Origin of the sequence: Pseudoalteromonas sp. SR43-7 (genome assembly GCF_014163785.1) — a bacterium.
Taxonomy (GTDB): domain Bacteria; phylum Pseudomonadota; class Gammaproteobacteria; order Enterobacterales; family Alteromonadaceae; genus Pseudoalteromonas; species Pseudoalteromonas distincta.
In genome coordinates, this window is the sequence record NZ_JACJDY010000032.1 from 1 (window position 1) to 44,032 (window position 44,032).

Sequence of the window (44,032 nt, forward strand, 5' to 3'; positions counted from 1 at the left end):
GACTCTAAAACTAAAAACGTTACCGAAGGGCTGCGTAAAAATACACTTAAATCGGGTGAACGCGTAGTACGTGTAGATAACACTGAGGGCAAGCCTTCGCATACGCGTTTTAAAGTACTTGAACGGTCAGGAACACACGCAACAGGTTCTGTAGAACCATAAGAGATAGGTATGTTATAACCGCCACCGCTATCAGTCTTTATTTCACATTGACGACCTTCAGGTGCTGGAAAACAAACACTACCTGAACCACCAACAGCAAAAGAAAAAGGATCGCTATCAGTAGGTGCAGGGCAATCTGGGTCAGGTTCTTCAGGTTCTTCAGCTGCTTTATAACACCAGTGAGTGCCTTCCTCTAAAATAGGGCCATTAGAATAAACATCTGATTCACATATATATGCTGTTTCATCTATTGGACTATGCAAAAGAGCAGATTTTGATTCTGTATATTTTACTGAACCGCCAAAGACATCAGAAGTAGCTTTATATACTTGTTCGCAAGAATACAAATATCTATCAGTACCATATGGGGATTGAGAACAAGTAGGGTCACCATCAGAAATATAATCATTATAGTGGGTAGGTGGTTGAGGTAAATTTTCACCATTAAGTTTTGACTCTGCAAAATCAGAACAAGCACTTACATCCTCTGCAGAAAGCTTAATTGTTTCGGTGCCCGCATAAGTACACGACCAGTTTTGAGTTGTTTCCGTCTTAGCAGGTAATCTATCCTGATTTGCAGAAACAAAAAAAGCGCTTAATAGCGCCAATAAAAATATTAGTAATCGCATGTAAGCGCCTTTTTGAAAATGGCGGTTTTACCCGCCTTTGTTAACTGGTTCTTACTCCACTTGAAAAGCCTTCGACAAAGCACCAAACAAGAAATGAAGCAAGGCCAATTGAGGTAACCATTTTACTTGTTAAGCTTTGATACAATCATACCAATAGCAAAACCGATTGCAGCAACAGTAATTACACCAGCAACAACCGCTGTATAGTTTGTTGTACCATCACCTACAGCTGCACCAATTTCAGCAGAATAATCAGCTGCGAATGATGAGCCAGAAGCAACAACTGAAGTTAGTAAAAGACCAGCTTTAGCGCGTTTTGAAGCTAAGATATTTGTAAATTTTTTCATTTTAGTATTCCCTGTAGTTATGTTTTTCCCATTACTCGGACGACACGACCGATGCAATGAGCAGTTATAAAGGCGACTAATGCCGCCGAATTAATTAGGCCGAAAGTGGCCAAGTCAAAAGCAAATAGCTCATTAAGAACATTTACTAATCCGTGTTGCTGTAGTTCTAAGAACTCAGCTTGTGTAACCATCACAAAATCACAAACACCAGTAACGGCTTTTAAAGTTTGGTCGGGTTGGATAGCTACACATTGAGACATTTACTGTTTGACCAACGAAACGTCAGCAACAATATTGCGTGACATATTTCTAGGGTCAGGTTGTAAAACCAAATCAACTTCACAAATACCATTAGCATCTGTAATTTGTTTAAACTTGTTGTAAAGGGTTTGGTCTTCAGTCATTTCTACACTTTTAGGTTCAAAGCCACATTTTTGTATATTGTGATCGCCTTGGATGTAATCTTGCTCTGATACTAAGTAAGAGATAGAAGAAAACGAATAAGGTTTAGCAGCGCCTGATTTACTAGAAACACCACGACCCATAGCCGCAGATAATAAAATTACTTTCATGTTGTTAACTCCATTTGGTTGGGTGGGGTAATACAGGCCTTGTTAATAGAGTCGGGTATATCCCAAGGATTTAGGCCTTTAGTTAGTCGATTAATTATTTCTATATCTGTTAATTCTTTTACATGACGTAAAAAATTTAAGTATTTACCGTAAGACTGAACGCAGTAACGTTCTAAACGTTCGGCAATTAAAGCGCCGTTGTTTTGTCTTTGTCTGCTTGTTGTTCTGATTTCAAGACGTTCAGCAGTAATAAAAGCAAAAGCGGGATAGGCAGCAGCAAATACAGCATCGGTATTGAGAAGTGCATCCAAGGAGATAACACGGTCAATACTGCGCAACTCAAGCTCAGCACGAACCCAATTAGGTTGAGATTCACTTTCCATTTGCTTACCTTTTTCATACATACGCGCCATTTTTCCATTTTTACGACTTCCTACGTAAAGGGTGTTACCGCCATTGGCCACACAGTCATATCGTTTTTGCCAGCCGTGCTTTTTCTTAAACTCAGCTTGTTGTAAATCTGTTAGCTTTTTAAGTTCACCCGTTTGTATAAACGAGAAAGAGGGCGCTTGATTGGTTTTACAAAAGCCGCCTTCTTCTAAATTTTGGAAGTAATCAAGTACGGTTCTATTGCCTTCGTAATCGTCGTAAGCAATATCTAAACGAGTGATTTTTACATTAGGCATTTTTTGCAACATGGTATGCAGTTTAGGAATATCTAAACCAGCACATCCAGTACCAGAAAATGAAATCATAACGCCACCATTATTAGCGCCCCAAGCAATTACACCTGAGTTAATATCATGACGATAAAGTGTTGCTGACTTCTCGTAAGTGAACATGCCACCGGAATTATCACGGTATGACCAACTAAGTGTGTCACTGGTTAAACGGTCAGCAGCAGTAGCAACTTCTGTATTTAATAGGTGCATAAATTTAGAAATATCACCTTCAATTAATGATGTAAGTGCTTTGTAACGCTTTGTTTTTCTTACAACACCTTTAAGAAAGTGCTTTCTATCTTCTTCTGGGATTTCTTGAATTGAGTTGTATTGACGGTACTTAGAAGAGCCAGAAAGGTTATTATCAAACAGCTCGTTATAGTAATAATCAGAGTTGAAAAGTACTGTTTCGCTTACATCAACGTCTAAATCATCAGTTGCAACAAGTGACGTTTTAGTGTCATTTGTGAAGTCATCTGTTGGATTGTTGGCGAACATTTCAGCACATAACATGGCGTTATATGCTTCTTTATAGGATGAAAAATCACCATTTCCGAATGCTAATTTAGCATCAAAACGACAACGAGCAACTTCATTTGGAGAGAAAACAACCGTTAAATAATCGATTTTAGTAAGTTGTTCAGTTAGCTTTTTAGCGTTCTGGGTCATAATCGAACACCCCAGAGTCAAAAAGTTCTTGCCAATTATTGTCGTCTACATCAATTATTTCGAAGCTTTCACCGTTACAGTAATCAATGCAAAATGCCATTGCTTCTGAACGTGAAGAATACATAAGCGGGTGTTCAATTTTATTGAAACCTAATGCGTATTCTTCTATGCCTGAAATGTATTGAAGGTAGAATTTCAATTCCTGAGTCCTTTAGAAAGATAGTGCACAAGTTTGTGCAATGGCTCAGAATGTAGCGCACAACATTGTGCAACGTCAAGAATATATTTTACATTTTTGTGCGCTATAATTGATTTAGAGAGGAGATATATATGTCATTTAGTTACCAACTCATTGAAAAATACAAAGAATTCAAAGGTTATTCACAGGACAAACAAGTTGTTTCTGATTTGGATGGAGTTACGTCGGGTTCATTGTCACAAATTAAGCGAGGCGAGAGACATTTAACTGCTAATCAGTGTATTTTTTTGGCGAATATTGTTGGAACTGACCAAAAAGAAGCTTTATTAAACTTAGCAATTGAGAAATCAAAAACTAAAGAAGAAAGTAAAATATGGTCGGATATTGTAAAAAAGATTAGCGCTGCATGTATTGCGGGCATTGTTGCAGCTGCGTGTCTAACTGGTCCAGTAGTGACCCCGCATTTGCGGTATAAGAGATAGCCCATAAATTACGTTATGTTAAATTTGTTGGTTTTTAATAAAGCGAGCGTGATTATACAAACCAGCTCGCTTTTAGGAGAGTAATTTGGTGGTTAATTAAGCTCTGAATCAACCCAAAACTTGGTACCTTTTAATACAGCTTGTAGTGCAAGGCCATTTTCGGTTACAGAATATACAGTAACTTGATCTGCAATCGCTTCGGCAACTAGTGCACCGCCTTTATCTTCATATTTTGCTGCTGCATCAGCGTTTCCGCCAAATGCCCAACCATGTTCAATAAATCTATTTAGTGCAGCTTGGTTATGAAAAACCATTACAACGTTAAAATCTTTAACGCCTAAACCAAGTCCTAAACCGGCTTCACCCATATTCATGTAAGTCGATTTACCAGTAAGGTTATTTTTAACTACGCCGTAACCGCCACCAAAACTGGCTAAAACAACATTTACGTTCGCGTTATCAAAAACAGCGTAACCAGCCGAATTAGCAATTTGTTTTTTAACGTCAGGTTTTTCAGCGTATAATTTATCTAATGTATTTGTTTTCATACTTTGTACAAGTGAACGTTTTTCGCTTGGTGATGCACTACCTGTAGTAGCACACCCAGTTAACGAAACAGTTAAAGCAAGTACGCTTAGTATAATTAGTTTTTTCATGATTTTTTCCTTAATAAGATATAGCAACCAACAACCATAGAATAATCACGGCATTAAAATAATTAGAGCTTTACTATGTCCAATACTAGACAGTATCGGACTTTAACGTTATTCTGTAAGCCTATTATTTAATTGAATATTTATACATTATGCTTGTTGCTTTGGTTGATACGTTAAAACAATTAAGATATCAAATTGCCCATCTAGATGACGGTACTCTCAATTCAGAATACCCAGAACTTGCATCCTTTATACAGGAAGTTGGCTTGACTGTAACTGAATCAAAAGCCGATCTGACATTCTTATATCAGTTTTTATATGTTTATGGCCGCAAGTCAGAAGCTACTTATAGCCGTTTTCGAAATGAACTTGAACGCTTTTATTTATGGTCGTGGTTAATAGCAGAAAAATCAGTATTCGATTTAAAACGTGAAGATATTGAAGCTTACGTTGATTTTATGGTCGAACCTGATAAAGAATGGGCTGCAACTTCAGTGCAATGGCGTTATAAAGATGAGCAAGGAATTCGTAGATTAAATCAAAATTGGCGCCCTTTTATGCTAAAAGAATCAACTGCCAGCCAACAAACTTTATCGGCGATGTTTACTGCCTTAAATGTATTTTATAAGTTTGCCCTACTCGAAGAAAAAACATTCGCGAACTTTGTCCCTGTTGTTAAAAAAAATAGCCCGTATTTAGTTGTTCAATCACAAATTCAAATTCCTGATACATTAAGTGATATTCAATGGGAATACGTTTTTGGTGTAACGCGTGATTTATGCGAACATAACCCTGATTTAGAGCGAAACTTATTTACGCTTGCCTGCTTAAAAGGTCTTTATTTACGAATTTCAGAATTATCTGAGCGCCCACAATGGTCGCCGGTAATGTCTCATTTTTGGCAAGATAATGATGGATTTTGGTTTTTACGTATAATGGGTAAAGGTAATAAATTACGAGATGTAACCTTAAGTGATGATTTTGTTGAATATTTAAAACGATACAGATTATATCGAGGGCTACCTGCCCTTCCTCGGGTTGATGAATCTGAGCCGTTAGTTCATAAAATTCGCGGTCAAGGTGGCATGACCGTAAGGCAAATTAGGCGTTTAGTTCAACAAAGTTTTGATTATGCTCAGCAATCATTACTTGATGATGGTTTTAAAGATGATGCTGAACAACTTGGCGCTGCAACTGCACATTGGCTTCGTCATACTGGTGCCACACATGATGCGCAAACTAGACCGCTTAAACATTTATCAGAAGATTTAGGTCATTCTAAAATTGCGACTACCGATCAAATTTATATTCAAACAAATATTAAAGAGCGAGCAAAATCAGGACTTAAAAGGAAAATTTAATGGAGTATTTAGTAATTGCATTTATAGGCGGACTATTTTTAATTTATTCTTTAACACTTCGCCAGTTAGAAAAAACAGAAGTAACAGGTCCAATGTTTTTTGTTGTCGGCGGAATATGTTTAGCTTTTATGTTACCCAACGAAGGACATAAAATAAAAGAAGGCGTTGATCTTTTATTACCATTTATAGAGCTTACGCTAAGTATATTTTTATTTTCAGATGCAGCTAAATCAAAGCTAAGTGTTTTAAGGCATAGTTTTCAGTATCCTAGTTTACTATTGTTTGTTGCCCTACCCTTAACATTATTACTCGGTATTGCTGTTGCTTTATTTTTCTTTGCTGAGATTTCACTTATTCAAGCGGCGTTGCTCGCAATTATTTTAACACCTACCGATGCAGCATTAAGTAAAGGATTACTAGCAAGCACACAAGTGCCTGAAAAAATACGTGAAGGGATAAATACTGAAAGTGGTTTGAACGATGGATTATGCGTGCCCATATTCTTAATATTTATATTACTCGCTAAAAATCCTGAATCAGCTATTACCGCAACACAAACATTAAGTGTGTTTGGCCGAGAGCTTGGCTTGGCTTTATTAATAGCTATTACAAGTATTGCTGTTTTTATACCGAGTTTAAACTTTGCAATGAAACGTCATTACTTTGCGCAAAATACCAGTCCGTTTTTATTACTCGGTTTTGCTATGGCTGTTTTTTCTGTCACTCAGTATTTTCATGGCAGTGGATTTATTGCGGTGTTTATTGCCGGTTTATTATTTGATAAATTTTCGACTGAAGAAGTTAGAACAGAATTAATTGAAGACTCAGAGCACATTGCAGATTTTACATCGCTAATGATTTGGTGCTTGTTCGGGTTTGTTTGTGCTTACTTAGTTATTCCAAAATTAAATACTGAAATTATAATTTACGCTTTGTTAAGTACAACATTGATTAGAATAATTCCTGTTATGTTGTCATTGCAGTTTACGGCATTGAGTATTAAAGAGCGTTTTACATTTGCGTGGTTTGGGCCAAGAGGATTAGCATCAATTGTTTTTACATTGATGGTGATAGATACGCAAATAGAAAATAAATATAAAATAGCGACAATAGCAATGACGACTATTCTGTTTAGTGTATTTATACATGGTATTAGCACTAAACCTATTGCTGATAGTTTTGTTAAAAAATAATCATTTAAACTAGGTAAAGTAAGAATACTGATTAAAAAAGGCGTAACGGTTATTTCATTACTGATGAAGTTAATCGTTGCGCCTTTTTTTTATTTTATAAAGTTATTTAAGAACCTGTACTAGTAATTCAATTGGGTGTTTTGGTTTAAACCTCTCAAAACGTTTAACTTGGCTACGACAAGAAAAGCCCGTAGATAAAAGTTGCTCTGGTTTATTTTTATCTACAATTGGTTTCCAACTCATTTCGTAAAGTGCACGTGAGTTATCCTGATTTTGTGCTTCGTGGCCATAAGTTCCCGCCATTCCACAACAACCTGTATTTGTTGTTTTTAATGTTAAACCAATATCATTGAAAATTGTTTGCCATACATTTGCTGCTTTTGGTAGCGTAGTTGTTTCAGTGCAGTGACTCAGTAATGTAAATTTGGTATCTGTATTTTGCTTTGCGCTTAGTGATTTAAACGATTGTGTTTCGAGCCACTCATGGGCAAGTTGCACATTAAATTCACCACGGTTATTTTCTAAAATTGTATTATATTCATCGCGGTAACACATAACGAGTGAAGCATCTAAACCGACTAACGGTGCATTAATATCATTTAATTTATTTAAAAACTCAGCTGCATTTTTAGCTGTAACTTTAAATTCATGCAAAAAACCTTTTACGTGTTGCGGTTTACCATTTGGTTTAAAAGGTAATAGCATTGGTTTTTTGCCAAGTTGGGTTATTAAAGTAATAAAACTTTCTACTAGTTCGGCTTCGTAAAAGCTCGTAAATGGGTCTTGTACTATTAATACATATTCACTTTGTTGCTCTGCATTTAATTTATTTAATAAATCAAAATCAAATTTTTGTGTTTTAGTAATACGCTTTGAAAGTGCAGGAATACTTAACTGTGGTGTATCAACATAGCCAACTGTTTTTTTAATAACATTGCTTACTAATGATGTTTTAACAATTGGGTTTATAACTTTTGCAAACTTTGCCATTAATGGCGCGCTGCTTTCTATGTTACCAACAAGGTAATCTTTTAGCGGACGCGCATAATAACTATGATAATAATTTAAAAAGCGCGAACGAAAAGTAGGAACATCTACTTTAATAGGGCAAGCAGTTGTACATGCTTTACATGCTAAACATTCATCCATTGACGCTTTTACTTCGTGAGAAAAGTCGTAAATACCTTTTCGTTTTTCGCGGCTGTGAACGAAACGTTCCCACCAGGTGATTACTTCACCTTTGTTAAGCTGCTTTTCTACTTCGAGCAAATCTACATTTTTTGACTCTTGTAATCGAAGCCATTCGCGCATTAAACTTGCGCGACCTTTTGGTGAATTACGACGATCGCCAGTTACTTTATACGATGGACACATAGGTGAATTTTCATCGTAATTAAAGCATATGCCATTACCATTACAGGTCATTGCATTGTTAAAACTGGTTTTAACTTCTATTGATATTTGCTTATCGAAGTGCGATCTCTTTTGTCCATCAACACTAACTAGTGAGTCTTCACTATCGATAGGAGTGCATATTTTACCGGGGTTAATACGGTTGTTAGGATCGAAAGCTGTTTTTATTTTACGAAGTTGCGTATATAAATGCTCACCAAAAAATTCAGGACTATATTCACTTCGGTAACCTTTACCGTGTTCGCCCCACATTAAACCACCGTACTTAGCGGTTAGTTTTACTACCTGATCTGAAATAGTTCTAAGTAGTTTTTCTTGTTCTGGGTCGCACATATCAAGTGCTGGGCGTACGTGTAAAACGCCTGCATCAACATGGCCAAACATACCATATTGTAAATTATGGCTGTCGAGTAATGCTCTAAATTCGACAATATAATCGGCTAAATTTTCAGGGGGTACTGCGGTGTCTTCTGCAAAGGCGAGTGGTTTTTGACTGCCTTTTACATTACCTAATAAACCCACTGATTTTTTACGCATTGCGTAAATTTTTAGTATATCGCTTTTATCACTGGTTAACTGATAACCAATAACGCCATTAGTTTGATTTTTTACGCATTCGTCTAGCAGCTTACAAAGTGTGTCTACTTTGTCTTTTATATCATCGTTTGATACTGCATTAAACTCGACCATGTTAAGGCCTTGCATATCTTTATTTGGTACGTCGGTTATTAAGTCCGATACTAAATTCCAAATGATGTCTTCACGCGCTAAGTTTAAAACTTTGCTATCTACGGTTTCTACCGATGTTGCGCGTGCATCAACTAAAAACGGTGAATGACGAAGTGCTGAGTCAAAACTATCGTACTTGATATTTATAAGGGTTTTAAATTCAGCAATCGGTGTTAGGTTTAATTTAGCTTCAGTTACTATACCTAATGAGCCTTCTGAACCCGTTATTAGTCGGCTCATGTCAAAAGTAAGTAAGTCATCACTTAGCACATGCTCTAGGTCGTAGCCGGTTAAAAACCTATTTAACCGTGGAAACTTAGCTAAAATAGCTGCGCGTTCATTAACTGAAATATCTAAAACTGTTTTATATAAACTACCAATTAGAGAGTCTTGCTCGGCTATAATTTTTGCTTTGTCGATGTCTATTGGTGAGGTGCACATAGGTGTACCATCGACTAAATAAGTTGTAAGCCCTAAAACATGATCGCTTGTTTTTCCGTAAACTAACGAACCTTGCCCCGATGCGTCAGTACTTATCATGCCACCAATAGTTGCCCTGTTACTGGTAGATAAATCGGGCGAGAAGAAAAAACCATAAGGTTTTAAAAAGTCATTAAGTTGATCTTTTATTACGCCGGTTTGAACGCGTACCCAGCCTTCTTCTACATTTATTTCGAGGATTTCGCGCATATAGCGAGACAAATCTACAACAATACCTGGTGTTAACGATTGACCGTTAGTACCTGTTCCGCCACCACGAGGGCCAAAAGTTAAAGATAAAAATGGATCGCGAGATGCAGTTTGCAGTGCGAGTTGAATATCTTTTTCATTTTTTGGAAAAATAACACCTTGGGGTATTTCCTGATACACACTGTTATCGGTTGAAGCAGTAATACGCGTTGCATAACTTGCATCGGTATCTCCACTAAAACCTTGGCTTGCAATGGTATTTAGGTAATTTGCGACAAGTTCTGTCGCGGCATCTTGCTGTGTAATTGTTGCTATCATGACGGCGATATTTTAGGGCATTTGACTAATTATATCATGGTGATGGCGAATAGAAATTGAAGATTTTACAGTTTGTAACACTCATTTAGTCGATTTTAATGCAGCTTAAATTATACTCAAGTTAACGAGTAATGAGGTGTGTTATATGAAAAAATTACTATTACAGATCAGTGGCGTGTTATTTATTTTGCTAGGATTATTTTTTGCGATCGTCCCTGGCCCATCGCTTATATTTTTTATGGCGGGTTTATTGTGTTTTTTGTTTTATTACCCTAAAGCGCGACATTACTTATCACTTTGTCAAAAGGTGTTAACTAAATCATGCGCTTATTTAGATAAAAAATTAGCCCGTTAGTTTACTTTAATTGGGTATAAAAAAATGCCAGCAATACATTGCTGGCATTTTTTATAGCTTACCTATTTATTACTTTGCTAATTTTTTAGCTAGGTATAACCATGTTTCTATTACTGTGTCTGGATTGAGTGAAACAGAGTCAATGCCCTGCTCTACTAACCATGCTGCAAAGTCTTCGTGATCTGAAGGACCTTGACCACAAATACCTACGTACTTGCCTTTTTCTTTAGCTGTTTTAATTGCCATAGAAAGTAGTTTTTTAATTGCTGGGTTACGCTCATCAAATAAATGTGCGATTAAACCAGAATCACGATCAAGACCAAGCGTTAACTGTGTTAAATCGTTAGAGCCGATAGAAAAACCATCAAACATTTCTAAAAATTCATCAGCAAGTAATGCATTTGAAGGCAGCTCACACATCATGATTACTTTAAGACCATTTTCACCACGTTTAAGGCCATGCTCTTCTAGTAATTCAATTACGCGTTTACCTTCTTCAAGGGTACGTACGAATGGGATCATGATTTCAATGTTTGCCATATCCATGTCGTTTCTTACGCGTTTTATAGCTTCACATTCTAGTGCAAAACAATCGCGGAAATCTTCAGAGATATAACGTGCGGCGCCACGAAAACCAATCATTGGGTTTTCTTCTTCTGGCTCGTATTGCTGGCCACCAACTAGGTTTGCGTATTCGTTTGATTTAAAATCAGACATACGCACAATTACACGCTCCGGTGCAAAAGCACAACCAAGCGTTGAAATACCTTCAACCAGTTTTGTTATGTAAAACTCTACTGGTGATTCGTAACCGGCAATCATGTCAGTAATTTCTGCTTTTAATGCATCGGTTTGCGCATCAAAATTTAATAACGCTTTAGGGTGAACGCCAATCATACGGTTGATAATAAATTCAACTCGCGCAAGGCCAACACCTGCATGCGGTAAGCGTGCAAAGTCAAAGGCGCGATCGGGGTTACCCACGTTCATCATTACTTTCATTGGTAGTTCTGGCATTTTATCAACGCGTGACGTTAGTATTTCAAAATCTAAAATACCTTCGTAAATAAAGCCGGTATCGCCTTCGGCGCATGATACTGTTACTTCTTGTCCCGCTTTAATTAAATCAGTTGCATTACCACAACCAACAACTGCCGGAATACCAAGTTCGCGTGCAATTATTGCCGCGTGACACGTACGGCCACCACGATTTGTAACAATCGCTGCTGCACGTTTCATGATTGGTTCCCAATCAGGGTCGGTCATATCGGTAACTAAAATGTCGCCTACTTGTACCTGGTCCATTTCTTTGATTGAATCAAGAACACGTACAACACCGCTACCAATTTTGTGACCAATTGCACGGCCTTCAACAAGTACATTACTTGTGCCATTTAATTGAAAACGTTCCATTACGTTTGAGTCTTCGTTTGAGCGGACAGTTTCTGGACGTGCTTGAACTATATATAGTTTGCCGTCGTTTCCGTCTTTTGCCCATTCGATGTCCATAGGACGACCGTAATGTTTTTCAATGATTACAGCTTGTTTGGCAAGATCTTGCACTTCTTCATCTGTAATCGAAAATTTATTAGAAAGCTCAGGGTCAACATTAACGATGTCTACTTGCTTACCATGTGCTTTGTCTTCTGAGTAAATCATTTGTATGGCTTTAGAGCCAATATTACGACGTACTACTGAAGGTTTGTTTTTAAGGAGTGTTGGTTTATGAACATAAAATTCATCAGGGTTAACCGCGCCCTGTACAACCATTTCACCTAAGCCATAGCTTGATGTAATAAATACAACGTCTTCAAAACCAGACTCTGTATCAATACTAAACATTACGCCAGATGCTGATTTATCTGAACGTACCATGCGCTGTATACCTGCTGATAACGCTACACCACGGTGATCGTAACCTTGGTGAACACGATATGAGATTGCACGGTCATTAAATAATGAAGCAAATACGTGTTTAATAGCGACCATGACTGAATCGATACCGACAACGTTAAGGAAAGTTTCTTGTTGGCCTGCGAATGATGCATCTGGCATATCTTCAGCGGTAGCTGATGAACGTACTGCAAATGAAACATCTGCTGCTGTATCGCCATGGAGTTGGCTATATGCGTCGCGAATGGCTTGATCTAGGTTTGGTTGGAATGGTGTGTCGATTATCCATTGGCGGATATCGGCACCGACTTTAGCGAGTGTATTTACATCATCAACATCAAGTGTATCTAGGATGTCATGAATTTTGGCGGTGAGTCCTGATTGATCTAGAAACTCATTAAAAGCATCTGCGGTAGTTGCAAAACCACCCGGTACTTGTACACCAGCGTTTGCGAGGTTTGAAATCATTTCGCCAAGTGACGCGTTTTTACCGCCAACTCGAGGAACATCTTGCATACCAAGCTCTTGATACCAGAGAACGTATTCTTGCACGGATCTTTCTCCAAAAAAAACAAATTGTAGGTCTAACTGTGAGAGTTAAGAAAGAAAACCTTTTATAAAGGTCATCATCATTCTACACTGGCAACAGTCCTCACGTAAACCGTGGGAAACCCATTTTAGGGATTTAAACGCAATAAAAAGGTTAATTATGAGAACTGCTTTTTATATATCAGATGGAACAGCGATTACTTCAGAGGTGTTTGGGCATGCGACTTTGTCATTGTTTCCTATCGATTTTAATCATAAAACAATTCCATTTGTAGAAACTGAAGAAAAAGCGCACGAAATTAAAGCTTTAATTAATGCAACCGCTGCAAAAACAGGTGAAAAGCCTTTCGTGTTTTTTACTTTTGTGAATCACAATTTAAGTGAAATTATAAAATCGGCTAATGCAGTTACGTATGATTTTTTAACTACGTATAGTGAAAAAATCGAAAAAGAACTCAATGTAGCCCCTGTTCCAAAAATGCATCGTACGCATTCTATCCACGAAAAAAGTTATGATTTTAGAATTGATGCGGTTAACTATGCTCTTATGAATGATGATGGCGGAAATATTAAAAACTTTTCCGAAGCAGACATCATTTTAATTGGCGTTAGCAGAAGTGGTAAAACACCGACAAGCTTATACTTAGCACTGCAGTACGGCATTAAAGCGGCTAACTACCCTATTACAGAAGAAGATTTAGATAATGAAGGTTTGCCTAAATGTTTAGTTCCTTATAAACATAAGTTATTTGGGCTGACGATTGACCCTGAGAGGCTTGCGGCTATAAGGCATCGACGTATGGCTAACTCTAAGTATGCTTCAATTAAACAGTGCCGTATTGAGGTGCGCGAAGTGGAAATGTTGTATAAGCGTCACAAAATAGCTTACTTTAATTCTACGCATCATTCTGTTGAAGAAATATCTGCAAAAATACTGATAGAAACAGATTTAGAGCGACGTAAGTACTAACTTACTCATCAAATTTGAAATAAAAAAACCGCAACTAAGCGGTTTTTTTAGTATCAGTAAATATTATTTACGTGCGTCTTTTAGTAAATCAGCGACTAAAAAGCCTAACTCTAATACTTGGTCGGCGTTAAGGCGTGGATCACACTGTGTTTTGTAACGCTGTGCTAAGTCATCGTCAGATAAACCGTAAGCACCGCCTGTACACTCTGTAACGTGCTGACCAGTCATTTCTAGGTGAACACCACCTGCGTATGAACCTTCAGCTTTGTGTACAGCGAAGAACTGACTGATCTCGCGCATGATATTATCGAAGTTACGCGTTTTGTAACCTGAAGTCGCTTTTTCAGTATTACCGTGCATTGGATCTGAGCTCCAAATTACTTTACGGCCTTCTTGTTGAACTCTTCTTACTAGTGCTGGGAGTTTTTCTGGTAGTACGTCTGCACCCATACGCGTAATTAGCGTTAAACGACCAGGAATATTATCTGGGTTTAATGCGTCAATTAAACGAATTAGGTCGTCTGGGTCCATACCTGGGCCTACTTTAACACCAATTGGGTTTTTAATGCCTTTAAAGAATTCAATATGTGCATGGTCTAGTTGGCGTGTACGTTCACCTATCCAAACAAAGTGAGCAGAACAATCGTACCAATCACCCGATAAATGGTCGCGACGTGTTAGTGCCTCTTCGTAACCAAGTAGTAAAGCTTCGTGAGAAGTATATAAATCGGTTTCTTTTAAGCTTGGCGCAATTGTAGAGTTAATTCCGCACACTTCCATAAACTCTAGTGCGTCTTGAATTTTATCTGCAAGTTGTTGGTATTTTTCTTTAAGTGGATTTGCAGCAACAAAGCCCATGTTCCAGCGGTTAACCTGGTGAAGATCGGCTAGGCCACCTTGTGCAAATGCACGTAATAAGTTTAACGTAGCAGCACTATGATGGTATGCAGTCATTAAACGTTGTGGGTCTGGAATGCGCGCTTCTTCTGTAAACTCAATATTATTGATGATGTCGCCACGGTAAGATGGTAAAGACACGCCATTAATTGTTTCTAAGTCTGCTGAACGAGGTTTAGCGTATTGACCAGCCATACGCGCTATTTTAACTACAGGGCATTTACCGCCGTAAGTTAATACAACAGCCATCTGTAAAATTGTTTTGAATGTATCGCGAATATTAGCGGCATTAAAATCGCTAAACGACTCGGCACAGTCACCACCTTGAAGTAAAAATGCACGACCTTCGCACACGTCTTCAAGTTGTTTGAATAGGCTTCTTGTTTCTTCTGCAAAAACTAGAGGCGGAGCCGTTTTTAATTGGCCTTCAACTGATTTAAGTATTTCTTGATCTGGGTACTGTGGCTGCTGCAGTATTGGCAGCTCTCTCCAGCTATTTGGGTTCCACGATGACATAATTTTTCCTCATTCCTACATTACCTGATAAGAAGAAATTAACGTATGCAGACCCCTATGTTCAAGGACTAAATTCACTATTTTCCAATTATTTAGTTATGAGTTAAGTATAAAAGTAATTTTACTTAACTCAGTTGGTTATATAACAATCACTTTAGTTTTATTTCAAATAAACTAAAGTGATTTAAAACATACAATTAGAGTTAATTAGTTTCAATTTTAACACATTGAGAATAAATAAGGCACAAGGGTATATTATATGTATTTTACTTAAGAACACATCATACTTAAATTGCATTAAATGTAATCTTAACTTTACGCGCTAAATTAATTATTAACTAACAGGGGCTATGTGCAGGTCTAAATATATGATATAGCATTTTGTGTTGCTCATTTATATGCACTTTAAACCTAGTAGAATAACGCTGTTGATTATTCTGATGCCAGAATATACTTACAACTGACACAGGGTTAATCTGCTGATTCACCACTCATCTTCCCACCCTGCCGTCAGCGTCATTTAGCAAAACTTAACTGCCAGGCATGCCTTAAATGGCTCTCATGTAAAAAGCATGTACGACATGCTGAGCTTTTGGATGATATACCCATAGTTAAAAGTTAAAACACGTTATAATATTAATCACTAATTAGAGAAACAACCAAAACCAACACTATTATTTAGAACTTAACCGCACCAAGTCCATTTTACATCCCTCATTTATTACACTACATGGGCAATTAAGCCCTAAGCGGGCTGGCTCTTTAATCAATAAAACAATACTAATTTACAGGAATAAGCATAACCATTTACTTCAGTAAAGAACACATCATACTTATATTGCTTTGCATGTTATCTGAACACCGAGCATTACTTTATTAAATATTTACTCAATGCAAAGTGCATGCAATAATATAGGCTTGGTAAGATGTGTTCTTTGAGGTGTGCCGTGGTTACTAAAGTTCAAATTAGGAGTCAGTTTGATTTAATGAACGAATTAACTTTAAGGTTAATTGAGGAATTAAACGAATGTGAGTTTTCCAGAGCAGAGTACTATCAGTTACCTGATGTAAGTAATTTAGATGAAAATAAGGTTCCTGAGTCCATACCTGTCTCTAAAATAACTGGAGCGCCGGCTCAAAAGGCAATTTTAAACTCCTTTTCTGACATTTATAAAAAATCGGGCTTAAGCAGTCGCGTGTTAAAAAGGCACCCTGGTTTACTTGTTATTAAAAATGCAGATAAACAAGCTTTAAATAATCGTATAGCACAAGTTAACAAAGCTAAAGCTAGTTTCAAAGAGTGTATATTGGCAATTGATAATAACGATGCCCGATTTGAGGCTGTTCATAATGCAATACCAAATTTAATAACACTTGCTGCTTATCGTAAGATTCACAGTGAGAGCGAATCACCATTTTCCGTTAGGTTTACTTGGATGCACAAGCACGCAACTAAAACGTTGACTAAAAAAATGGCCCTCGAAATGCTCGACAAATCGGCCAGTTATCGAAATCCAAGAATGATAGATCAACAAAAATGGCAATCACTTGTAGCTCAAGAACAATTACGGGTTGCTAGTTTAGGTGAAAAGGAAAAATTAAGAATTCGTCGCCCTACTCGCGTAAGCCCTCAAGTTAATGTGAGATACACAGCACAAAACCGCTATCATGTGAGCGCCGCATTACCATTTATTCTGATTAATCCAGAACCAGACGTTAAACTAGGTATCTTACCTGATTATAAAAAACCCGAAGCTCATCCTCGAAAACGTGAGTATGATTTTTTAGTTGATAGGCTATATTTAGAACAAGTTGACCGATAGCTATTATGTTAAAAAGGCCACAATATGTGGCCTTTTTAGTAAATATGTACAGTATTTAAAATAACGTTTATTATTTTTCTACTATCTCTTCTATTTTATCTTCATCAATTAACACTGCATTTTCAACAATACGTTTACCGCCTTGAATCTCAATGCGTTTGTTGTGTTTGTTCAATGTAAGTATTTCATCGCAAAACTGATCAGAGGGGTGCATTTCGTATGTGTAATCAATAATGTTACCAGTTTTGTCATCTTTGACGTTTGTAATGCTGTATTCTGATATAGCACCTTTTTCAATCAAATCTTTCATTGTGGTGGTCATATCACGACGAAGCGCTTTTAATTTATTTTCCGTAATATCATCAGTTGAATAAATAGATCCGTATTTTTCCATAATAGAAAGTAATCTAAAATGATACGTTTTACCTGGAGCTGCATAACGCCAAAGGTGATACAAACGAAGCATCATCCAACGCGACAATCCCCGTTTTAATTCTTGTGCACTATTAAAGTAATACCCTTTGTATTCAAGGTTATCAATCATGTTATGAACAAACGCATTTAAGCAGGCCACACACTTTACATTGCCACCTTGACCTTTTTTGCCACTAAAGTGAAGTGACGATAAAAAGTTCATATTTGACTCGTAAAACGAATCATCTATATCGGAGTTTTTAGTATCGGTTGCTGAATATTTAAATGAAAGTTTAGAACCTTGCAATGCTTCAAGTGACTCTTTAATAGCAGGATATGGCATTGACTGCCCTACCGCTTTGAGCTCTTGCGCTAATTCGTTCATAGAAAAAACAACTGCGTATTGAATACCGGACTTAAAATTAATTTTAACTATTTTGCCTTTAGAAGCTAAACGAATAAGTGCTCGTTCTACTTTTTCTTCTCTGTCCGATGGCCAAACAAGATACTCAATATCTTCACCATCTTTACGAGTACTGACAACAGCGGGGGTAATTTTTATCTCACCGTCGTATAAAATACCATCTACTTTCTCTGATATTTTACGCGTAATGATTGTTTTTTTAGGCGCTTCTTCAAGTGGCAATTTTTTATAGCCAGAGCGAACAAAACGGCCCCACAAATCATAATGATTAAACGTGTTTGAATATGCGCGTAAACCATGAGCTGCATTTTCAATAGAAATTCGCACGTCTTTGTTGTCTGTAAATAGTGCTAAACTTTCGTTATCGATTGCACTTTCCACCCCGTGGATTTGGCCCCTGAGTGTATCGGGCAAATTATCTACCGAGATGTTGACCTTTCGGCTCATTGTTCTTATTTCCATTTTTATTGCGACATCTAATAACAACACATTAATCAACAAAAGTTAAATGTTTAAGTTAGTATAAAAGTGATCTGACTTTAAATAAAACGTTTAGATCACTATTATACTAAGTAATGTACATAACTTGCGATTTCAGATCATATTTTTACTAACTAGGTCATCTCAAATCGGTTTTTTACTAACTCAGCTGTTATTTTGTCCATCACAATGGCTTTATTTTAAAATTTAGCACGACAAATTCATACGAAAATTAATATCCCTGTGGATAAAGGCTTATCGAGTTAGCATAGATCTGATCTGTACCAAGTACAGATCAGATCTATACTAATTAAACGAACCTATTGACGCTAAGGTTAGTGCATAACTTTATAATTTACTTAGTAAAAAATTGATCTCAAGGGCTCTTTTTGTTCATAACCTTATGCACAACCTGTGCATAACTTGATTTAAAAAATAAGGCTTAGTAAAAAGGTGATCTGCAGGTAGATAAAGATCTGATCTTAACCAAGTATAACGCTGATCTGCTTTTTTTTATATTGTTTATATTAATCATAATGTTATGTGTTAATTTAAGGTCCTTAGCCTTTAATACCTTATATATTTAACCACCTTTAAACTTCTTTATTTATACTAAGCAATATTAAAAGTGTAAAAGTATTTTTAAATGTCTTCTTTTTAAAATGCATGTCGTCTTAAATAGTTGTTTACAGCAATTTGAATGGACATTATACTAACTGCCTAACTTTGAGGAAGAAAGTATGTCTATCACTAATAACGCGTTAAGTACCTACCGGCTTTTAAAAGCAACCGCCGAAGTAGCTGAAAAATCATTAGAAGGTCGTATTCAGCACTATCGTGCTCATCTTAAATCAGAAGAAAAAGAATTAAGAACTTATACGCAAAAAGCAGCTGCCGATTTATTAGGTTGTAATAATCGTACTTTAAAAAGACGTCATGACAACGGTGACTTTGATGATTTAAACATAAAACGCGGCGCCAATGGTCATTATGCTTACACATTAGTAAACATTTTTGCTATGGCTGATATTATGGATATTAAACCAGATCATCGTACTGATGATGACAAACTGCAAGTTATTGTCATTAATTCTCTCAAAGGTGGCTGTGGCAAAACAACCAGCATGGTTAATATTGCAGCAGCCCTGGCAACTACAAATATTAAGCGCTATCGCATTGGTATAATTGATTTAGATCCTCAAGGTTCTTCTTCAAGCTTTTTTCCTTCAAGCGAGCATGACCCAATTACTGTTGGTGACTTAATGCGTGATTGTATAGATTTAGATGAGGGCGAAACATGGCCTGAATTTGTTTCAAACTCATTTTTACCAACGCATATCCCAAATATTCGTGTACTGCCATCAGGTATGGACGATTTTTATTTTGAGCACGAAACTGCAACATTACTCAAAGACACCTCAAATTATGAGCAAACTCGTCATTACCATAAGTTACTTGAAAAAGTAATTAACCCTGTTAAAGACGAGTTTGATATTATATTAATAGATACAGCTCCAACTCTTAACTTTATGTTTTATAATGCATTAATGGCTTCTACTGCGATGCTTATCCCTGTTCATCCAGAAGCTGTAGACTTTGATGCTAATAATAAATATTTAAAACGACTAGGTGAGATTTACCATACCGTTGCGGCACTTGGCCATGAGGGATGGGACTTTATGCAGTTTTTAGTGACCAACTATGTAAAAGGTAATCACTCACAGCGCGATATTGTTAAAGATGTTCGTAGTGCATTCGGTCGCCAAGTTATGAGTTACCCAATCAACCACAGCTCGGCGATTACTGCTAGCTCTTCGTCTTTCAATACTATTTTTGATCAAAAAGCGTCAGACAGCTTAGCAAGCCGTGAATCACTAATGCGCGCTCAAGAAAATATTAAAGATGTGGTCGATGAGCTAGAAATGCTTATTCGTTCAAATTGGCAGTCAACTCAATCAACACTCAATACCCCTAAGTAAGGATGTTAAATAAAAATGGCTAAAAAACGTAAAAATGACACCCGCTTAGATCCATTTGCAACAGCTGTAGGAAGTAGTAGCCTTGACGCATTACTTGAACAAGCAAATGCTGGTGATGTAATTCGCATGCCAGCACCGAGCGATCCTGAGCGCCAAATTACACTTGTTTGCAAAGTGATCGCACACGCTGACATTGAATCTACAACAGGTGTGTACGGTAAAAATCGCCGTGTACAAGCACTTCTTAACGAAAAGTCAGTATCGGATATTCTACCTGCCATTGCAGAGGATGGCCGTAATCAGCACCCTGCGTTACTTTGGGATCAGGGTGATAAAAGCCTAGTTTTAGCAGGTTCTCGCCGTCGTATGGCCTGTATTTTAGGTAACGCCGATTATTTAGTACTTAGTTCAAGTGACTTTACTGAGCAAGACGCTAAAATTTTAGCTGTATCTTCAGATCAATATATCGCTCCAAGTCTATGGGAGCTAGGACAAGCTTACCAGCAAACTAAAAATGAGCTTATTGAACAAGGTAAAAAAGGGTCTTACAGAGAGATTGCTGCAATTGAAGGTGTATCACACACCGCCATTGCAGATGCTGTTAAAGCGTATGAACAAATACCTGCTGAAGTTATTGCACTCTACCCTACTGCGAATCACGTGGGTCGCGAAGTGGCTAAAAAGCTCATGAGCGCAAAGGAGAGAGACCAAGAGGCGTTTAATCAACTTGTTAGTGACCTAGCTAGTGATGAAGAGCTAAACGCCATTACAAGTGACGACAAGCGTGCAATGGCAATCACCAAATGCCTAACTGCTGAGCCTCAAGCTGCTGTTAAGCGTGAAACTGTACTTGAAAATAAGTTTGTATCGGTGCAACGCAATTTAAAAAGTGGTGATGTGTCTATCAAAATCGACAATAAAGTGATGACAGACAAACGCTTAGAACAATTAACTAAGCTATTAAGTGCTTTTAATTAGTTAGTTAAATAATGATCTGTCAGACGTGCCTACTTAGTTAAATACTGATCTGACAGATTGTTTTGTTAGTAAAAATCTGATCTTTACTAGCCTAATCCTACCTTAAATAATCATATTTCCTCTTCAAGATCACTTTTTTACTAACTAATCGCCCCCTTTTAGCTATTTGCTCTTGGTTTATTATTATTGTTAGTAAAATTGTGATCTATAACGTGTCGTTTAATCTTTATATTTGTGTGTAGTGCCTAATATTTTGCGAAATTTTATACTCATTTTTACCTATAAACCGATTTTTTACTAAGCTATCAGCTCCAACCAGTTTATATCTTGTTAATAGTGCTTTAGCTCAGAGCACATAAGGCATATACTGGCAGAATTATTTTTAAAATTTAATGCTTAGAGTGACATGTCTGCTAACTTATCAAAAAATGATTTAATGGCTATTTTTGAAGAAATTAAAAATGAGCAGGCTACCCAGTTTCCTCTTTCTGAACGCTTTATTAAAAAACTTTTTCGCGAAAATGTCTTAGATAAAGGCAAAGAGTACTACAAGAAAGGTCAAATCACCTGGCTAGAGCATACCCCTAATTTTTCTGTTGTAGACTCTACCGTGCAAGTGGATAACGGATCATCATTTAACCAACGTATTGAGATCAGTAAAGTACCAACTGGTTATTCTGTTGATACACACTGTACATGTAATGCAAAAACCAAATGCCGACATTTAGCTGCTATTTTGTTTAAGCTTAAAATAGAGCACTCTGGTGAATACGGTGAAGATTACTTCATTAATGATTGGTTTAGTGAATTAAGCGCTCTTAAAAGTGGTGATCAACATACACCGTCGCAAGTATTATTATTTGTATTAGATATTGAAAATAACAAAGTATTTTTAACACCTAAAATAGCTAATTTTGAGACTAAAAAGAATTACACGTTAGGCCGAAACCTCACTGAGCAACAGTTAAATAGTTTCGTAACGCCAAATGATTTACTCGAAAGTGATTTTAGATTATTTAGTTGGATACGTTCACAAAATGCAGTAGGAAGTATTGAGCTAAAAGGCCAATGGGGCTTTAGTGCCCTACAACAATTGATAGCTACTGAGCGCTTGTTTTTTCAGCGCTCTCGCGTGCCAATTAAAGCGCAATCTGGCCAAGCATTGAGTTTTAGTTGGGAGCAAGATAAAGATCTATCACAATTAGTTATTAAGCTCGAGCAAACCCAAAACTGGGCTTTATTAAAAACAACACCGCCTACTTACCTCGATTTAGATCATTTAAAAGCGGGTCGTCTTCGTACACCATTGAGTGCAGACGAAATAGCGCATTTACAAACTATGCCTGCTTTGCATGACGCTAATTTTGACAGAATATACAAACAACTTGCAGATAACTTTGGTGCAGGTGTTATACCGCACCCTACTAACTTGCAGCCAACGTTACCTAAGCTATCTAGTAATGCTGTTTTAAAAGTAATAATGGGCGAGCAAGGTTTATCACTTTCGCTGTTATTTAAGTATAAAAATAAAAACTATTTAGCTGGTGCTGCCCCAGCAAGTACTATAAATAGCGCATTTGAAAACACCGTAACTAACGAGCTAATCAATCTAGGGTTTGAATTTTGTAAAGGGGGTTTACAAAGTGAGCTTGTATTTACAAAGCAATCTCCTATCCATTTGCATTGGCTAATATACGAAGTATTTCCTGGCTTTAAGCAGCGTGGTTGGCAAGTCAGTGTAAGTAAAGTAACAAGCCCTAATCCACAATGTGAAGTGAGTTTACATGTACACCGTGCAGCAGGGCATCAAATGCACTGCAAAGTATTGTTGTGTGACGCAAAAGCAGCGCTGTTGTTTACTAATGCTGATTCGCTTTATCAGTCATTGAATCGCCAAAGTGAACTGTTTTATTACTACCCGCTTGGTCGTCAATTTGGGGTTATTAATAAGTCTGCCATTAACTTATTAAACGAATTTAAAGAACGCTTTGAATTTGTAAAAACACGTGACGAATTTAATATTCCGCTTTCGTATTTACCTGAACTAGTAAAGCACACAGCTATTAACGTAGAGCTTCACGACGATTCACTTGAGCTATATTTACAAGAGTTAAATAATACCGATAAGGCAATGCCTAAGGTTTCATTACATGGCTTAAATGACTCTGTAACACTTCGTGAGTACCAACAGCAAGGCGTTGATTGGCTTAGCTTTTTAAAACGTCATCAATTAGGTGGTATTTTAGCTGACGACATGGGGTTGGGTAAAACACTCCAAGTTATTGCATTTTTAGCGAGTACATTTAACCGCCCTCAAGCAGGCCCTACACTTATAGTGTGCCCAACTAGCTTGGTGAGTAATTGGAAAAACGAAATCACTAAGTTTGCTAAAAGTTTAAAAGTAACCACTATTTTTGGATCAAACCGTAACGATCCTTTACAACACTTAGCACAAGCGCAATGCATTCTTACTACATACCCGCTTTTAAAGCGTGATATTGCATATTATTCGCCATTATATTTTGAAAATATTATCCTCGATGAAGCACAATACATTAAAAACGATACCGCACAGGTCTCACGATTAGTTAAACGCTTAAATGCCGACTTTAAACTTTGTTTAAGTGGTACTCCAATCGAGAATAATTTACTTGAGCTTAAATCGTTACTCGATTTTGCTATGCCATCGTTACTTGGGTCTCAAGCCCACTTTAAGCAGCACTTTCAAACACCTATTGAGCGTGAAGCTGATATGCAGAGGGCTGAGCAGTTAAAAGCGTTAATTATGCCCTTTATAATGCGCCGCACTAAAGCACAAGTAGCGCAAGAGTTACCTGAAAAAACAGAGCTAACAAAAGAGTTTGAGTTTGAGCCTAAGCAAAAAGAAATGTACCAAGGCATTACACGTTCATTAGAAGAGAAGCTAATAGACTTATTTGCCGAACAAGGCGCACAAAAAAGTAAGCTTGCATTTTTAGAGGCGCTTTTAAAGTTAAGGCAAATTTGTTGCCACCCTAAATTAATAGATCCAGATACTCAAGCAGGCTCCGCTAAGCTTGAATGGTTAACAACACACTTACCGCTTATGCTAAGCCTAGGTCGTAAGATTATTATATTTAGTCAGTTTACATCGGCACTCGATTTAATAGCCCAACGCCTTGAAGAAATAAACATTAACTTTAGTATGCTTACAGGGCAAACGCGTCAACGAGATAAAGTAATCGACGAGTTTACCAGTGGTAAAACATCCGTGTTTTTAATTAGTTTAAAAGCCGGTGGAACAGGCCTTAACTTAACACAAGCAGATACTGTTATTCATTTTGATCCATGGTGGAATCCCGCAGTAGAAAAGCAAGCGACTGATAGAGCCTACCGTATTGGTCAAACTAATCCTGTATTTGTTTATAAGCTCATAATGAGTAACTCAATAGAGCAAAAAGTATTTAAAATGCAGCAAGACAAGCAAGCCCTTGTTGATGCATTATTTACCGATAAATCAATGAGCTTTACAAAGTTTGATGAGCAGCAAATGTTGTCATTAATTAAAAACTAAAAAAGATCTAAAAAGTTTTGATCTTTTTATGAACTTAATTAAAAAGCGGACGTCTATCATTATGCTTGTTGATTAATTGCAGTTAACACAAGCATCATGTTGATTTCCCATTTAGTTACTAATTTTAGTAATGATTGAGCCAGCCCATTTTGAGTTGGCTTTTTTTATGTCTAAAATTTAGCGTGCAGCACTTATTTTAAAAGTTTTTATTTTTTTATGAACTTAATTCAAAAAGACGCGTCTACTATTATGCTTGTTGATTAATTGCAGTTAATACAAGTTTTCATGTTGATTCCCTATTTAGTTACTAATTTTAGTAATGATTGAGCCAGCCCATTTTGAGTTGGCTTTTTTTATGTCTAAAATTTAGCGTTCAGCACTTATTTTAAAAGTTTTTTATTTTTTTGAACTTAATTAAAAAAGACGCGTCTACTATTATGCTTGTTGATTAATTGCAGTTAATACAAGTTTTCATGTTGATTCCCCCTATTTAGTTACTAATTTTAGTAATGATTGAGCTAGTTCATTTTGAACTGGCTTTTTTTATGCCCATAATTTGATTTGTTTAAATCAACCCAAATAAAAATAATTGATCTTCCGCAAATTAATTTGAATTAATTATTTTGTTATCCGGTCTACTCTAATGCCTGTTGTTATATAGCCTCACCTAATAATATTAGTTATTTTGGTGATTATGTATTTAGGTTGCAGCTTGCTCGGGCACATGTTGATTATCCCTTTGATTACTTAACTTAGTAATATTTGACCAGCTTATTTTAAGCTGGTTTTTTTATGTCTGTAATTTCTTAACTCCCCCTACTTCTGTTGTTGGTTATTGGTTATGATGGCATGTCTCTAAATTTTATAAGTTTATTTTATGCTCACTCAAGTACTCACTAATATTGATTGGTTAAGCGCTGGTGCTGGTGTTGCTTTAGGCGTCCTATTTTACGGCGCTGTATCAACACGGCTTCGCAAAAAGCTACATCTACAAATAAGCGAACAGCAGCAACAGCTTTCCCTGTTACAAAACCAATTTGATAATAAAGAGCTGCAATACAGCGCCTTGCTAGAAGATCATGAACTGCTAGAACATACTCACCAAGAGCAGCGCGATGAAGCCCAGCATTTTAAAACGCGTTTTAGCGAACAAGAAAAACAAAGCATTCAATACAATCACTTTTGGCGTAAAGCCGAAGGCGAGCTGGCAGCGCTTCGTGAGCAATATAATCAGCGCGATGTTGAATATAATAATATGCGCACTACCCTTGAGCAAAAACAGCAAAACTTTAGCGAGCAACTCGCGCAAATTGAGCAAAGTAAAAATACGCTTAAAAAAGAGTTTGAAAACCTAGCCAATAAAATTCTAGAAGAAAAATCACAAAGCTTTAAAACCTTAAATCAAGAAAGCATTGAGCAATTATTAAAACCAGTTCAAGGCGAGCTAAAAGGCTTTAGAGAAAAAATGGAATCAATGCACGTTGAAGATATAAAACAACGCACTGCGCTCAAAACCGAGCTACTGCATTTGCAAGCTAAAAGCCAAGCTATAACAGATCAAGCCGACAAGCTCAGTAACGCCCTACAAGGGCAAAAGAAAACCCAAGGTAATTGGGGCGAGCTTATGCTCGAAAACGTATTAGATAGTGCTGGCTTACGTGCAGGCGTTGATTATAAGCGCGAAGTGTCGTTTAACACTGAAGATGGCCGCTTGCGCCCTGATGTAGTTGTGTACTTACCACAGGGTCGCCACTTAGTTATTGATGCTAAAACTTCATTAAATGCCTATACACGCTACGTGAATGCTGAAAATGATCTAGATGCTAATCAAGCAATTAAAGAGCATGTAAACGCCGTTACAGCGCGTATTAATGAACTTGCGAGTAAATCGTACGACCGCTTACCAGGTATTAACTCGCCAGAAGTGGTGGTTATGTTTGTACCAATAGAATCAGCTTTTGTAGAAGCACTCAAATATCAAAGCGATATTTACCAACAAGCAATCGAAAAAAATATACTGGTAGCTACACCCACCACCCTGCTTACTAGTTTAAATATTGTTAAACAGTTATGGCGTTTTGAAGAGCAAACCAAATACTCAAAAGAGCTGGCAAGTCGAGCGGAGCGTTTTTATAACAAGCTCAATGGTTTTTTATTGAGTATGGAAGGCGTAGGTAAGCAGCTTGATAAAGCGAAAGAAAGTTACGACAAAGCGTTCTCGCAGCTATACCGCGGTAAAGGTAATTTAATTAAACAAGCATCAGAGTTTAAAGAGCTAGGTGTATCGGTACAAAAAGAGTTACCTAGTGAGAGCGTAGAACGTGCTCAATTAGAATTAGATTAACCCTGATTTATTTTTATTTAGTTTATGTAAGTTAAACCTTAAGGATATTTATGAATAATAAGATTGTAGGAATTGTTTTAATCGTTATAGGTATCGCTTTAATTATGTGGGGATACGACGTGTATGATGCGGCGGCTTCGCAGCTTAGCCGTGCATTTAGTGGCGACACACCAATAGAAGCATGGGCGGGTATTATTGGCGGTGCCATCTGTGTGTTAATTGGTATTAAAAAGCTCAAGTAACCTGAACTTGAATAATAGATCTATTTAAGCAGCTATTTTCAGCGCTAACTACGTTGAATTTAGTTGCAATTTGCTGCACTGCACAGTGTTACTTGGCAAGATAAAACTCTTACAGGGCTTGCCAGCAATTGCATTGTGAAAGAGTAAAATACGCCGTGTATTGCAAGGCAAGCCTTTAATAATAAACGTTTTTGGAATATTTACCCCAATTATTTCAACTACGCTCGGTTAAATTAGCTAAGTGTTGCTGCAATTGCTTTGCTAGTGAGATTATTTGTGCATCTTAAATTTATTACGGTTTTGTCTACTAATTTGTACATATCTAATAAATGTAACCATTTTATGTTGTATAAATGAGTATTAAAGCGTGCACCAATTTGGAAGTATGCTTTTTTATCAAGCTATTAAAGTGCACTGTTTTGTGCATTTAAAAGGACCATACGAGTAAAGAAAATAATCAGTTTTAAATGTTAATTCAAACGTCTGTTCAGTGTTTGTTAATTTATATATCTTATTGATAGTATTGTCATTTATTGTATTCTCCTTGCTTGAGTTTGGTTGTTATTTATACTAGCTTAGAGCGTAGATATTTAACCTACTCAAGGAGAATAGTCACATGGTATCTCGCAGAAATTTTATTAAAGCAGGGGCTGCTTTAAGTTTAGGCTCTATTTTTAGTGCTTCAGCTTTGGCTGAGCAACTAAAGGTAAAAATGTCTAACGGCAGTGTTATGCAAACTAAAGGATCAATAGATAAAAGCGCTGCTCTACCCACAAACGATGTTACTAACGCTAAGCATTACCGGCCGGAATCAAGAATGGGCTTGGGCGGCCTTGCCGCCGGGAATGGCTTTAATACTATATCAAGCGATACAGAAATTTTAACAATGCTAAATGCAGCATGGGATTCTGGTATTCGTCATTTTGATACATCACCTTTTTACGGTTTGAGTTTAAGCGAAAGGCGCTTCGGTGATTTACTTCGAAACAAAAAGCGTGAAGATTATGTTTTATCCTCAAAAGTAGGTCGCCTTCTTACCCCTTCAGCAGAGCCTTTAGAAAATAGTTGGCATTGGGCTGATCACTCACCGTTTCATTATAAGTATGATTATTCAGCCTCAGGCACGCGCCGTTCAATAGAAGATACTTTGCATCGTATTGGTGTCGCCTCACTCGATATTGTCTATATTCACGATTTATCACCACAAAACAGCGATATGGGAGATGACTGGCTTAAGTATTTTGATCAAGCGGCTAAAGGTGCTATTCCTGAGCTGACTAAAATGCGTGATGAAGGAATAATTAAAGGCTGGGGTTTTGGAGTAAATACACCTCATGCTGTTTATAAAGCGCTTGATATGTCAGACCCAGATATTTGCTTACTAGCGCTGCAATATTCAATTTTAGATCACAAGCAGGCACTTGATAAAACCTTTCCTATGCTTGATAAACGAGGTATTTCAGCAGTCATTGGTGCGCCGCTTAATGGTGGTTTTTTAGCCGGTCGTAACCGCTTTAATTATTCTCCTAAAATTCCAGGGCCTATGCAGCAAAAGTTTAATGCAATAAGCGACATTGCATCTAAACATGGGATTGATATTAAAACAGCTGCACTGCAGTTTGCAGAAGCGCCTTCAACGGTATCCTCAATTATTCCTGGGGCACGCACGGAGGAGCAAATTAAAGCTAATGTAGCCTCAATGAAAGTTACCATACCAAGCGAATTTTGGAGTGAGTTGAAATCTAAACAGCTTATTGCCCAAAACGCCCCCATACCGGCATAACACAATAGGTGTGCCATTTGCTTGGCACACTTATTCATAGCTAATATATGGTTTATTTTTAAGCAACGCTTCTCGCGTGAGCAAGCTATACATCTTGTGTCTCGATAAATAATAGACACAAGGCGCAGAGCTAATAGGCAGGAAAAATCTACCGATTACACTACCTCAAGCAGTAAAATATTACATATAACAGCTCGTAACCTTATAAATCAAATGAACATCACAGTGAGTATGCTAAAAGAGGATTGTTTAGTTGTGGTTGGCCAAAAGCATTATTATGTGCCTATTACATATAACACATATCGGTATCATGCTGCACTTCATCCTAGTGGTGAGAGCGTATGGAATATATTGAAAGGGCTAAATATATAAAGCAAAAAGTTACTGTAAACCCCCATTACAGTTAGCCGGTAAATTGTGCAAATAGTAAATTAGCACTACTTAGTCAATTGAGCAGTGCTAATTGGTTTAATTAAAAGCCACATTTACCGTTATTTATTGCCATTGCGCTTTTGTCAAAACGATCTCAATACCTCACAACTTCGCTTTTATAAACTTAAAAACATCAAGCACATTATGATTTATTAACCCATTTTTTGTAAGGTTGGTACTTATCGTACAACACATTAAAAATATACGTGTATATGAGTATAAACACTAAAAAGCCAGCTTCTAATGCTGTAGCGGCTAGCCATGTAATATTTAAATACCAAGCAAGTATTGGCAGCGTTATTACTAACATACCCAGCTCAAAGCCACATGCATGCGTAATGCGGGTTACCAAACCTCGCTCTATTCGGTTATGCCCAACTATTTTATCAAACACTATGTTGTAAATGTAATTCCAAAGCATGGCGAAGATTGATAAACCAACACCTACTATTGCCATTTTTCCTGTTGCAAACCCACCAAAATAAGATGATGCAGGTACAACAAAAGATAATGCTATCATCTCAAATATTAGCGCCTGAAAAATACGTTCTGCTGTGTTCATATATAAATAACTTCTTAAGTTGATGACGATGGCTGTATTTTCATTCATTATAAAGATATGTGTTAGTTACTTAGTATCGGGAAAAGCGATATGTTTAGTATTGAGCAGCTTCAAGCATTTGTGGCTACCGTTGAAGCTGGATCGTTTTCAGCTGCTGCGCGCGGTTTAAGTAAAGCGCAGTCGGTAATAAGCCAGCATATTATTAATTTAGAAATAGACTGTAATGCGACATTATTTGAGCGCACAGGGCGCTATCCACAATTAACCGAAGCCGGTAAACAGTTACTACCCCAGGCTAAGGCCGTGCTTAATCAACACCAGCGATTAACAAACTCTGCATTAGCACTAAACGAAAAAACACCAACCGAAATCACTATCGCACTTGACGAAGGGATCCCGTTTAAAACTATCGCAAGTATTATTAGCAAGCTGCAAAGTAAGTATCCTTACGTATCGCTTGAGTTTTTAAGTGCATCCAGCCATGACATAATTGACATGCTAAACAGCGAAAAGCCTATAACGGGTATTATTTTTAGTGAATTAAATATACCGAGCTACTTGGACTATGAATGTATTGGATCGGTAAAATTTGATTTATATGTTGCTAAATCGCACCCTTTAGCGGGGATCAGATGTGAAAATATGGATGGCCTTCGGCTACATCGACAACTTCTTCTTCGTTCTCGCAATACGCAAACAAGTAGCTTTCAGCTAAAAATTAGCCCAGAGATTTGGTATGCCGATAATTACTTTGTATTACTCGAGCTAGCAATACAAGGTAACGGGTGGTGCTTATTACCAAACCATGTAGCTGTAGATGCAGTACAAAGTGGTGAGCTGGTTAAACTTCCTCTTGAGTTTGAAGAAATGGGTTGGTTGGCTAATGTTGATGTATTACAGCATCAGCAACACAGTAATCAAGAGGTGTTTAAAGTACTAAGAAATTTACTACGGAATTTTTTAAAAACTTAGCTTTTATATAATGCCTGTTAGGCGGTTTACTTTTTATTACGCTAAATCCCAGTAAGGTGTATCGCCATAATAGCCACTTGCAAAATCAACAAACGCACGTACTTTACTGGGTAAAAACTGTCTGTTTGCATACACCATGTAAAGCCCCATTGGCTCGGGTTCGTAGTCATTTAAAATGCGCACTACTTTACTTTGAGCCAGTGCTTCCCCTGCTATAAATGTGGGCTGCATAGCAATACCACCACCCGCAATGGCTGTATTTAGTAGCAAATCACCATTGTTAGCCACAAAGTTACTTTCAAGCTTTAGCTCGCTTTTTAACTCATTAACCCCAAATAATCGCTTTGTGGGTTCGCTGTGGGAATAGCGTAAATAATTATGTGACTGTAAATCTAAAAGCGTTTGTGGCGTGCCATGGCGTTCTAAATAGTCGGGTGACGCAAATACAGCTAAACGTATAGGGGCAATTTTTTTAGCTATGAGCGTTGAGTTTTTTAATACGCCAATACGTAGAGCAATATCAATACCCTGCTCTACTATATCTACATATTGGTCGGTGAGCCGTAAATCTAACTTTAAATTTGGATACTGCTTTTGAAAATCAACCAACAAACCTGCTAAATGCTTAGTACCAAACGACATAGGCGCACTAATACTAAGCACACCCGATACACTTTCGCTTAAGTTGTTTAGTGAGTTTTCCATGTCTTCAATATCAATAATCACTTGCTGACAACGCTGATAATATTGATTTCCAGCCTCTGTAACACTTACTTTTCGCGTTGTACGGTGTAATAAACGCGTGCGTAGATTATCTTCCAGCGCAGAAATATATTTGCTGACTAACTGCGGCGAAATACCGAGTTTATCGGCCGCTTTTGAAAATGATCCTTCTTGCACGACGGCTAAAAAGGTCTTCATGGTGGTGAGTTTATCCATCTTTAACAATACTTTGTTGATAATGTATAAATAAGTATCATATTTATCGTCAAATTAGAAACTTATATAGTGTTTATAACACGTCTATTTGTTTAAGGTTTTAGTATGACTCAGCCTGCTTTATTTATATCTCACGGTTCGCCAATGATGGCTGTACAGCAATCGGCTACGTCAGATTTTCTTGCATCAATAGGTCAAACGCTTAGTAAACCACGAGCTATTGTGGTGTTTTCTGCCCACTTTGATGAAGCGCACGATATAGTTATTACATCAGGAGATGCGCCGCATACTATTCACGACTTTTATAACTTCCCCAAGCCCCTGTATGAAATTCAATACCCAGCACCAGGAGACCCTAAGCTAGCTAATACTATTAGTGAGTACTTTTACAAAGCGGGTATTAAAACGGTGCAAAGTGCAGATCAAGGGTGGGATCATGGTGTGTGGATCCCGCTGCGCTTAATGTATCCAGCAGCTAATATTCCCATTGTTCAGGTGTCTATTAACACGCGTTTGGGCGCTCAGGCGATGTATAAGTACGGGCAGTTACTTGCACCACTGCGCAGCGATAACGTATTAATTATTGGCTCAGGCGGTATTAGTCACAATCTACGTGAAATATTTAAAAGCCCTGCTACACCTAACCGTGTTCAAATGGTTAATGAGTTTACCCATTGGGTTGAGCAAAAATTAATAGCGCAAAACACCCAAGCGTTACTTAACTATTTAGATGAAGCACCCCATGCTTTATTTAATCACCCTACCCAGGAGCACTTTTTACCTCTTTTTGCAGCGCTTGGTAGTGGTGACGGTAAAGCCGAAAAAATATATGAAGGTATAGAAATGGATATTTTAGCGCTTGATGCATACAAGTTTTATTAATTTGAGCGTTCGTTCAAATCAAGTTAAGCTGTAAGCAAGTACTGTAAAACCAACTTAATTTATTTTATTGCGGAGCAAACATGGCAACTACACTTGCATTTGACGTATACGGTACGCTAATAAATACTCACGGCGTACTGTCCTTACTCGACGACATGATTGGCGATAACGCCGAAGCATTTTCAAATACATGGCGCGAAAAGCAATTAGAGTATTCATTTAGACGTGGATTAATGCAAAATTATATTCCTTTCTCGCTATGTACAAAACACGCACTCGATTACGCCTGCTTAGCGTACAAAACCGAGCTAAGTGAAGAGCAAAAGGAGCAACTGCTAGAGCTTTATAAAACGCTTCCTGCGTTCGATGATGTAAAAGCAGGCCTTGAGCAATTAAAAGCGAAGGATTACCGTTTGTTTGCATTTTCAAACGGCGCTGCCGACGCAGTTCATACTTTATTAGAAACCGCTGGCATTAGTGAGCTTTTTGAAGGGGTAGTAAGTGCTGACGACGTTAAAACCTTTAAACCAAACCCAGGCGTTTATAGCCACTTTTTACGCGAAACTAATTCAACAGGAGCAAACACGTGGCTTGTATCAAGTAACCCGTTTGATGTAACCGGTGCTATATCGCACGGTATGCGCGCGGCGTGGATTCAACGATCTAAAGAATCTATTTTTGATCCGTGGGAAATACAGCCAAATAGAATCGCAACCGATTTACTCGATTTAAAAGCAAAATTAGAAAGCGTTAACTAAGCCGTACTTTTATACCCAATTTACAGTTTTAGGTGTAAACCTAGCTGTAAATGGGGTCCACTTTTTAAATTTGTTAGCCACTTATAATATGCCTGTTGTAACTTACCTCTCCTCACTTTTTTAAAATATCACATTATTAAAAACCTAATTAAATAGTATGCGCTTTAAATATTTGCATAACTCATTTTATATACATCGGTAGTTTTAAAAGTAATCCCTTATAACTAATTACTTTCCCTTAAGTACGATAATAACCCTATATTTAGTCCTTAATCATTATTGATAATGCAAATTATTACCATTAAGATCCTTGAACCCAAATAAGCACCAAGGAGCGAAATATGTCACAATTACAAACTGCACAGCTCAGCCCTATCCAAAACCAATCTTTATTTGAGCAAAATGGCCTACCGCCGCAATTTAATCTCGATCAGTTTATTAATTATCAAATAGCGTCGCTGCAGGGGCTTTCGGCTGTACAACAAGCCATGGCTAAAGCGCAAAAGCCGTTTTCTGGTGTGTCGGTTAATACGCTTGCCGCCACTGTTAATAATGTAGATTTAGCCAAACCTCTTGCTGATTTTCCTGCGGTATTAAACGAGCTTAAAAGTGTGTATTTAGATCACGCTGTATATTTTCATCACCCGCGTTATATGGCGCATTTAAATTGCCCTGTTACATACCCTGCAGTTGTAGCAGAGCACATCATTGGCGCAATTAATACCTCGGTAGATACTTGGGATCAAAGCGCTGGCGCGACCCTTATTGAACAAAAACTAATTGATTGGAGCTGTGAAAAGGCAAAATTACCTAGCACTGCTGATGGCGTTTTTACTAGCGGTGGTACGCAATCGAACTTAATGGCAATGCTAGTTGCACGCGAAGTCGCAGTGAGCCTTTATGCACCAAATCACGAAGTAAAACTGCAAGGTTTGCCGGATGTAGCCTCGCGATTTCGTATTTATTGCTCTGAGGTGGCGCATTTTAGTATTCAAAAGGCAGCGGCATTACTGGGCCTTGGTTATAACGCGGTAGTGCCCGTGGCTACAAACAATAAAATGCAAATGGATATGGACGCACTTAACCACGCAATTGCAGATTCTAAAGCTAAGGGCGATTTACCTATCGCTGTGGTAATTACCGCAGGAACAACCGATTTCGGCTCAATTGACCCGATTGAAGAGATAGCAAAACTTGCTAAAAAAGAGCAGCTTTGGTGCCATGTTGATGGCGCATACGGCGGCGGGTTACTAGTAAGCGAGCATCACCGTAGTGCCTTAAACGGTATAGAACAAGTAGATTCAATTACCATTGATTACCATAAATCATTTATGCAGCCGGTTAGCTGTAGTGCTTTTTTATTAAGTGAAAAACGCCACTTTAGCCATATTACCCTTTACGCCGACTATCTAAACCCATTAGCTGAAGCCGCCAATGGCACGCCAAATTTAGTTGATAAAAGCTTACAAACCACACGCCGTTTTGATGCCTTAAAACTTTGGTTAACACTGCGTACTATGGGCGAGGCGCCTCTTGGCCGAGCGTTTGATAAAGTAATTGGGCTTGCTCGTCAAACCCATATTGTGCTTAACGACCACCCTGATTTTGAAGTTATAAATTACCCAGAGCTTAGCGCGCTGGTATTTCGCTTTGCACCAGAGGGGTTAAGAAATAACCCCTATCTACTGGACTCCCTAAACCTACATGTTCGCCAAACATTTTTAAATACCGGTGAAGCCATGATTGCGCGCACCAAAATTAACGGCCGTCACTACCTTAAATTTACGTTACTCAATGCGCAGTGCCAATTGAGCGATGTGCGCGCCGTGCTTGAACAAATTAGCACTATTGCGTGGCAAATGTATAAGGAGCAAAAATAATGAGTAACCAACCTTATGATTTTATAGCCATTGGCCTTGGCCCGTTTAATTTATCGTTAGCGTGTTTAAGTGAACCATTAGAGGGCGTTAAAAGCTTATTTTTAGAGCAGCGTAGCCAATTTGATTGGCACCCAGGCATGATGCTAGAAGGTGTTACTTTGCAAACGCCGTTTATGTCTGACTTGGTGACCCTTGCAGATCCTACTAGCCAGTACAGTTTTTTAAATTATGCCAAGCTTAATAACCGCTTATACCCATTTTATATTCGCGAGAGCTTTTTTTTACTACGTAAAGAATACAACCTATATTGCCAGTGGGTGTGCTCGCAGCTTAGTAACGTAAGCTTTGAGCAAAGTGTAACTAAGGTTGAATTTTGCCAGCAAACTCAGTGCTATACCCTTACCTGTAATACCCCAAATGGGGAGCAACACTATGTTACGCGCCACATAGTGCTTGGCACTGGCCCTGCCCCATATATTCCTGATTGTGCAGTGCAAAGTAATTCTAATAACGTAATGCACAGTAGCGACTTTTGCCACCGCCTTGATGAGCTAAAAGCTGCTAAACGCGTTACGGTTGTGGGAGCTGGGCAAAGTGCTGCTGAAATTTATCACACATTATTACAACAAGCCGTGCCACAAGGTTTGCAACTAGATTGGATTGCTCGCTCACCGCGTTATTTTCCGCTGGAATACACTAAACTCACCCTTGAGATGACCTCACCTGAATATGTTGATTACTTTTATAATTTAAAAACCGAGCAACGAGATTGGCTTAATCAAAATCAAAAAAACTTATTTAAAGGCATTAATGGCGATTTGATTAATGACATTTTTGACACCCTTTACGCGCAAAGCCTAGATGGGCCCATTTCTACCACATTTAAAACGAACAGCAAGCTTACTAATACACGTAAAAGTGCTGGTCGCTTAGTTACTGAGTTTTATCATCAGGAGCTTAATGAAGCCTTTGAAATAAAAACCGATTACTTAATTTGTGCCACTGGCTTTAAATACAAGCGCCCCGCTTTTTTAAACCCTATTGCGCAGCAGCTCCCAGAAGATGAACAAGGCCGCTATTTAGTTAGCCGCGAGTATGCGGTAGATAGCAACCAAAAACGTATATTTGTACAAAATGCAGAGCAGCACACCCATGGTTTTGTAACCCCCGATTTAGGCATGGCGTGTTATCGCAACAGTATAATTTTGCGCGAAATACTCGGTTATGCGCCGTATCAGGTTGAGCAAAAAATTGCTTTTCAGTGTTTTGATTTAAGTGATGTAGAGACCCATTCACAGCAAAAGAGTAACGCCGCATGAGTTTACGTTTAGCACTTATTTTGCTTACGGTTATTTCGGTGGTGTGCGACACCTTATTACTGCCGTTTTATCCGCAATTTTTTGCCAGCGAATTTTCTGTAAGTAACCCCACACTAATTGGTGTGTTTGTAGCTAACTGTTGTATTACCGTTATGCTCGCGCTGCCCCTGTGGGCAAAGGTTGCCAAAAAATATCACGAACTGGCTCTTTGGCTTGTAACGCAAGTGATTGCCGCCTGCTTTGGTTTGCTTTGTTATTTTGCAACTAATGTGTGGGAATTTTGGTTTTATTACCAGCTTATGTTGGTGCTTAAAGCCAGTTACTTGCTTATTTACCCGTTTGCACTGCGTTTAGAGCAGCAAAGTAAGCACCTTTCTATTATTGGCTTGTTTTCGGTACTTATGCACTTTGGGGCTATTGGTGGCGCGTTAGTGGGTGGTTACTTTTTTAGTCTAAACGAACCGCGTTATGCACTGTTATTAAGTGCTGCGGGCGATGTAATACAAGTGCTGCTGTGCGCCTATTTAATGGTGAGCTTAAAGCTAGGTATTTATCAGCACGCTATTGAAAGCGAAAAACCGCGCACTCGCACACCGTACTTTATATGGCAATTTTGCTTTATAAGCGTGGTGGTTTATTTTAGCACGTTTTTAATTAGGCCATTTTTTACGACCCATTGGCAAGGAATGAGCGCGCAAAGCAGTGCGTTTGTAAGTGCGCTTGTGTACGCCATTCCTGCTTTTTCAGCCCTACTAATGCTGTTGTTTAACCACTTTAGGCAGTGCTTACCTGTTCCTACGCTTAGCCGCACAAGCACATTATTGTGCGCGCTTATTTTTGGCGCTATTGGGCTTTATTTACAGGCGCAAGAATCGGTGTGGTTAGTTGTTAGCTCGCGCATTCTATACGGTATAGCGCTGTTTCAGGTCATGGTTTTATTAGAAGTGATGTTATTTGCTAAAAGCGAGCCTGCTCACTACGGCAGTGACTTTGCCAAAGTGCATATTGCGCAAAATATTGGCGTTATTTTAGCGTCGTTATTAGTGGGTATGAGTGTGGAATATTTTAATACCACCGTGCCTTTTTACTTTGCAGCCATTGGCTTTGCAAGCCTTGGCGCTATTTTGCTATGGCGCGTTAAATTTGTTGGCCGCACTGCACACACAACCACTTAATAATTAAAAAGATTTAGGAGTTTTTATGTATTTTTCATCTTTTATAACCACGTTACAACGCACAGGTAATGTGACTATGCGGTTACTAAAGCAAAGCGATATGCCTATCATTTGCCAGTGGCTTACCCTGCCTTATGCGCATTTTTGGGGTATGAATAAACACACACCCGAGCAAATGTGCAGCGCCTACCAAGATATAATAAACAACCCGCATCATCATGCGTATGTTATTGAACAAAATAATGAGCTGCTTGCCCTTGTTGAGCTTTACAGCCCAAAGCACGATAAGCTACTTGCGGCCGCCTATGAGGTACTGCCAAACGATACCGGCATGCATATTTTACTTGCCCCAAATACACAGCCAAAACGCCATTTTAGCTTTGAAATAATGCAGTGCGTATTGCACAGTATTTTTACTCATAATGCCGATGCACGCGTAGTGGTAGAGCCCGATACTGCCAATAGTAAAATTCATGCCTTAAATAAGCGTTTAGGTTTTGTGCATACCCAGCAAATTACCCTTGGTGATAAAAACGCATACCTTGGGTTTTGTAATAAAGCCGCATTTGAAACGCATGTTGATTTACATCACAAATCGCAAACGCCAATAAACACCGACTATATAAAGTTTTACCACTGGCAATGGGCAAACAGGCACTTACAAAGTAAAGCAATTAGCGAGTTTGTACACGAGCGCTTATTGGTTGCAGAGCAAACCCCACAAGGTTTTAAAGTCAATATTGAAGGGGGTTGTTTTATATTTAATGGCCGCGCTATGGCGCTTAACCACATAGATATAGACGAGCCAAGCTTATGCTTTTATAACCTTAACAACGAGCAAGTAGCGCTTGATGTACTGCACTTTTTTAGTGTGCAAGGCCCTGCACTGGGTTTAACTGGCGAGCGTTTAGCCACCTACCTCGAAGAGCTTAACGCCACCCTTGCCAGTGCCTGTTATAAACGCGAAAACAACACGCTTAGCGCAGCCGAACTTGCGAAATTAGGGCTGCAACAAATAGAAGCTGCAATGAGCGAAGGCCACCCTGCGTTTGTGGCTAATAATGGTCGAATTGGCTTTAGCAAAAACGACTTTTTACGCTATGCGCCAGAAGTGGGTAAACTGTTTAAAGTGCTGTGGTTAGCGGCGCACAAAATAGTATGTGATTTTGCTCACAGTGAATACTTTAGTGACTACCCAAGCCATATTAGTGGCGAGCTTGATTTAACCACCCGTGATGCGTTTAACAAAGCGCTAAAAGCGCAAAACCTAAACCCTGACGACTACCTATTTATGCCGGCCCACCCTTGGCAGTACCAACATAAATTAAGTGTGGTATTTGCCAATGAGTTTGCCAATAACCGCTTAGTGTATTTAGGTGAAGGCGACGATTTATATCAAGCGCAGCAATCTATTCGTACATTATATAACTGCTCGCACCCGCATAAACCGTATTTAAAAGTGGCGCTGTCTATTTTAAATATGGGCTTTATGCGTGGGCTTTCGCGCGCTTATATGGCGGTAACCCCGGCCATAAATGATTGGGTGTTTAATAAAGTAAACCACGACCCAACACTTAGCGCGTGCAATTTTACTGCACTTAGAGAGTACGCCACATTAGGGTATGCGCATCACACCTTTGAGCAAAGCGCACTCGGTGATACGCCGTACCGTAAAATGTTTGCGTGTTTATGGCGCGAAAACCCAAACCATAATTTACAAAATAATGAGCAGCTCACCACCATGGCCGCATTGCTGCACCTAGATAACAACGGTAAAAGTATGGCAGGTGCATTAATAGATCAAAGCGGTTTAAGCACACATGCTTGGCTGCAAAGCTATTTTAACGCCTATCTTATCCCGTTAGTGCATTGTTTTTATGCCCATAAATTAGTGTTTATGCCCCACGGCGAAAACCTCATTTTAAAACTTAAAAATTCAGTACCCGTAGGCGCTTACATGAAAGACATAGGCGAAGAAGTCGCGCTGCTTAATAGCACTGAGTCTTTGCCTGAGGAAGTGTCGCGTATTCATATTGCTATGCCTAAAGAGCTTGAATTACTAAGTATATTTACCGATGTATTCGACTGCTTTTTTAGATACCTAGTCGCTATTTTAGTAAGAGAAGCGCGCATTACCGAACACGATTTTTGGCACGGCGTTGCGCAAAGTGTAAACGCGTATCAACAAGCTAACCCGGCCTTAAATGAGCGTTTTAAAGAGTATGACTTTTTTAGTGATGAATTTGCACACTCTTGCTTAAACCGCTTGCAGCTTGGCAATAATAAACAAATGGTTGATTTAACCGACCCTGCAGGCAGTTTACAGTTTGCTGGAAGTTTAAATAACCCGGTATCGGCAAAGCTGTATGGCTAAGCCAGTTACCCTTGCGCACTTTTTATTTTGCCCAAGTGAGCCAGCTACTGCGGCTCATCCAAGCTTAAATTTGATGTATGTATTGGCTTATCATTGCAAGGCGCATTACCCCCATGCGCCTACGCAATTTATTAGCCGGCATTTATATTTGCAGCTTTGTTGGCAAACTATTTATGCCTATTGTTATTGGCATACGTGCAAACACAACGCGCACAATCCAATGCAGTTACAGCTCAAAATTAGCGGCGCGTATAGCCGAGGGTTTAGCCTCACAGGCGCGCCTTTATTAAGCAAAACTGAGCAAAATAATGCACTCATTGAGTTTATTAACAGTGTAGGTAAGTGGATAAATAACGATTATGCGCTGGGTCAAAAAGAGCAAGGACGCTTATTAATCGACACCCTAAACAGCGCATTTAAGCGTGCACATAGCTTAAATTTAGCAAGCGCTGATCACACTACACATTGCCATCAACAGCTACACAATTTAATCAGCAATCACTTTAATTTAAACACTCCATTTAAATTAACGGCCGATCGCTTAACGTGCTGTCGTTATTATTTAGCAGGTTATAGCAAATGCCAAACCTGCCCAAAAAAGGATATTAAAACCAATGAACACACGTCTTAAAACGATTGACCTTGCCCGAGGTGCGAGCGTTTTTATTATGATTTTAGTCCACACGTTATGGATGTACTCAAGCACAGCGCTTCAAAGTGAAAGCCTATTCGGCGCAGTTATCCATATACTTGGTAAAGGCACCGCCTCGTTTTTAGTGGCAATGGGGCTATCTATGGCACTTTCGCGTAGGCAAACACCCATGTTATTAATTAAGCGCGGCATACAGCTTTTACTACTTGCATATTTAATGAATGCGGCAAAGTTTTGGCTACCCATTGAGGTATTTAATACCATGCCTGAGGCATTTATAAATGCGTATGGTTGGCAAAGCCCATTGAGTGCTGGGCAATTACAATTTATGGTGCTCACAGGTGATATTTTACAACTAGCTGGGGTGAGCTTAGTGCTGTTTGGGGCACTTAATATTGCCCGCTGGAAAACCACATGGATTGCATTCTTTGCTATTGCAATTGCACTTGTAAGCCAGTTTGTAAGGGGGCAGCAGTTTGCGCTTTCGCCTTATATTAGCGATTTGTTTTTTGCTAATAACTACCAAGTATATTTTCCGGTATTTCCGTGGATAAGCGCTATATTAACGGGCTACGTGCTTGGGCGTTTATACATAAGTAGCCAGCATAATGCAGCGTACTTATTTAGCGTGTGCGCAAAGTTAGGTGCTGCATTATTAATTATTGGTACGGCGTGGCTTATTGCTGATTTTAAGGGGCAGTTTGGCAATTTTTTCCATTTAAATGGCGGCGGTATTATTTATTTAGTTGGTATAAATTTATGTGCTTTAGCTTTTATAGAATACACCATCGCTAATAAATTTAATGGCCCTATTACCCGCGCTCTTTTGTATGCGAGCAAACATGTAACTGCTTTGTATGTTATTCAATGGGTGCTAATTTGCTGGCTTATGGGTGTGTTTGGTTATCATACGCAGTCGCTTGTACCAACGTTGTGCCTAATGGCGCTTATGAGTTTACTCACTTTTGCAGTACACAAAATGTATTTGCAAATAAAGCTAACCCTACTTGGTTTTAAGCAAAAACCTAAACGTGCAGCATAAACTGTAAAGGGGCTTTACGGGCGCAGTTACACGCGCCCTAGCTTGTTTTTATTGCTTCAATTACGGTATTCATGCGCTTTGCCATTGGCCTATTTCGGTGATGGCACACATAAATATTTTCGCTAATCGGATTAGCTAAGTGGTGCGTTTTAATAAGCGCAGGTTTATTAAATGCGCTAACAGCATGCGCAGGTAAAACCGTAAAACCTAGCCCTAAACTTACCGGCTCCAGTATTAAACTTATCTGGTTAGAAAACCCCGTGCGTTTAATTTGATCAACATGTTCAAACTCATTGTAGTTTTCGCTCAGTAATAGCTGCGCGTGGTGTTTTGCATCGGGGTGGCCAATAAAGCCAAGCTCACATAAAACCTCCCACGTTGGGGTTTTAATATGTGCGGGTGTTACTAATAATAAGGCTTCTTTACCAATTTTGTGGCTGGTAACTTCACTAAGCGTCGGAGCTTGAGTTAAAAAGCCTATGTCGGCACTGTGGTTTGCCACAGCTTGCTCTACACTTGTATTGGGGGCAAAGCGATAATCAATATTAAGCTCGGTATGCTTTGCCTGCAGCGCTAATAATTGGCTATAAAATTGTAACCCACAACTACCAGGCGATTGTATTTTTACTAGGCCGCTGTAAGGCAAATCATCTTTTAATTGTTGTTCTAAAAATTGCCATTCCTTTAATAACAAGCTGCCTTGTTGATACAAATTTTGCCCACGTACGGTAAGGGTAAATTGTTTGCCGTGGCGCTCCAATAGCGCACAGTTTACTTGCTGCTCTAGCTTTTTAATGTGCTGGCTTACACCAGATTGGGTCATAAAAAGGCGCTCGGCGGTTTGAGTAAAATGATTTACCTCAACCAAAGTACAAAACGTATTTAACCATGTTGGATTTATCATTACAAAACGTACTCAAAATGATGATTAATGATAATTTTACTTAATATTGTTCAATTCGTAAACTAACTCTATCAACTAGTCACAAGATAAGTCACAACTTAAAGAGGAAGCATTATGAGTCATACATATCCACGTAGTTTTTCGCACATTGGTATTTCGGTTCCCGACGTTGAAAAAGCAGTCGAGTTTTACACTAAAGTTATGGGTTGGTACACCATAATGGAACCGACTTTAATTACCGAAGACAAAAGCCCAATTGGCGAAATGTGCACAGAAGTATTTGGCGAAAAGTGGGAAAAATTCAAAATAGCGCACCTATCTACAGGGGATCGTATTGGCGTCGAAATTTTCGAATTTAAAAACCAAGAAAACCCAAAAGACAATTTTGAATACTGGAAAACAGGTATATTTCATTTTTGTGTTCAAGACCCTGATGTAGAAGGTTTAGCTGAGCGTATTGTAGAAGCTGGCGGTAAAAAACGTATGGAAGCCCCTCGTTATTACTACCCGGGTGAAAAGCCGTACCGCATGATCTACATGGAAGACCCGTTTGGTAACATCCTTGAGATTTACAGCCACAGCTACGAGCTTATTTACAGCGCAGGCGCTTACTAAATAGCGCTTAGCTAAAAACAAAGGCCGCAGTATTTATTACTGCGGCCTTTTTGTTTTAGATGTCTCGTCCTGAAATGTGTTTACACATTTAGGATTTATTATGACCAAGTCAAATAATACACCGCTCAAACGAACACAACGAGATTATTCATTAGGCTTTAAATTACAAGTTGTTCACGCTGTA

At 38.4% G+C, this 44,032-nt stretch carries 35 protein-coding genes and 1 pseudogene; 23 read left to right on the top strand and 13 right to left on the bottom strand.

Annotated features, from left to right (window positions below):
* Positions 1-126, top strand: a pseudogene (locus tag H5087_RS20250) (23S rRNA pseudouridine(955/2504/2580) synthase); the annotation flags it as partial.
* Positions 127-913: 787 nt separating this feature from the next.
* On the opposite strand, the gene H5087_RS18465 reads toward H5087_RS20250, so the two are convergent.
* The 5 genes from H5087_RS18465 to H5087_RS18485 are packed head-to-tail and all read right to left on the bottom strand — an operon-like array spanning position 914 to position 3,300.
* Complete coding sequence (locus H5087_RS18465) at positions 914-1,138, bottom strand: hypothetical protein (protein ID WP_024594019.1); 225 nt, start codon at positions 1,136-1,138, stop codon at positions 914-916.
* Positions 1,139-1,155: 17 nt separating this feature from the next.
* Complete coding sequence (locus H5087_RS18470) at positions 1,156-1,398, bottom strand: hypothetical protein (protein WP_166376667.1); 243 nt, start codon at positions 1,396-1,398, stop codon at positions 1,156-1,158.
* Positions 1,399-1,710, bottom strand: coding sequence for a hypothetical protein (locus H5087_RS18475; protein ID WP_182672980.1), 312 nt, complete (start codon positions 1,708-1,710; stop codon positions 1,399-1,401).
* Complete coding sequence (locus tag H5087_RS18480; RefSeq protein ID WP_182672981.1) at positions 1,707-3,101, bottom strand: replication initiation factor domain-containing protein; 1,395 nt, start codon at positions 3,099-3,101, stop codon at positions 1,707-1,709. The genes H5087_RS18475 and H5087_RS18480 overlap by 4 nt, the downstream gene beginning before the upstream one ends.
* Positions 3,085-3,300: a hypothetical protein gene (locus H5087_RS18485; protein WP_024591109.1), complete on the bottom strand. Its 216-nt coding sequence runs from the start codon at positions 3,298-3,300 to the stop codon at positions 3,085-3,087. Before H5087_RS18485 ends, H5087_RS18480 begins: the two co-directional genes overlap by 17 nt.
* A gap of 131 nt (positions 3,301-3,431) precedes the next feature.
* Between H5087_RS18485 and H5087_RS18490 the strand changes: the two genes are divergently transcribed.
* On the top strand, positions 3,432-3,782 hold the full coding sequence (locus tag H5087_RS18490; protein WP_024591110.1) for a DUF3693 domain-containing protein: 351 nt from the start codon (positions 3,432-3,434) through the stop codon (positions 3,780-3,782).
* Positions 3,783-3,874: 92 nt separating this feature from the next.
* Here H5087_RS18490 and H5087_RS18495 read toward each other — a convergent pair whose 3' ends face one another.
* Positions 3,875-4,438 (bottom strand): YSC84-related protein, encoded by a 564-nt coding sequence (locus tag H5087_RS18495; protein WP_007377560.1) that lies wholly within the window; start codon positions 4,436-4,438, stop codon positions 3,875-3,877.
* A 149-nt stretch (positions 4,439-4,587) separates the two neighbouring features.
* Here H5087_RS18495 and H5087_RS18500 point away from each other — a divergent pair, with 149 nt between their 5' ends.
* A complete protein-coding gene (locus H5087_RS18500; RefSeq protein WP_007377559.1) occupies positions 4,588-5,799 on the top strand; it encodes a tyrosine-type recombinase/integrase in 1,212 nt (403 codons plus the stop codon).
* Complete coding sequence (locus H5087_RS18505) at positions 5,799-6,992, top strand: sodium:proton antiporter (protein ID WP_182672982.1); 1,194 nt, start codon at positions 5,799-5,801, stop codon at positions 6,990-6,992. Before H5087_RS18500 ends, H5087_RS18505 begins: the two co-directional genes overlap by 1 nt.
* A 102-nt stretch (positions 6,993-7,094) precedes the next feature.
* On the opposite strand, the gene H5087_RS18510 is transcribed toward H5087_RS18505, so the two are convergent.
* Positions 7,095-10,142 carry an FAD-binding and (Fe-S)-binding domain-containing protein gene (locus tag H5087_RS18510; RefSeq protein ID WP_182672983.1) on the bottom strand — a complete coding sequence of 1,016 codons (3,048 nt, stop codon included), beginning with the start codon at positions 10,140-10,142 and terminating at the stop codon, positions 7,095-7,097.
* Between the two features lie 145 nt (positions 10,143-10,287).
* Between H5087_RS18510 and H5087_RS18515 the strand changes: the two genes are divergently transcribed.
* Positions 10,288-10,497 (top strand): hypothetical protein, encoded by a 210-nt coding sequence (locus tag H5087_RS18515; RefSeq protein ID WP_182672984.1) that lies wholly within the window; start codon positions 10,288-10,290, stop codon positions 10,495-10,497.
* Positions 10,498-10,566: 69 nt separating this feature from the next.
* On the opposite strand, the gene ppsA is transcribed toward H5087_RS18515, so the two are convergent.
* Positions 10,567-12,942, bottom strand: coding sequence for a phosphoenolpyruvate synthase (gene ppsA, locus H5087_RS18520; RefSeq protein ID WP_138490105.1), 2,376 nt, complete (start codon positions 12,940-12,942; stop codon positions 10,567-10,569).
* A 157-nt stretch (positions 12,943-13,099) separates the two neighbouring features.
* Between ppsA and H5087_RS18525 the strand changes: the two genes are divergently transcribed.
* Positions 13,100-13,909, top strand: a complete 810-nt coding sequence (locus H5087_RS18525; protein ID WP_138490106.1) for a pyruvate, water dikinase regulatory protein — start codon at positions 13,100-13,102, stop codon at positions 13,907-13,909.
* 63 nt (positions 13,910-13,972) lie between these two features.
* On the opposite strand, the gene H5087_RS18530 is transcribed toward H5087_RS18525, so the two are convergent.
* Entirely contained in the window at positions 13,973-15,322 is a 1,350-nt protein-coding gene (locus tag H5087_RS18530) for a class II 3-deoxy-7-phosphoheptulonate synthase (protein ID WP_024596521.1), read from the bottom strand.
* A gap of 947 nt (positions 15,323-16,269) precedes the next feature.
* Between H5087_RS18530 and H5087_RS18535 the strand changes: the two genes are divergently transcribed.
* Positions 16,270-17,145, top strand: a complete 876-nt coding sequence (locus H5087_RS18535) for a DNA replication terminus site-binding protein (RefSeq protein ID WP_182672985.1) — start codon at positions 16,270-16,272, stop codon at positions 17,143-17,145.
* A gap of 70 nt (positions 17,146-17,215) precedes the next feature.
* On the opposite strand, the gene H5087_RS18540 is transcribed toward H5087_RS18535, so the two are convergent.
* A complete protein-coding gene (locus H5087_RS18540; protein ID WP_024596523.1) occupies positions 17,216-18,430 on the bottom strand; it encodes a hypothetical protein in 1,215 nt (404 codons plus the stop codon).
* 773 nt (positions 18,431-19,203) lie between these two features.
* Here H5087_RS18540 and H5087_RS18545 point away from each other — a divergent pair.
* The 6 genes from H5087_RS18545 (at position 19,204) to H5087_RS18570 (ending at position 29,342) form a co-directional block, all read left to right on the top strand.
* Complete coding sequence (locus H5087_RS18545) at positions 19,204-20,442, top strand: AAA family ATPase (protein ID WP_182672986.1); 1,239 nt, start codon at positions 19,204-19,206, stop codon at positions 20,440-20,442.
* Between the two features lie 15 nt (positions 20,443-20,457).
* Entirely contained in the window at positions 20,458-21,420 is a 963-nt protein-coding gene (locus H5087_RS18550; RefSeq protein WP_182672987.1) for a transcriptional regulator, read from the top strand.
* A 406-nt stretch (positions 21,421-21,826) separates the two neighbouring features.
* Entirely contained in the window at positions 21,827-24,973 is a 3,147-nt protein-coding gene (locus H5087_RS18555) for a DEAD/DEAH box helicase (RefSeq protein ID WP_182672988.1), read from the top strand.
* Positions 24,974-25,850: 877 nt separating this feature from the next.
* Complete coding sequence (rmuC, locus tag H5087_RS18560) at positions 25,851-27,317, top strand: DNA recombination protein RmuC (RefSeq protein WP_182672989.1); 1,467 nt, start codon at positions 25,851-25,853, stop codon at positions 27,315-27,317.
* A 50-nt stretch (positions 27,318-27,367) separates the two neighbouring features.
* Positions 27,368-27,559 carry a DUF3185 family protein gene (locus H5087_RS18565; RefSeq protein WP_024596528.1) on the top strand — a complete coding sequence of 64 codons (192 nt, stop codon included), beginning with the start codon at positions 27,368-27,370 and terminating at the stop codon, positions 27,557-27,559.
* Positions 27,560-28,175: 616 nt separating this feature from the next.
* The gene (locus tag H5087_RS18570) at positions 28,176-29,342 is read left to right on the top strand and encodes an aldo/keto reductase (RefSeq protein WP_002959264.1); all 1,167 of its coding nucleotides are present in this window, start codon (positions 28,176-28,178) and stop codon (positions 29,340-29,342) included.
* A 574-nt stretch (positions 29,343-29,916) separates the two neighbouring features.
* On the opposite strand, the gene H5087_RS18575 is transcribed toward H5087_RS18570, so the two are convergent.
* On the bottom strand, positions 29,917-30,336 hold the full coding sequence (locus H5087_RS18575) for a PACE efflux transporter (protein WP_182672990.1): 420 nt from the start codon (positions 30,334-30,336) through the stop codon (positions 29,917-29,919).
* Positions 30,337-30,426: 90 nt separating this feature from the next.
* On the opposite strand from H5087_RS18575, the gene H5087_RS18580 reads away from it, so the two are divergent.
* Entirely contained in the window at positions 30,427-31,308 is an 882-nt protein-coding gene (locus tag H5087_RS18580) for a LysR family transcriptional regulator (protein ID WP_182672991.1), read from the top strand.
* A gap of 36 nt (positions 31,309-31,344) precedes the next feature.
* Here the strand turns inward: H5087_RS18580 and H5087_RS18585 are convergent, their stop codons facing one another.
* Positions 31,345-32,247, bottom strand: a complete 903-nt coding sequence (locus tag H5087_RS18585) for a LysR family transcriptional regulator (RefSeq protein WP_182672992.1) — start codon at positions 32,245-32,247, stop codon at positions 31,345-31,347.
* 105 nt (positions 32,248-32,352) lie between these two features.
* Here H5087_RS18585 and H5087_RS18590 point away from each other — a divergent pair, with 105 nt between their 5' ends.
* The 8 genes from H5087_RS18590 (at position 32,353) to H5087_RS18625 (ending at position 42,329) form a co-directional block, all read left to right on the top strand.
* Entirely contained in the window at positions 32,353-33,129 is a 777-nt protein-coding gene (locus tag H5087_RS18590; RefSeq protein ID WP_182672993.1) for a class III extradiol ring-cleavage dioxygenase, read from the top strand.
* Positions 33,130-33,209: 80 nt separating this feature from the next.
* Positions 33,210-33,887 carry a haloacid dehalogenase type II gene (locus tag H5087_RS18595; RefSeq protein ID WP_182672994.1) on the top strand — a complete coding sequence of 226 codons (678 nt, stop codon included), beginning with the start codon at positions 33,210-33,212 and terminating at the stop codon, positions 33,885-33,887.
* Positions 33,888-34,228: 341 nt separating this feature from the next.
* Positions 34,229-35,767: an aspartate aminotransferase family protein gene (locus H5087_RS18600; protein WP_182672995.1), complete on the top strand. Its 1,539-nt coding sequence runs from the start codon at positions 34,229-34,231 to the stop codon at positions 35,765-35,767.
* Positions 35,767-37,086 (top strand): lysine N(6)-hydroxylase/L-ornithine N(5)-oxygenase family protein, encoded by a 1,320-nt coding sequence (locus tag H5087_RS18605; RefSeq protein ID WP_182672996.1) that lies wholly within the window; start codon positions 35,767-35,769, stop codon positions 37,084-37,086. Before H5087_RS18600 ends, H5087_RS18605 begins: the two co-directional genes overlap by 1 nt.
* Positions 37,083-38,261 carry an MFS transporter gene (locus tag H5087_RS18610; protein WP_182672997.1) on the top strand — a complete coding sequence of 393 codons (1,179 nt, stop codon included), beginning with the start codon at positions 37,083-37,085 and terminating at the stop codon, positions 38,259-38,261. Before H5087_RS18605 ends, H5087_RS18610 begins: the two co-directional genes overlap by 4 nt.
* A 25-nt stretch (positions 38,262-38,286) precedes the next feature.
* Complete coding sequence (locus H5087_RS18615; protein ID WP_182672998.1) at positions 38,287-40,635, top strand: GNAT family N-acetyltransferase; 2,349 nt, start codon at positions 38,287-38,289, stop codon at positions 40,633-40,635.
* Positions 40,628-41,266: a hypothetical protein gene (locus tag H5087_RS18620; protein ID WP_182672999.1), complete on the top strand. Its 639-nt coding sequence runs from the start codon at positions 40,628-40,630 to the stop codon at positions 41,264-41,266. Before H5087_RS18615 ends, H5087_RS18620 begins: the two co-directional genes overlap by 8 nt.
* On the top strand, positions 41,250-42,329 hold the full coding sequence (locus tag H5087_RS18625; RefSeq protein ID WP_182673000.1) for a heparan-alpha-glucosaminide N-acetyltransferase domain-containing protein: 1,080 nt from the start codon (positions 41,250-41,252) through the stop codon (positions 42,327-42,329). Before H5087_RS18620 ends, H5087_RS18625 begins: the two co-directional genes overlap by 17 nt.
* A gap of 37 nt (positions 42,330-42,366) precedes the next feature.
* On the opposite strand, the gene H5087_RS18630 is transcribed toward H5087_RS18625, so the two are convergent.
* Positions 42,367-43,233 carry a LysR family transcriptional regulator gene (locus tag H5087_RS18630; RefSeq protein WP_182673001.1) on the bottom strand — a complete coding sequence of 289 codons (867 nt, stop codon included), beginning with the start codon at positions 43,231-43,233 and terminating at the stop codon, positions 42,367-42,369.
* A gap of 114 nt (positions 43,234-43,347) precedes the next feature.
* On the opposite strand from H5087_RS18630, the gene H5087_RS18635 reads away from it, so the two are divergent.
* The gene (locus tag H5087_RS18635) at positions 43,348-43,848 is read left to right on the top strand and encodes a lactoylglutathione lyase family protein (protein WP_002959229.1); all 501 of its coding nucleotides are present in this window, start codon (positions 43,348-43,350) and stop codon (positions 43,846-43,848) included.
* Positions 43,849-44,032: the final 184 nt, after the last annotated feature.

What these genes read in the sequence shown, in the direction of transcription:
- H5087_RS18465 (WP_024594019.1), bottom strand. Translation starts at nt 1,138, where the DNA reads ATGAAAAAATTTACAAATATCTTAGCTTCAAAACGCGCTAAAGCTGGT.
- H5087_RS18470 (WP_166376667.1), bottom strand. Translation starts at nt 1,398, where the DNA reads ATGTCTCAATGTGTAGCTATCCAACCCGACCAAACTTTAAAAGCCGTT.
- H5087_RS18475 (WP_182672980.1), bottom strand. Translation starts at nt 1,710, where the DNA reads ATGAAAGTAATTTTATTATCTGCGGCTATGGGTCGTGGTGTTTCTAGT.
- H5087_RS18480 (WP_182672981.1), bottom strand. Translation starts at nt 3,101, where the DNA reads ATGACCCAGAACGCTAAAAAGCTAACTGAACAACTTACTAAAATCGAT.
- H5087_RS18490 (WP_024591110.1), top strand. Translation starts at nt 3,432, where the DNA reads ATGTCATTTAGTTACCAACTCATTGAAAAATACAAAGAATTCAAAGGT.
- H5087_RS18495 (WP_007377560.1), bottom strand. Translation starts at nt 4,438, where the DNA reads ATGAAAAAACTAATTATACTAAGCGTACTTGCTTTAACTGTTTCGTTA.
- H5087_RS18500 (WP_007377559.1), top strand. Translation starts at nt 4,588, where the DNA reads ATGCTTGTTGCTTTGGTTGATACGTTAAAACAATTAAGATATCAAATT.
- H5087_RS18505 (WP_182672982.1), top strand. Translation starts at nt 5,799, where the DNA reads ATGGAGTATTTAGTAATTGCATTTATAGGCGGACTATTTTTAATTTAT.
- H5087_RS18510 (WP_182672983.1), bottom strand. Translation starts at nt 10,142, where the DNA reads ATGATAGCAACAATTACACAGCAAGATGCCGCGACAGAACTTGTCGCA.
- H5087_RS18515 (WP_182672984.1), top strand. Translation starts at nt 10,288, where the DNA reads ATGAAAAAATTACTATTACAGATCAGTGGCGTGTTATTTATTTTGCTA.
- H5087_RS18525 (WP_138490106.1), top strand. Translation starts at nt 13,100, where the DNA reads ATGAGAACTGCTTTTTATATATCAGATGGAACAGCGATTACTTCAGAG.
- H5087_RS18530 (WP_024596521.1), bottom strand. Translation starts at nt 15,322, where the DNA reads ATGTCATCGTGGAACCCAAATAGCTGGAGAGAGCTGCCAATACTGCAG.
- H5087_RS18540 (WP_024596523.1), bottom strand. Translation starts at nt 18,430, where the DNA reads ATGAGCCGAAAGGTCAACATCTCGGTAGATAATTTGCCCGATACACTC.
- H5087_RS18545 (WP_182672986.1), top strand. Translation starts at nt 19,204, where the DNA reads ATGTCTATCACTAATAACGCGTTAAGTACCTACCGGCTTTTAAAAGCA.
- H5087_RS18550 (WP_182672987.1), top strand. Translation starts at nt 20,458, where the DNA reads ATGGCTAAAAAACGTAAAAATGACACCCGCTTAGATCCATTTGCAACA.
- H5087_RS18555 (WP_182672988.1), top strand. Translation starts at nt 21,827, where the DNA reads ATGTCTGCTAACTTATCAAAAAATGATTTAATGGCTATTTTTGAAGAA.
- rmuC (WP_182672989.1), top strand. Translation starts at nt 25,851, where the DNA reads ATGCTCACTCAAGTACTCACTAATATTGATTGGTTAAGCGCTGGTGCT.
- H5087_RS18565 (WP_024596528.1), top strand. Translation starts at nt 27,368, where the DNA reads ATGAATAATAAGATTGTAGGAATTGTTTTAATCGTTATAGGTATCGCT.
- H5087_RS18570 (WP_002959264.1), top strand. Translation starts at nt 28,176, where the DNA reads ATGGTATCTCGCAGAAATTTTATTAAAGCAGGGGCTGCTTTAAGTTTA.
- H5087_RS18575 (WP_182672990.1), bottom strand. Translation starts at nt 30,336, where the DNA reads ATGAACACAGCAGAACGTATTTTTCAGGCGCTAATATTTGAGATGATA.
- H5087_RS18580 (WP_182672991.1), top strand. Translation starts at nt 30,427, where the DNA reads ATGTTTAGTATTGAGCAGCTTCAAGCATTTGTGGCTACCGTTGAAGCT.
- H5087_RS18585 (WP_182672992.1), bottom strand. Translation starts at nt 32,247, where the DNA reads ATGGATAAACTCACCACCATGAAGACCTTTTTAGCCGTCGTGCAAGAA.
- H5087_RS18590 (WP_182672993.1), top strand. Translation starts at nt 32,353, where the DNA reads ATGACTCAGCCTGCTTTATTTATATCTCACGGTTCGCCAATGATGGCT.
- H5087_RS18595 (WP_182672994.1), top strand. Translation starts at nt 33,210, where the DNA reads ATGGCAACTACACTTGCATTTGACGTATACGGTACGCTAATAAATACT.
- H5087_RS18600 (WP_182672995.1), top strand. Translation starts at nt 34,229, where the DNA reads ATGTCACAATTACAAACTGCACAGCTCAGCCCTATCCAAAACCAATCT.
- H5087_RS18605 (WP_182672996.1), top strand. Translation starts at nt 35,767, where the DNA reads ATGAGTAACCAACCTTATGATTTTATAGCCATTGGCCTTGGCCCGTTT.
- H5087_RS18610 (WP_182672997.1), top strand. Translation starts at nt 37,083, where the DNA reads ATGAGTTTACGTTTAGCACTTATTTTGCTTACGGTTATTTCGGTGGTG.
- H5087_RS18615 (WP_182672998.1), top strand. Translation starts at nt 38,287, where the DNA reads ATGTATTTTTCATCTTTTATAACCACGTTACAACGCACAGGTAATGTG.
- H5087_RS18620 (WP_182672999.1), top strand. Translation starts at nt 40,628, where the DNA reads ATGGCTAAGCCAGTTACCCTTGCGCACTTTTTATTTTGCCCAAGTGAG.
- H5087_RS18625 (WP_182673000.1), top strand. Translation starts at nt 41,250, where the DNA reads ATGAACACACGTCTTAAAACGATTGACCTTGCCCGAGGTGCGAGCGTT.
- H5087_RS18630 (WP_182673001.1), bottom strand. Translation starts at nt 43,233, where the DNA reads ATGATAAATCCAACATGGTTAAATACGTTTTGTACTTTGGTTGAGGTA.
- H5087_RS18635 (WP_002959229.1), top strand. Translation starts at nt 43,348, where the DNA reads ATGAGTCATACATATCCACGTAGTTTTTCGCACATTGGTATTTCGGTT.